The 55,559-nt window shown below is 71.1% G+C and carries 51 protein-coding genes (1 of these 51 running past the window's edge); 32 read left to right on the forward strand and 19 right to left on the reverse strand.

Going from position 1 to position 55,559, the window contains the following annotated elements:
- A protein-coding gene (locus ACWD68_RS21970) for an alkaline phosphatase PhoX (RefSeq protein WP_451808109.1) crosses the window boundary here: on the forward strand, positions 1-441 show its 3' end. The gene continues 1,017 nt to the left of window position 1, outside the view; 441 of the gene's 1,458 nt are visible here — the last part of the coding sequence; its start codon lies off the left edge, out of view; its stop codon occupies positions 439-441.
- A gap of 501 nt (positions 442-942) precedes the next feature.
- Positions 943-2,523, forward strand: a complete 1,581-nt coding sequence (locus ACWD68_RS21975; protein WP_451808110.1) for a TROVE domain-containing protein — start codon at positions 943-945, stop codon at positions 2,521-2,523.
- Positions 2,524-2,638: 115 nt separating this feature from the next.
- On the opposite strand, the gene ACWD68_RS21980 is transcribed toward ACWD68_RS21975, so the two are convergent.
- From ACWD68_RS21980 to ACWD68_RS22010, 7 genes are all read right to left on the reverse strand, one after another.
- Positions 2,639-3,850 carry a TerD family protein gene (locus ACWD68_RS21980; RefSeq protein ID WP_451808162.1) on the reverse strand — a complete coding sequence of 404 codons (1,212 nt, stop codon included), beginning with the start codon at positions 3,848-3,850 and terminating at the stop codon, positions 2,639-2,641.
- Between the two features lie 105 nt (positions 3,851-3,955).
- On the reverse strand, positions 3,956-4,945 hold the full coding sequence (locus ACWD68_RS21985) for a zinc-dependent alcohol dehydrogenase family protein (RefSeq protein ID WP_451808111.1): 990 nt from the start codon (positions 4,943-4,945) through the stop codon (positions 3,956-3,958).
- Positions 4,942-5,793 (reverse strand): carbohydrate ABC transporter permease, encoded by an 852-nt coding sequence (locus ACWD68_RS21990; protein ID WP_451808112.1) that lies wholly within the window; start codon positions 5,791-5,793, stop codon positions 4,942-4,944. Before ACWD68_RS21990 ends, ACWD68_RS21985 begins: the two co-directional genes overlap by 4 nt.
- Positions 5,793-6,728: a carbohydrate ABC transporter permease gene (locus ACWD68_RS21995; protein WP_451808113.1), complete on the reverse strand. Its 936-nt coding sequence runs from the start codon at positions 6,726-6,728 to the stop codon at positions 5,793-5,795. The genes ACWD68_RS21990 and ACWD68_RS21995 overlap by 1 nt, the downstream gene beginning before the upstream one ends.
- On the reverse strand, positions 6,725-8,095 hold the full coding sequence (locus ACWD68_RS22000; protein ID WP_451808114.1) for an ABC transporter substrate-binding protein: 1,371 nt from the start codon (positions 8,093-8,095) through the stop codon (positions 6,725-6,727). Before ACWD68_RS22000 ends, ACWD68_RS21995 begins: the two co-directional genes overlap by 4 nt.
- 110 nt (positions 8,096-8,205) lie before the next feature.
- Positions 8,206-8,967 (reverse strand): DeoR/GlpR family DNA-binding transcription regulator, encoded by a 762-nt coding sequence (locus ACWD68_RS22005; protein ID WP_451808115.1) that lies wholly within the window; start codon positions 8,965-8,967, stop codon positions 8,206-8,208.
- Between the two features lie 271 nt (positions 8,968-9,238).
- Positions 9,239-10,048, reverse strand: coding sequence for an NAD-dependent epimerase/dehydratase family protein (locus tag ACWD68_RS22010; RefSeq protein ID WP_451808116.1), 810 nt, complete (start codon positions 10,046-10,048; stop codon positions 9,239-9,241).
- 267 nt (positions 10,049-10,315) lie between these two features.
- On the opposite strand from ACWD68_RS22010, the gene ACWD68_RS22015 reads away from it, so the two are divergent.
- Complete coding sequence (locus tag ACWD68_RS22015; protein ID WP_451808117.1) at positions 10,316-11,257, forward strand: 5-dehydro-4-deoxyglucarate dehydratase; 942 nt, start codon at positions 10,316-10,318, stop codon at positions 11,255-11,257.
- On the forward strand, positions 11,254-12,459 hold the full coding sequence (locus ACWD68_RS22020) for a hypothetical protein (RefSeq protein WP_451808118.1): 1,206 nt from the start codon (positions 11,254-11,256) through the stop codon (positions 12,457-12,459). The genes ACWD68_RS22015 and ACWD68_RS22020 overlap by 4 nt, the downstream gene beginning before the upstream one ends.
- Positions 12,460-12,555: 96 nt before the next feature.
- On the opposite strand, the gene ACWD68_RS22025 is transcribed toward ACWD68_RS22020, so the two are convergent.
- Positions 12,556-13,752 carry an MFS transporter gene (locus ACWD68_RS22025; RefSeq protein ID WP_451808119.1) on the reverse strand — a complete coding sequence of 399 codons (1,197 nt, stop codon included), beginning with the start codon at positions 13,750-13,752 and terminating at the stop codon, positions 12,556-12,558.
- 140 nt (positions 13,753-13,892) lie between these two features.
- Positions 13,893-14,495 carry a serine hydrolase gene (locus tag ACWD68_RS22030; RefSeq protein ID WP_451808120.1) on the reverse strand — a complete coding sequence of 201 codons (603 nt, stop codon included), beginning with the start codon at positions 14,493-14,495 and terminating at the stop codon, positions 13,893-13,895.
- Positions 14,496-14,675: 180 nt separating this feature from the next.
- On the opposite strand from ACWD68_RS22030, the gene ACWD68_RS22035 reads away from it, so the two are divergent.
- From ACWD68_RS22035 to ACWD68_RS22105, 15 genes are all read left to right on the forward strand, one after another.
- Positions 14,676-15,263: a TIGR03086 family metal-binding protein gene (locus ACWD68_RS22035; protein WP_451808121.1), complete on the forward strand. Its 588-nt coding sequence runs from the start codon at positions 14,676-14,678 to the stop codon at positions 15,261-15,263.
- A gap of 41 nt (positions 15,264-15,304) precedes the next feature.
- Positions 15,305-16,171 carry an MBL fold metallo-hydrolase gene (locus ACWD68_RS22040; RefSeq protein WP_451808122.1) on the forward strand — a complete coding sequence of 289 codons (867 nt, stop codon included), beginning with the start codon at positions 15,305-15,307 and terminating at the stop codon, positions 16,169-16,171.
- 151 nt (positions 16,172-16,322) lie between these two features.
- The gene (locus tag ACWD68_RS22045) at positions 16,323-16,979 is read left to right on the forward strand and encodes a GntR family transcriptional regulator (protein ID WP_451808123.1); all 657 of its coding nucleotides are present in this window, start codon (positions 16,323-16,325) and stop codon (positions 16,977-16,979) included.
- Positions 16,976-17,884: a dihydrodipicolinate synthase family protein gene (locus ACWD68_RS22050; protein ID WP_451808124.1), complete on the forward strand. Its 909-nt coding sequence runs from the start codon at positions 16,976-16,978 to the stop codon at positions 17,882-17,884. Before ACWD68_RS22045 ends, ACWD68_RS22050 begins: the two co-directional genes overlap by 4 nt.
- Positions 17,872-19,602, forward strand: a complete 1,731-nt coding sequence (gene araD, locus ACWD68_RS22055; protein WP_451808125.1) for an L-arabinonate dehydratase — start codon at positions 17,872-17,874, stop codon at positions 19,600-19,602. Before ACWD68_RS22050 ends, araD begins: the two co-directional genes overlap by 13 nt.
- A 199-nt stretch (positions 19,603-19,801) precedes the next feature.
- Complete coding sequence (locus ACWD68_RS22060; RefSeq protein ID WP_451808126.1) at positions 19,802-20,737, forward strand: carbohydrate ABC transporter permease; 936 nt, start codon at positions 19,802-19,804, stop codon at positions 20,735-20,737.
- Complete coding sequence (locus tag ACWD68_RS22065; protein ID WP_451808127.1) at positions 20,734-21,636, forward strand: carbohydrate ABC transporter permease; 903 nt, start codon at positions 20,734-20,736, stop codon at positions 21,634-21,636. The genes ACWD68_RS22060 and ACWD68_RS22065 overlap by 4 nt, the downstream gene beginning before the upstream one ends.
- Positions 21,633-22,862 (forward strand): Gfo/Idh/MocA family protein, encoded by a 1,230-nt coding sequence (locus ACWD68_RS22070; protein ID WP_451808128.1) that lies wholly within the window; start codon positions 21,633-21,635, stop codon positions 22,860-22,862. The genes ACWD68_RS22065 and ACWD68_RS22070 overlap by 4 nt, the downstream gene beginning before the upstream one ends.
- Positions 22,859-23,701 carry a DUF6807 domain-containing protein gene (locus ACWD68_RS22075; protein WP_451808129.1) on the forward strand — a complete coding sequence of 281 codons (843 nt, stop codon included), beginning with the start codon at positions 22,859-22,861 and terminating at the stop codon, positions 23,699-23,701. The genes ACWD68_RS22070 and ACWD68_RS22075 overlap by 4 nt, the downstream gene beginning before the upstream one ends.
- On the forward strand, positions 23,701-25,266 hold the full coding sequence (locus tag ACWD68_RS22080; RefSeq protein WP_451808130.1) for a family 43 glycosylhydrolase: 1,566 nt from the start codon (positions 23,701-23,703) through the stop codon (positions 25,264-25,266). Before ACWD68_RS22075 ends, ACWD68_RS22080 begins: the two co-directional genes overlap by 1 nt.
- A gap of 178 nt (positions 25,267-25,444) precedes the next feature.
- A complete protein-coding gene (locus ACWD68_RS22085; RefSeq protein WP_451808131.1) occupies positions 25,445-26,827 on the forward strand; it encodes an ABC transporter substrate-binding protein in 1,383 nt (460 codons plus the stop codon).
- A gap of 221 nt (positions 26,828-27,048) precedes the next feature.
- Positions 27,049-27,843 (forward strand): rhamnogalacturonan acetylesterase, encoded by a 795-nt coding sequence (locus tag ACWD68_RS22090; protein WP_451808132.1) that lies wholly within the window; start codon positions 27,049-27,051, stop codon positions 27,841-27,843.
- 27 nt (positions 27,844-27,870) lie between these two features.
- The gene (locus tag ACWD68_RS22095) at positions 27,871-29,214 is read left to right on the forward strand and encodes a pectate lyase family protein (RefSeq protein WP_451808133.1); all 1,344 of its coding nucleotides are present in this window, start codon (positions 27,871-27,873) and stop codon (positions 29,212-29,214) included.
- Positions 29,215-29,216: 2 nt separating this feature from the next.
- The gene (locus tag ACWD68_RS22100) at positions 29,217-30,362 is read left to right on the forward strand and encodes a pectinesterase family protein (RefSeq protein WP_451808134.1); all 1,146 of its coding nucleotides are present in this window, start codon (positions 29,217-29,219) and stop codon (positions 30,360-30,362) included.
- A gap of 241 nt (positions 30,363-30,603) precedes the next feature.
- On the forward strand, positions 30,604-31,398 hold the full coding sequence (locus tag ACWD68_RS22105; RefSeq protein WP_451808135.1) for an HAD family acid phosphatase: 795 nt from the start codon (positions 30,604-30,606) through the stop codon (positions 31,396-31,398).
- Between the two features lie 162 nt (positions 31,399-31,560).
- Here the strand turns inward: ACWD68_RS22105 and ACWD68_RS22110 are convergent, their stop codons facing one another.
- The 3 genes from ACWD68_RS22110 to ACWD68_RS22120 all read right to left on the reverse strand — a co-directional run bounded on the left by ACWD68_RS22110 (position 31,561) and on the right by ACWD68_RS22120 (position 34,017).
- Positions 31,561-32,391: a pectate lyase gene (locus tag ACWD68_RS22110; RefSeq protein ID WP_451808136.1), complete on the reverse strand. Its 831-nt coding sequence runs from the start codon at positions 32,389-32,391 to the stop codon at positions 31,561-31,563.
- 205 nt (positions 32,392-32,596) lie between these two features.
- Complete coding sequence (locus ACWD68_RS22115; protein WP_451808137.1) at positions 32,597-33,454, reverse strand: hypothetical protein; 858 nt, start codon at positions 33,452-33,454, stop codon at positions 32,597-32,599.
- Positions 33,451-34,017 carry a SigE family RNA polymerase sigma factor gene (locus ACWD68_RS22120; RefSeq protein WP_451808138.1) on the reverse strand — a complete coding sequence of 189 codons (567 nt, stop codon included), beginning with the start codon at positions 34,015-34,017 and terminating at the stop codon, positions 33,451-33,453. Before ACWD68_RS22120 ends, ACWD68_RS22115 begins: the two co-directional genes overlap by 4 nt.
- Positions 34,018-34,272: 255 nt before the next feature.
- Here ACWD68_RS22120 and ACWD68_RS22125 point away from each other — a divergent pair, with 255 nt between their 5' ends.
- A complete protein-coding gene (locus tag ACWD68_RS22125; RefSeq protein WP_451808139.1) occupies positions 34,273-35,724 on the forward strand; it encodes an NCS2 family permease in 1,452 nt (483 codons plus the stop codon).
- A gap of 53 nt (positions 35,725-35,777) precedes the next feature.
- Here the strand turns inward: ACWD68_RS22125 and ACWD68_RS22130 are convergent, their stop codons facing one another.
- Both ACWD68_RS22130 and ACWD68_RS22135 read right to left on the reverse strand, forming a co-directional pair.
- On the reverse strand, positions 35,778-37,229 hold the full coding sequence (locus ACWD68_RS22130) for a peptidoglycan D,D-transpeptidase FtsI family protein (RefSeq protein WP_451808163.1): 1,452 nt from the start codon (positions 37,227-37,229) through the stop codon (positions 35,778-35,780).
- Between the two features lie 135 nt (positions 37,230-37,364).
- Positions 37,365-38,138, reverse strand: coding sequence for an IclR family transcriptional regulator (locus tag ACWD68_RS22135; protein WP_451808140.1), 774 nt, complete (start codon positions 38,136-38,138; stop codon positions 37,365-37,367).
- Positions 38,139-38,270: 132 nt separating this feature from the next.
- On the opposite strand from ACWD68_RS22135, the gene ACWD68_RS22140 reads away from it, so the two are divergent.
- The 7 genes from ACWD68_RS22140 (at position 38,271) to ACWD68_RS22170 (ending at position 45,051) form a co-directional block, all read left to right on the forward strand.
- Entirely contained in the window at positions 38,271-39,800 is a 1,530-nt protein-coding gene (locus tag ACWD68_RS22140) for an aldehyde dehydrogenase (NADP(+)) (RefSeq protein WP_451808141.1), read from the forward strand.
- Between the two features lie 101 nt (positions 39,801-39,901).
- Positions 39,902-40,510 (forward strand): DUF1349 domain-containing protein, encoded by a 609-nt coding sequence (locus ACWD68_RS22145; RefSeq protein ID WP_451808142.1) that lies wholly within the window; start codon positions 39,902-39,904, stop codon positions 40,508-40,510.
- A gap of 201 nt (positions 40,511-40,711) precedes the next feature.
- Positions 40,712-41,278, forward strand: a complete 567-nt coding sequence (locus tag ACWD68_RS22150) for an N-acetyltransferase family protein (RefSeq protein WP_451808143.1) — start codon at positions 40,712-40,714, stop codon at positions 41,276-41,278.
- Between the two features lie 78 nt (positions 41,279-41,356).
- Positions 41,357-42,076, forward strand: a complete 720-nt coding sequence (locus ACWD68_RS22155; protein WP_451808144.1) for a DsbA family oxidoreductase — start codon at positions 41,357-41,359, stop codon at positions 42,074-42,076.
- A gap of 88 nt (positions 42,077-42,164) precedes the next feature.
- Positions 42,165-43,250 (forward strand): aminotransferase class V-fold PLP-dependent enzyme, encoded by a 1,086-nt coding sequence (locus ACWD68_RS22160; protein WP_451808145.1) that lies wholly within the window; start codon positions 42,165-42,167, stop codon positions 43,248-43,250.
- A gap of 66 nt (positions 43,251-43,316) precedes the next feature.
- Positions 43,317-43,913 (forward strand): RNA polymerase sigma factor, encoded by a 597-nt coding sequence (locus tag ACWD68_RS22165; protein WP_451808146.1) that lies wholly within the window; start codon positions 43,317-43,319, stop codon positions 43,911-43,913.
- Positions 43,914-44,016: 103 nt separating this feature from the next.
- Complete coding sequence (locus ACWD68_RS22170) at positions 44,017-45,051, forward strand: maleylpyruvate isomerase family mycothiol-dependent enzyme (protein WP_451808147.1); 1,035 nt, start codon at positions 44,017-44,019, stop codon at positions 45,049-45,051.
- 177 nt (positions 45,052-45,228) lie between these two features.
- Here the strand turns inward: ACWD68_RS22170 and thpD are convergent, their stop codons facing one another.
- The 5 genes from thpD to ACWD68_RS22195 all read right to left on the reverse strand — a co-directional run bounded on the left by thpD (position 45,229) and on the right by ACWD68_RS22195 (position 49,986).
- A complete protein-coding gene (gene thpD / locus ACWD68_RS22175) occupies positions 45,229-46,116 on the reverse strand; it encodes an ectoine hydroxylase (protein WP_451808148.1) in 888 nt (295 codons plus the stop codon).
- 7 nt (positions 46,117-46,123) lie between these two features.
- A complete protein-coding gene (locus ACWD68_RS22180; protein ID WP_451808149.1) occupies positions 46,124-46,528 on the reverse strand; it encodes an ectoine synthase in 405 nt (134 codons plus the stop codon).
- Positions 46,529-46,617: 89 nt separating this feature from the next.
- Positions 46,618-47,889 carry a diaminobutyrate--2-oxoglutarate transaminase gene (gene ectB, locus ACWD68_RS22185; protein WP_451808150.1) on the reverse strand — a complete coding sequence of 424 codons (1,272 nt, stop codon included), beginning with the start codon at positions 47,887-47,889 and terminating at the stop codon, positions 46,618-46,620.
- 59 nt (positions 47,890-47,948) lie between these two features.
- On the reverse strand, positions 47,949-48,488 hold the full coding sequence (gene ectA / locus ACWD68_RS22190; RefSeq protein WP_451808151.1) for a diaminobutyrate acetyltransferase: 540 nt from the start codon (positions 48,486-48,488) through the stop codon (positions 47,949-47,951).
- 397 nt (positions 48,489-48,885) lie between these two features.
- The gene (locus ACWD68_RS22195) at positions 48,886-49,986 is read right to left on the reverse strand and encodes a pyridoxal-phosphate-dependent aminotransferase family protein (protein ID WP_451808164.1); all 1,101 of its coding nucleotides are present in this window, start codon (positions 49,984-49,986) and stop codon (positions 48,886-48,888) included.
- A 173-nt stretch (positions 49,987-50,159) separates the two neighbouring features.
- Between ACWD68_RS22195 and ACWD68_RS22200 the strand changes: the two genes are divergently transcribed.
- The 5 genes from ACWD68_RS22200 (at position 50,160) to ACWD68_RS22220 (ending at position 54,970) form a co-directional block, all read left to right on the forward strand.
- Positions 50,160-51,011: a transporter substrate-binding domain-containing protein gene (locus ACWD68_RS22200; protein WP_451808152.1), complete on the forward strand. Its 852-nt coding sequence runs from the start codon at positions 50,160-50,162 to the stop codon at positions 51,009-51,011.
- Positions 51,008-51,841 carry an amino acid ABC transporter permease gene (locus ACWD68_RS22205; protein WP_451808153.1) on the forward strand — a complete coding sequence of 278 codons (834 nt, stop codon included), beginning with the start codon at positions 51,008-51,010 and terminating at the stop codon, positions 51,839-51,841. Before ACWD68_RS22200 ends, ACWD68_RS22205 begins: the two co-directional genes overlap by 4 nt.
- On the forward strand, positions 51,838-52,626 hold the full coding sequence (locus tag ACWD68_RS22210; protein WP_451808154.1) for an amino acid ABC transporter ATP-binding protein: 789 nt from the start codon (positions 51,838-51,840) through the stop codon (positions 52,624-52,626). Before ACWD68_RS22205 ends, ACWD68_RS22210 begins: the two co-directional genes overlap by 4 nt.
- A gap of 46 nt (positions 52,627-52,672) precedes the next feature.
- The gene (locus ACWD68_RS22215) at positions 52,673-53,764 is read left to right on the forward strand and encodes an amidohydrolase family protein (RefSeq protein WP_451808155.1); all 1,092 of its coding nucleotides are present in this window, start codon (positions 52,673-52,675) and stop codon (positions 53,762-53,764) included.
- 318 nt (positions 53,765-54,082) lie between these two features.
- Positions 54,083-54,970, forward strand: coding sequence for an SCO1860 family LAETG-anchored protein (locus tag ACWD68_RS22220; RefSeq protein WP_451808156.1), 888 nt, complete (start codon positions 54,083-54,085; stop codon positions 54,968-54,970).
- Positions 54,971-55,559: the final 589 nt, after the last annotated feature.

Consider the following 55,559-nt stretch of genomic DNA (forward strand, 5'->3'; position numbering starts at 1 on the left):
TGGTGGGGTGACGGCGGCATCTACATCGTCTCCTCCTACGCCCGCACCGAGAGCCCCGGCCAGGCGCACGACGGAGCGGTCTGGTTCTACGACCCCAAGCGCCGCACCCTGACCCTGAAGGTCCTCATCGGAGTGAACCCCGACCCCTCCGTCGACGGCGCCTTCGACGGTCCCGACAACATCACCGTCTCCCCGTACGGCGGCCTCGTCATCGCCGAGGACGGCGAGGGCGTCCAGCACCTCTTCGGCGCCACCGAGAGCGGCCGTACGTACCCGATCGCCCGTAACGAGCTCAACATCGGCACGGCCGAGGCGCCGGAGTACAGCGAGTTCACCGGCGTCACCTTCTCGCCCGACGGCAGGACCCTCTTCGCCAACATCCAGGTGCCGGGCATCATGCTCGCCATCACCGGCCCCTGGAAGCGTCAGAAGCGGGGCTGAACTCCCCCCGGTTTCCCGGCGATTTAATTCGCTCGCCCGACGCGCGGCCGCCCTCCTAAAGTGATGCATGTCCAGGTGCGAAGGCAGGACCTACTTCCACTGATAATGGGGCGGCCGCGGGTTCGAGTCCCGCCACCGGTACAACGCGCCGGTGTAGCTCAGGGGTTAGAGCACCTACGTCGGTTCCGTCGGCCTGAACTCTGGACACCACAACTTCATGCACCTCCCGGTGCGCGGGCCGCGGCTACTTCTCTCTCAAAGAATCCACGCCGCCGCCGACTTGATCTCGGGAGGCGCAGCTCATGGTGGGTGCCCGGTGCGCAGGCAACGGTTACTTCATTGGATCGGACGGTTGCGGGTTCGAGTCCCGTCATCGGCTTCGGGCCGGTGTAGCTCAATCGGTAGAGCATCTGGAAAAGTCCGTCGCCGACTCCTGAACTCGGGCACCCTCCATTTGCTGTGCCTCCCTCCGAAACACTCATGAATTCGGGGGAATTCACCATGGCACGCTTCAACACCAGGACGGCAAAGGCGCAGCCGACCTCTCGCGTGACGTCCACCGGCCGTGTGCTGCGGACGCATCAGGGCGGCCGGGGCCAGGAGCGCGACGCGCGCTCCGAGCTCTTCCTCCTGGCGGTCGCCGACTTCGTGTCGCAGCGGACCTTCTACGAGACCGGCGCCGACCGCGACGACCGGTTCGCCCGGCTCGTGCGCGAGCTCGCCGTCACCGACCCCTCCTGGACCGCCGCCCTGCTCGGCTGGCTGCGCGGCGAGGGCAACCTGCGCACCGCCTCGCTGGTGGGCGCCGCCGAGTACGTGAAGGCACGCCTCGACGCGGGCACCACCGACGGCCCCGCCAACCGGCAGGTCGTCGCCTCCGTGCTGCGCCGTCCGGACGAGCCGGGCGAGCTGCTCGCCTACTGGACGTCCCGGTACGGCCGCAACGTGCCCAAGCCCGTCAAGCGGGGCATCGCCGACGCCGTACGACGTCTCTACAGCGGCAAGTCGCTGCTGAAGTACGACACCGCGTCCAAGGGCTACCGCTTCGGCGACATCCTCAACCTCGTGCACGCGGCGCCGGACCCCGGCAAGGTGTGGCAGGGCGACCTGTTCCAGTACGCGCTGGACCGGCGCCACAACCCGGACACGGCCGTCGTCCCCACGTCGCTGCCCGTGCTCGTCGCCCATCGCGATCTGATGGCGCTGCGGCCGGAGGAGCGGCGCGCGGTCGTGACCGGCGCGCACGGTGCCCAGCGCCTGGCGGACGCGGGTATGACGTGGGAGGCGCTGGCCGGCTGGCTGCAGGGACCGATGGACAAGGCGGCCTGGGAGGCCGTGATTCCGTCCATGGGTGCGATGGCGCTCGTCCGCAACCTGCGCAACTTCGACGAGGCGGGGGTCAGTGACGAGGTGGCGGCTCAGGTCGCCGCGAAGATCAGCGACCCGGCGGAGGTCGCGCGCTCGCGGCAGTTCCCGTTCCGCTACCTGGCCGCCTACCAGCACGCGCCGTCGCTGCGCTGGTCGTACCCGCTGGAGCAGGCACTCGGCCACTCGCTGGCCAACGTGCCCGCGCTTCCCGGCCGGACCCTGGTGCTCGTGGACCGCTCGGGCTCGATGTTCTACTCGCGGATGTCCGACCGCTCGGAGCTCAACCGGGCCGACGCGGCGGCGATCTTCGGCACGGCGCTCGCGCTGCGGGCGGCGGACGCCGATCTCGTCGAGTTCGGCACCAGCAGCAAGCGGGTGAAGTTCCGCAAGGGCGAGTCCGTGCTCAAGATCATCGGGCGGTTCGGCGACCTCGGCGGCACCAACACCAGCGAGGCGGTCCGCGCGCACTACAAGAAGCACGACCGGGTCCTCATCGTCACCGACGAGCAGGCCACGTACAGCCACTACGGCGACCCGACCGAGCAGGTTCCGGCGCGCGTACCGGTCTACACCTGGAACCTCGCCGGACACCGCGCGGGCCACGGCCCGTCGGGCAAGGCGAACCGACACACGTTCGGAGGGCTCTCGGACGCGGCTTTCCGGATGGTTCCCCTGCTGGAGTCGGCGAGGGACGCGGACTGGCCCTGGGCCTGAGCGACGGCCGCGGCTTCCGGGCCGCGGCGACGCGTACGGTTCCCGGACCTGATCGGCAGGTGCGGCCCGCACTTCGGTGCGGGCCGCACGGCGTTCGCCGGGGCGAAGGCCCCGGTCAGAGGGACTGGGCCGCCGGCTTCACCATGCCCCGGACCGTGCGGGACTTGGCGAAGTCGCCCAGGGCGGTCATTTCCCATTCGCCGGAGAACTGCTTGATCAGCTTGGCCATCATGACGCCCGTCTGGGCCTCGGCGTTGGTGAGGTCGAAGCGGACGAGTTCCTCGCCGGTGGCGGCGTCGAGGAGGCGGCAGTAGGCCTTGGCCACCTCGGTGAACTTCTGTCCGGAGAAGGAGTTGACCGTGAAGACCAGGCCGGTGACCTCCTGGGGGAGGCGGCCGAGGTCGACGGTGATCACCTCGTCGTCCCCGCCGCCCTCGCCCGTGAGGTTGTCGCCGGAGTGCTTGATCGCGCCGTTCACGATCGAGAGCTTGCCGAAGTAGCAGCTGTCGATGTGGTTGCGCTGCGGGCCGTACGCGATGACCGAGGCGTCCAGGTCGATGTCCTTGCCGCCGTACGCGGGCTCCCAGCCGAGGCCCATCTGGACCTTGGCGAGGAACGGGCGGCCGCCCTTGACCAGGGAGACCGTCTGGTTCTTCTGGAGACTGACCCGGCCCTTGTCGAGGTTGATCTTGCCGGTGGCGGCGGGGGCGGCCGCGGGGGGAGCCGGGGGAGCGGCCGGGGCCGGCGGGGCGGTGAGGCGGAGATCCGCGGCCGGGGCCGGGGGCGTGACCGGGGGCTGCGCGGCTGGGGCCGCCGGCTGGGCGGCCGGAGCCGGCTCCTCCACGCTCACACCGAAGTCGGTGGCGATGCCCGCCAGGCCGTTCGCGTAGCCCTGGCCGACCGCGCGGGCCTTCCAGGCGCCGTTGCGGAGGTAGACCTCGACGATCACCAGGGCCGTCTCGGTGCCCAGCTGGGGAGGGGTGAAGGTGGCCAGGACCGTGTTGTCGTCCGCGTTGCGGATCGTCGCGGTGGGTTCGATGCCCTGGAACGACTGGCCCGCGGCGTCGGGGCTCGCGGTGACGACGATCTTCTCGATGCCCGGGGGAACCGCGGTCGTGTCGACCGTGATCGCGTCCGGTGCCGTGCCGCCGCCGGAGCGGTAGGTCACGCCGGGGCCGGAGGGCTGGTTGTAGAAGATGAAGTCCTCGTCGGAGCGCACCTTGCCGTCGGCGGTGAGCAGCAGGCTCGACACGTCGAGCCGCACCGGTGCGGTGACGTCCACCGTCACGCGGGAGACGGGGAGAGGGATGTTCGAGCCGGGGGTCATAGCTGTCATGACTGGGGTAACGAGCAAAGGCGCTTTACCGTTCCCTTACCCAAGGGTGAGTTGCGGGGGCGTAGGATCTTTCGCCCCCGCCGCTCGGACCACCCCCTAGGGCACGACGACGATCTTCCTTCCCACGCCTGAAGCGAACTGTTCCAGCGCCTGGGGATAGCCGGCCAGCGGGAGGCGGTCGCTGATGAAGACCGACGGATCGAGGACCCCGGCGGCGAAGAGTTCCGCCGCGCGTTCGAAGCTGTGCAGGACGGCCATCGAGCCGGTGATGGTGATCTCCTGGTTGTAGACGCGGTACGGGTCGATGGTGACCCGGGTCGCGTAGTCGGCCACGCCGAACTGGAGGAAGGTGCCGGCCTTCGCCACCCGGTCCAGACCGTCCTGGATCGCCGCCGCGTTTCCCGTCGCGTCGACGACCACGTCCCAGCCCTGGGGGCGGTCCAGTTCGTCGGCGCTCGCCGCCGACGCGGAGACGCCGAGCAGCCGGGCGGTGGCCAGCCGCTCGGGGTTCACGTCGACGACGTCCACGCTCGCCGCGCCGGTGCGCTTGGCGAGCTCCAGCATCATCAGGCCCATCGTGCCGGAGCCGTAGACGAGGACGTGGGCGCCGAGCCGGGACCGCAGGACGTCGTAGCCGCGGACGGCGCAGGAGAGCGGTTCGATCAGGGCCGCGTCCTGGGTGCCGACGTGCTCGGGGAGCTTCACGCAGTTGGCGACGGGGGCGGTGGCGTACTGGGCGGCGCCGCCCGCGGTGGTCACGCCGATCGCGGCCCACCGTTCGCAGAGGTTGTTGTGGCCCGTACGGCAGTACCGGCACTCGTGGCAGTACAGGGAGGGGTCGACGGCCACCCGGTCGCCGACCGTGAGCTCCGTGACCCGGGTGCCGACGCCGACCACCTCGCCCGCGAACTCGTGGCCCGGCACGATCGGCAGCTCAGGGGCGAACTCGCCCTGGAGGATGTGCAGATCGGTGCCGCACAGACCGCAGGCGGCGACCTCGACCACGACCTCGCGGGGGCCCGGCGTCGGGTCCGGGACCTCGGCGACGACCGCGCGGCCGACGGACTCGATGACTGCGGCCTTCATTTCACGGCTCCCAACGACAGTCCCTGGACCAGCTTGTCCTGGGCGGCGAACCCCGCGGCGAGCACCGGCAGGGAGATGACGAGCGACGCGGCGCACACCTTCGCCAGGAACAGGCCCTGACTGGTGATGAATCCGGTCAGGAAGACGGGGGCCGTCTCGGCGACCACGCCCGTGAGCACCCGGGCGAAGAGCAACTCGTTCCAGCTGAAGATGAAGCAGATCAAGGCCGTCGCCGCGATACCGGGGAGGGCGATGGGGGCTACGACACGGGCCAGGACGGTCGGCAGCCGCGCGCCGTCGATCTGCGCGGCCTCGATCACCGCGACCGGGACCTCGGCGAGGAACGACTGCATCATCCACACCGCGATCGGCAGGTTCATGGAGGTGTAGAGGATGACCAGCAGCCAGATGTTGTCGAGCATGCCGGTGTTCTTGGCGAAGAGGTAGATCGGGAGAAGACCCGCCACCACCGGCAGCATTTTCGTCGACAGGAAGAAGAACAGGACGTCCGTCCACTTCCTCACCGGGCGGATCGAGAGCGCGTACGCCGCCGGGAGGGCCAGCAGCAGGACGAGGAGGGTGGAGGCCACCGACGCCACGGTGGAGTTGACGAGCGCGGGCCAGGGACTCGCGCCGCCGCCCGTACCGAAGAACTCCCGGTAGCCGTCGAGCGTCAGGGCCGCGCCGAAGGACGGGGGGTTCTTCGCGGCGTCCGACTCGGAGTGGAAGGACGTCAGCGCCATCCAGGCGATGGGCAGGTAGAACACGACGCCCAGCACCCAGGCCGCCAGGCCCAGGCCGGCTCCTTTGGCGCGGCGGGGGCGGACGTGTGTCACGGTCGCGCTCATCAGCGGGACACCTCCTCGCGGAACAGGGACGACACCACGCGCAGGGCGAAGGTCGCGATGACGATCGAGCCGATGACGACCAGGACGCCCGCGGCGGAGGCGAGGCCGTTCTCGTGGGCCTGGTAGAAGCTCTGGTAGACGGTGTAGGGCAGGTTGGCGGTGCCCAGGCCGCCGGAGGTGAGGGTGAAGACCGCGTCGAAGTTCTGGACGATGTAGATCGAGCCGAGGAGCGCGCCCAGTTCGAGGTAGCGGCGCAGGTGCGGCAGGGTCAGGTGGCGGAAGACCTGCCAGTCGTTCGCGCCGTCCACCCGCGCCGCCTCGATCTGCTGGTGGTCGCGGCTCTGCAGGCCGGCGAGCAGGATCAGCATCATGAACGGCGTCCACTGCCAGACCAGGGATGCCTCGACCGCGAGCAGCGGGGTGGTGGAGATCCAGTCGGGCTGGGGACCGCCGACGTAGTGCAACAGCCCGTTGAGCAGGCCGTATTCGGGGTTGTAGAGCACGTGTTTCCACAGCAGGGCCGCGGCGACCGGGACGACCAGGAACGGGGCGATCAGCAGGGTGCGGACGATGCCGCGGCCCCGGAACCTCCGGTCCAGGAGCAGGGCGAGGACCAGGCCGAGGACGAGGCTGACCAGGACGACGGTGACGGTGAGCAGGATCGTCGTCCAGACGGAGTGCCGCAGATCGGCGTCGCTCAGCACGTCCGTGTAGTTGCCGAGGCCGGTGAAGTGGCGGGCCTTCGGGTAGAGGGCGTTCCAGTCGAAGAACGAGATCACCAGCGTGGCCACGAAGGGCAGTTGGGTCACCGCGATCATGAAGATCAGGGCCGGGAGCAGGGGGCCGCGGGTGGCCCAGGAGCGCAGCCGGGCGGACGGCCGCCGAAGGGTGCGTACGGGAGGAGCGGCCACGCGGGCCGTGGTCGTGGCGGTCATCGTCCCTCGTACTCCTTGGAGATCTTCTCGGCGAGTTTCTGGGACTTCCTCAGCGCCGAGTCGACGGACTGGCGTCCGGCGATGGCCGCGCTGATCTCCTGCGAGACCTTGGTGCCGAGGTCGGTGAACTCGGGGATGCCGACGAACTGGATGCCGGGCGCGGGGCGCGGCTGGACGCCGGGGTCACGGGGCCGGGCGCCCTCGATGGCCTCGCGGGTCATGTCCTGGAAGGCCCCGGCCTCCTCGCGGTAGGCGGCGTTGGTGTAGGTCGAGGCGCGTTTGCCCGCGGGGACGTTCGCCCAGCCCGCGGTGTCGCCGACCAGTTGCTCGTATCCCTTGCCGGAGGCCCAGGAGATGAACTTCCAGGCCTTGTCCGAGTTGTGCGAGGCCTTCTGGAGTCCCCAGGCCCAGGTGTAGAGCCAGCCGGAGGACTCGGTCTTCTCGACCGGCGCCGGTACGTAGCCGAGCTTGCCCTTGACCGGGGAGTCCTTGGCCTCCAGCAGGCCCGCGGCGGAGGTGGCGTCGTACCACATGGCCGTCTTCCCCTGGGTCATGTTGTTGAGGCACTCGGCGAAGCCGGACTGGGCCGCGCCGGACTCGCCGTGTTCGCGCACGAGGTTCACGTAGAACCTGGTCGCCTTCTCGAACTCGGGGGAGTCCAGGCGCGCCTTCCAGTCCTTGTCGAACCAGGTGCCGCCGAAGGTGTTCACCACGGTGGTGAGCGGCGCCATGACTTCGCCCCAGCCGGGCAGTCCGCGCAGGCAGATGCCCTTCATGCCGGACTCGGCGCCGTCGGCCGCGGCGGCCAGCTTGCCCACCTGGCCCCAGGTGGGGTGCGCGGGCATCGTCAGGCCCTTCGCGGCGAACACGTCCTTGCGGTACATCAGGAAGGACGACTCGCCGTAGAACGGCTGTCCGTAGAGCTTTCCGTCGGCGGCGGTCAGCGACTGCCGCATGGGCCCCAGGATGTCCTGCTCGTCGTACCCGCTGTCCTGGCGTACGTACGAGTCCATCTCGTGCAGCCAGCCGTTGCGGGCGTAGATCGGTATCTCGTAGTTGGACAGGGTGGCGACGTCGTACTGGCCCGCCTGGTTGGCGAAGTCCTGGCTGATCTTGTCGCGGACGTCGTTCTCCGGCAGCACGGTGAAGTTCACCTTGATGCCGGTCTCTCGGGTGAAGTGGGCCTTGGTGAGTTTCTGCAGCTCGACCATCTGCGGGTTGTTGACCATCAGGACGTTGATGGAGTTCCCGCCGGAGCCCGTCCCGCCCGCTCCGGTCCAGCAGCCGGAGAGGAGCGGGGTGAGCAGCGTCCCTGCGGCGGCCGCGGCGAGCAGTGCGCGCGGCCTCCGTCGGCTCGGGGTTCGCATGGATCACTCCTGGAGGAATCGGGAGACAAGGGGCGGAGCGAGGCATGGGGGTGCCCCGGAGTGGGTGAGTCGGGTCTTCACATGGGGTGGAGAGGGAAGTGGGTCGGGTTTCAGACGCGGATGACCTGCGGGCCCTGCAGCGAGTAGCGGTGTGCCTCGGACGCCGGGAGCAGCGTGCTCGTGACGATCGCCTCCAGGGCGCTGATGTCGGCGAAACGGCAGAAGCTGACGGCGCCGAACTTGGTGTGCACACCGGCGAAGACCGTGCGCCGGGAGGCCCTGATCGCCTGTGCCTTGACCTCGCTGACCGCCGGGTCGGGGGTGGTGAGGCCGTGCTCGCGGGAGATGCCGTTGGCGCCGATGAACGCCAGGTCGATGACGAAGCCGGCGAGCATCTTCGTCGTCCAGTGGTCGACGGTCGCGAGCGTGCCGGGGCGGACCCGGCCGCCGAGCAGCAGGACGCTGGTGTTCTCGGCCTCGGCGAGCGCTCCGGCCGTGGCGAGGGAGGCGGTGACCACGGTCAGCGGCCGGTCCCTGGGCAGTGCTTCGGCGATGAGCTGCGGGGTGAATCCCTCGTCGACGAAGACCGTCTCGGCGTCCCCGGTCAACTCGGCCGCGGCGGCGGCGATACGGCGCTTCTCGGGCACGTGGCTCGTGGTCCGGAAGGCGAGCGTCGTCTCGAAACCGGCGCTCTCCACGGGGTAGGCACCGCCGTGGGTGCGACGGACCAGGCCGTGGTCCTCCAGGGTGCGCAGATCGCGTCGTACGGTCTCCTTGGCGACGCCCAGTTCGCCGGCGAGTTCGGTGACGTCGACCGAGCCCGTGCGGCGCGCGGCCCGGACGATCTCGCGCTGCCGTTCTTCCGCCGTCATCGCCGTCACCCGCTCCCTCGCGCTCCGTCGCGCACTGCCCGTTCGGGCCCGGTGGAGCCCTTGAGGGAAGTTCTACAGCGGGTACCGGCCACTGACCAGGCCTGTTGCATGCCCGATGCTGCCCGGCTGTGCCCGTTCGACGCCGTGGCTGCCCGCGGCGGACCTGGGGCGGAGCGGGTGAGGAGGGGGGATCGGGCAGGGTCCGTGCCCGAACACGGGAGCGGGCGGGCCCGTTCGGTGCCCGCCCGCCGTCCCGCTTCCCGCCGCCGCGTCAGTACGGCCAGATCGGCGGGTGCGTCGTGAAGTGGCCGCCCAGGTGGGCGTGGTCCGGGTTGTCGGGGTCGAGGTCGCCCTGTTCGGCGACGAGCTTCTCGGCGTACGGCTCGGAGTCGTCGCGGGGTTCGTAGCCGAGGGCCCGCGCGGTCGAGAGGTCCCACCACAGGCGGGTGTTGGCGGACGAGCCGTGGACGACCGTGTGTCCCACGCCGTCGGCGGTCAGGGCCGCGTGGAAGAGGCGGGCCCCGTCCTCGGGGCTCATCCACACCGAGAGCATGCGGACGCTGGTGGGCTCCGCGAAGCAGGACCCGATGCGCACCGAGACGGTCTCCATGCCGTGCTTGTCCCAGTAGAACTGCGCCAGGTCCTCGCCGAAGGACTTGGACAGGCCGTAGAAGGTGTCCGGGCGGCGCGGGGTGTCGACCGGGATCAGGGGATCGTCGCCCTGCGGGCGCGGGGTGAATCCGACCGCGTGGTTGGAGGAGGCGAAGACGACACGGGGTACGCCCTCTTCGCGCGCCGCCTCGTACAGGTTGTACGTCCCCTCGATGTTCGCCTTGAGGATCTTGTCGAAGGAGGCTTCCAGGGAGATGCCCGCGAGGTGGATGATCGCGTCGACGCCCCGCACCGCCTCGCGCAGCGCCGCCCGGTCGGCGAGGTCCGCGGTGATCGCGTCCGGTTCGCCCTCGACCGGGAGCACGTCGAGCAGGCGCAGTTCGTAGCCGTACCGGGGCAGCAGCCCGCGCATCAGGGTGCCGAGTCCGCCGGCGGCGCCGGTGAGCAGAACGGTGCGGGGTGCGGGCATGCGGGGGTCTCCTCGGTGCGGGCCGATGCGCCATGGCGGGAGCTCCGCCCGGCGGCCGTATGCGTGTACGACATTCACATCCATGGACACGCTAAGGATCGCTGACGTGTTGCGTCAAGTGTCGCGCGGAGGGGTGAAATCCGCCTCCGTGTTGCGGGTTTGCCTGCTTGACCGGCCCCGAGGTGGCGGCTTAGCGTGGATGCGTTCAGAGATATAGACGTGGATCAGAAACGTGCACTCGGTGGGCACCTTTTTTAGGGAGAGTCCGTGACGTCAGCCCCTCTTGCCGCTCGGCTGAGCATCCCCAGCGGGCCGCTGTTCTTCCCCGTCACCGCGTACGGCCCCGGCGGCTCCGTCGATCTCGACCTCTACCGGGAGCATGTGCGGCGCGGGGTCGAGGCCGGAGCCGCGGCGGTCTTCGCGTGCTGCGGCACCGGCGAGTTCCACGCGCTCACGCCCGAGGAGTTCGAGGCGTGCGTGCGCGCGGCCGTGGAGGCGACCGCGGGACGGGTGCCGGTGGTCGCGGGCGCCGGATACGGAACCGCCCTCGCGGTGCGCTACGCACGTCTGGCGGAGGCCGCGGGGGCCGACGGACTGCTCGCCATGCCGCCGTATCTCGTGGTGGCCGGGCAGGAGGGTCTGCTGCGGCACTACCGGGAGATCGCCGCCGCCACCTCCCTGGACGTCATCGTCTACCAGCGGGACAACGCCGTCTTCACCCCCGAGAGCGTGATCGAACTCGCGCGCACCGAGGGGATCATCGGCTTCAAGGACGGGCTCGGCGACCTGGACCTGATGCAGCGGATCGTGAGCGCCGTACGCAGCGAGGTACCCGGCGACTTCCTCTACTTCAACGGGCTGCCGACGGCCGAACTGACCGGACTCGCCTACCGGGGCGTGGGTATCACGCTCTACTCCTCGGCGGTCTTCTGCTTCGCCCCCGAGATCGCGCTGGCCTTCCACCGGGCCCTGAACACCGGGGACGACGCGATGGTGAACCGGCTGCTGGACGGCTTCTACCGGCCCTTCGTCGACCTGCGGGCGCAGGGACGCGGTTACGCGGTCGCCCTCGTCAAGGCGGGCGTCCGGCTGCGCGGGCTGGACGTGGGTGAGGTGCGGCCCCCGCTGAACGAACCGACCGAGGACCACGTCAAGCAGCTCGCGCAGCTGATCGACCGCGGGTACGCGCTCCTCGAGGAGGACAAGTGAGGACGTCCGCCTTCCTGTACCCCTGGGACGTCAACGGGGACCCGGAGGCCGCGTCCAGGACGGCCGCGCTCGGCGTACGCCAGGTGACGCTCGCGTCCGCGTACCACTCCACCCGCGCGGCGACGCCCCGCCACCCCCGGCACCGGATCGTGACGGCCTCGCACGCCGCCGTGCTCTACCCGGTGGACGAGGCACGCTGGCAGGGGCGCGTCCTTCGCCCGTACCCGGCGGGGGACTGGGCGCCGGGCGACGCGTACGGCGAGGCCGCCGCCACGCTCGCCGGGGCCGGTCTCGACGTCCACACGTGGGTGGTGCTCGCGCACAACTCCCGTATGGGGGAGGAGCATCCGTCGACCTCCGTCGTCAACGCCTATGGGGACCGGTATCCCTGGGCCCCCTGCGCGGCCCAGCCCGCCACCCGCGCCTATCTCGCCGATCTCGCGGCGGAGGCCGCGGTCCGGCCCGGGGCGGCCGGCACGGAACTGGAGTCGCTCGGCTGGTACGGACTCGCCCATCTGCACGCCCACGACAAGATCGGCGGGGTGGCGCTCGGAGACGCCGGGCAGTACCTGATGTCGCTCTGCTTCTGCGCCGCGTGCGGGCAGGGGTACGGGAGCCAGGGTCTCGACGCGGGGGAGCTGGCGGCCGCCGTACGCGGGGCGCTGGAGCCGGGGTGGCGGGGGGCGCCGTCGGACGGGGGCTGGACCGGTGTCGAGAAGCTGCTCGGTGCGGAGACCGCCGGGGCCACCCGGGTGTGGCGTGACGGGGTGGCCCGGTCGCTCCAGGAGGAGGTGGTCTCGGCGGTCCGCTCCGCCGCGCCGGCCGGCTTCCAGGTGCTCCTGCACGCCGATCCGGTTTCCTACCACTGCGGCGCCAACGCAGGGGTCGATCCCCGGCACATCCTTTCCGTGGCCGACGGGGTGGTCGTGCCGTGCACCGCGGGCGCCGGGCCGCTGACCCCGTTCGCGGAGGCGGGCGCGAAGGGGCGGGTCCTGGCCGCCAACTTCACCGTGGTGTCGGGGATGGGGGGCCGTCCGGGGACCCTGGCGGCGGACGTGGCGCACGCGGTCGAGCTGGGCGCGACGGAACTGCGGCTGTATCACGCGGGGTTGGCCTCGGACGGGGATCTGGAGACGGTACGGGAGGTGCTGGCGGGGATGGGCCAGGGGAGTTCCGTTCCCTCCGCCCGTACCCGTCCGTGACGGGGGGACTGCCGTCCCCGGACTCTCGCTGAAGATCGGCCCCTCCGGCGTTCGAGGAGCGGGGTCCGGGGTGGAGGGGCGAGCACCGTCGTGCCTTCAGTCCGCCACCGGCGCAGGGGCGGCCCGGAGCAGCGGACCCAGGGTCACCAGCAGGATCAGGCCCAGCGCGGGGAGCAGGACGCGGTGGTCGACCAGTTCGACCAGGCCCGCCCCGAGGGCCAGGCCGATGGCGTTCGGGGCGTACAGAAGCGTGTTCAAGGTGGCGGAGGCGCGGCCCAGCAGGTCGGCCGGTGTCTCCTGCTGGACCGCGGTGTACGCGGCGATGAGCGCGCAGGGCAGTCCGACCCCCGCGGCCGCGCTGGACGCGAGGGCCACCGCATCGTCCGGAACGGCCCGGAGGGCGACCGCGACGGCGGTGAGGGCGATCCCGCAGGCGGCGAAGCGCCGTTCGCCCAGCCACCGCAGCAGCGGCCCGGACAGCAGCCCGACGGCGACCGAGCCGGCGCCCTGCGCGACGTACAGGACGCCGACGTACGCGGGGGAGTGGCCCAGCCCCTCGGCCACGGCGTAGACCGTCGCGCCGTTGATCCCGGCGAAGAGCATGGTCGTACCGCCGGCGAGGACCAGGACCCGGAGCCGGGGGTGTCGCAGGAGGTGGCGGACGCCTTCCTCGGCGCGGGTGCGCAGGCTCCCGGCGGACGTCCTGAGCGGCGGGGTCTCGCGGACTCTCAGCACCACGTACACCCCCGCGGCCAGCGCGAACGTCACCGCGTCCAGGAGCGCCACCCGTGCGCCGCCGTACGCGGCGTAGAGACCCGCCCCGGCGAGCGGGGCCACCAGTTTCATGCCCTCGTTGGCCGTCATGCGCAGGCCGTTGAGGTCGCCGAGGAGACGCTTGTCGATCGAGCCGGCCAGCAGGGCGGACTCGGCGGCGTCCTGGACCACGCCCGCCGCGCCGTAGACCAGGAGCACGGCGAACAGGATCCACAGGCGGTCCGGCCCGTCCACGGCGAACAGGACGGGCAGGAGCGCGGCCAGGACCAGATTGGTGCCGATGAGCAGGGGGCGGCGGCGGGTCCGGTCGGCGAGGGTGCCCAGGACGGGGCCGATCAGGGTGGGGGCCCAGAGGGCGAAGAAGCAGAGCGCCGCCAGACCGTTCGAGCCCGTCAGATCCTTGACCCAGATGCCCGAGGCCAGCCACATCGCCGACGTCCCGAAGCCGGAGACGACCACTCCGGTCAGATACAAACCGGCGTTGCGATCGCCCAGAACCCGCGCCACTGTCCATGTCATGGCAGGTGATCGTGGTGCTGAGGCGGGCTCGAGGGGATCGGGCAACCGCCTTAGGCGCGGGTGCTGCCAGGGCCCGCCGGCGGACGACGGCTCAGCCGCTCGCCCCAGGGGCGGGGCGCTCTGCCCCGCCTCTGGGTCCCTCAGTCCTTCAGCAGCGCGCAGACGAAGTTCTCCTCGACCTCGCGCAGCTCCTCGAGCAGTTCCGGCTTGGTCGCCTCGTTCACCTGGGTGGTGAGCGAGAAGGTCAGTGACCGCCGGCCGTCCGGGGTGGCGGCGATCAGCTGGGTGTAGCCGGGGAAGTTGCCGGTGTGGCCGAGGACCACTCCGCAGCGGGTGGAGTAGCGGAAGATCGCCGCTCCCGCTTTGTTCCTGCCGGGTCCCGCCATCGCGCCCCGGTCCACCAGACCCAGCGCCACGGCGCCGCTGAACGCCTTCGCCGTACTGGCGATCCGCGTGTGGTCGTCCGGCCGGATCGGGCGTCCGCTCTCGATGTCGGCGACTCCGGCGCGCAGGACGCGTGATGTGCCCTCCCGGCGCAGGACGGCGATGACACCGGGCGGGCCACCGGGGCTGCGCACCAGCTCCTCGAGCTGTTCGCGCAGCGCGCGGTCCTTGTCGCGGTCGGTGGCGTCGGCGTCGGCCGGTGCGGAGACGATGCCGGTCGGACAGGCGGCGGCAGACGCAGCCGGGGGCGGCGGGGCAGGTGCATGGGGTTCTCCCGAGTCGGACGGTGGCCGGGGCACGCCCAGCTTCGGCCCCGGTCGATCCACCCGCCTGCGCCGCTGCTGCGTACGGAGGAGCGGGCCGCCCGGCGTCGCGCCGTCCGGCCGTCCTGGTGCGGGGGCCCCGGTCCGGGGAACCGATGAGTTTCGGGTGCGGGCGCGGTCTACCCAGCAGTGGACACGAATTCTGAGGAGCATCGGATGACCGGCCAGACTTTCGACCTCGGGCCGCAGGCCCTGATCGTGGCGCGCCTCGCGGACGCGGTCACGGACGACCGGCTCGACGGGGCGACCCCGTGTCCGGACTACGCGGTGCACAACATCCTGGGGCACCTCGCCGGACTCTCCGTCGCCTTCCGTGACGCCGCGCGCAAGGACCTGGGCGCGACGACCGACACGAGCCCGGACTCCGCCGTGCCCGATCTCGGGCCCGGCTGGCGCGAGGCCCTGCCGACGGCGCTCGACGAACTCGGCGACGCCTGGCGTGATCCGGCGGCCTGGACCGGGATGACCCGAGCGGGCGGAGTGACGCTGCCGGGCGCGGTCGCGGCGGCCGTGGCCGCCGACGAACTGGTGGTGCACGGCTGGGACCTGGCGCGGGCCACCGGCCAGGAGTACGAGCCCGATCCGGCCGCCCTGCAGGCCTCGTACGTGTTCCTCAGGGCCGCGGCCGAGGATCCGACGCGGGGCGGCGGCATCTTCGGCCCCCTCGTTCCGGTACCCGACGACGCGCCCCTCCTCGACCGCGTGATCGGCCTCAGCGGCCGCGACCCCGGCTGGAAGCCGTAGCGGGGGGAGCGGGAGCCTCACGGGGTCCGTACGCTCCCCGCATGGCCCCCGCCTCCCACGTGCCCGACGCCGCCCCCGCCCCGGCCCCCGTCTCCGCTCCCGCTCCGGGACCGGCCCTCACGCTGACCGTGCTGGGTACCGGGTCCCCCCACCCGCGGCCCGGCCGCCCCTGCTCCGGGTATCTGCTGCGCGGCGGGGGCGCCGAGGTGTGGGTCGACGCGGGTCCCGGGACCTTCGCCGAGTTGCAGAGGCACACCGATCCGGCACGGCTGGACGCGATCTGGATCTCCCATCTGCACGCCGACCACTGCGCCGACCTCCTGTCCGCGATGTACGGGCTGGCGTACGGCGGGCTCACCCCCGCGGCACCCCTGCCCGTGTACGCGCCGCCGGAGCTCGGGCCCCGCCTCGCGGGGTTCCTCGGACAGCGTGATCCCGGGTTCCTGAGCCCCGTCCTCGACCTGCGATCCCTGTACGACGGGCACGAGGCCCGGTTCGGCGACCTGGTGCTCGACACCCGCGCCGTCGTGCACGACACCGAGGCGTACGGGCTGCGCGCCGAGAGCGACGGGAGCGTGTTCGCGTACTCCGGAGACAGCGGACCCTGCCCAGCGCTCCTCGAACTCGCCACCGGAGCCGACCTGTTCCTCTGTGAGGCCGACCTCGACCGGCATCGCGAAGGCGAACACCCGGTGCACCTCACCCCGGAGGACGCGGGATCGGTGGCCGAGGAGGCGGGAGTGGGGGAGTTGCTCGTCACCCACGTGGGACCCACGCTCACGCCCGGGTCCGCGACCGGGCGCGCCGCGGCCGTCTTCGGCGGCGGCCGGACCTCCACCGCGCGTGAGGGCGAGACCCGGACCGTCCGACGCCCCGCGCCCCGTACGTCACCGCGACTTCCTTTGTAAGAAGCGTTGACGAAACGCGGTCACGCTCTTACCTTCAACGCGTCGTACTTCGTACGTCATATATGAGACGCGATATGCGAGATCCGGGATCGATGTCCGCGATTCGATGCCCGGCTCCCGTGATCCGAGACGTGAGACCAGAGAGGCGCGCATGACCTCTGTGCCCACCCCGATCCCGTCCCGCACGCAATTCGTGCTGGAGGGGATCAAACACCGCATCCTCACCGGGCAGTTGACCCCGGGACAGGCCCTGGTCGAGACCGACCTCGCCGCACAGTTCGGAGTGTCGAAGACACCCGTGCGCGAGGCGCTCAAGACCCTGGCCGGCACCGGGCTCGTCGTGATGAACCAGTACAAGGGCGTCACGGTGCGCATGGTGGACGCGGACATGGCGCGCGAGGTGTACGACGTACGGCTGCTCCTCGAACCCGAGGCGCTGCGCCGGGCGGTGCGTCGCGGAGCCTCCCTCGACGCCGCCCGTGACGCGCTCACCCGTGCCGACGACGCCGCAGACACCGCCGAACGATCCCTGGCCAACCGGGAGTTCCACCGCGCCCTGTACGTGCCCTGCGGCAACCCGCTGCTCGCCCGGATGCTCGACGAGGTGCGCGACCAGGCGGCCCTCGTCTCGGCGGTCGCCTGGGCGGCCGATCCCTCCTGGGAGCGGGAGGCGAGCGAACACCGGGAGATCGTGCGGCTCGCCCTCACCGGCGACGCCGACGGAGCGGCCGCGGCACTGCACGCGCACATCGCGTCGTTCGTGCAACGGGCCTTCCCCCAGGGCCAGGAGGAGGACGGACAGGAATGACAGCGACGTTCGAGACCCAGCGGGCGGCCCTCGCCGAGGTCGTGGCGATCCCGGTGACCCCGTTCGCCGAGGACGGCACGATCGACCGGGACACCCACCGGGCCCTGCTGCGCCGGCTGGTCGACGGCGGCGTCCGCACCCTCACCCCCAACGGCAACACCGGCGAGTTCTACGCCCTCACTCCCGAAGAGCGGCAGCTCGTCACCGAGTTGACGATCGAGGAGGCCGGCGACCGGGCGGTCGTTCTCGTCGGCGTCGGGCACGACGTGCCGACCGCTGTCGCCTCGGCACGGCACGCCCGTGCGCTCGGCGCACCGATGGTGATGGTCCATCAGCCCGTGCATCCCTACGTCTCGGAGAGCGGCTGGGTCGACTACCACCGGGCCATAGCCGAGTCCGTGCCGGAGCTCGGCGTCGTGCCGTACATCCGCAACCCGGGGCTCGCGGGCTCGCGGCTCGCCGAACTCGCGGACTCCTGCCCGAACGTCATCGGCGTGAAGTACGCCGTCCCCGACGCGGCGCGCTTCGCGTCCTTCGCGCGGGACGCCGGACTCGAACGGTTCGTCTGGGTGGCCGGACTCGCCGAGCCGTACGCTCCGTCGTACTTCTCGGCCGGTGCCACCGGGTTCACCTCGGGCCTGGTGAACGTCGCTCCGGCCGTATCGCTGAACATGATCGAGGCGCTCCGGTCCGGCGACTACCCGGCCGCGATGAAGGTCTGGGAGCAGATCCGCCGTTTCGAGGAGCTGCGCGGCGCGAACGCCTCCGCGAACAACGTGACCGTGGTCAAGGAAGCCCTGTCGTCGCTCGGCCTGTGCCGCCGCGACGTCCGCCCGCCGAGCAGGCCGCTGCCCGAGAGCGAGCGCTCCGAGGTCGCCGCCATAGCCGCCGGATGGTCCCTGTGAAACGGCCCGAGGACCTGCGAAGCCATCAGTGGTACGGCACCGACGGGCTCCGTTCGTTCAGCCACCGGGCCCGGACCCGGCAGCTCGGATACCTCCCCGAGGAGCACCTCGGCAAGCCGGTCATCGCGATCCTCAACACCTGGTCCGACATCAACCCGTGCCATGTGCACCTGCGCGACCGCGCGCAGGCCGTGAAGCGGGGAGTGTGGCAGGCCGGCGGATTCCCGCTCGAGTTCCCGGTGTCCACGCTGAGCGAGACCTTCCAGAAGCCGACCCCGATGCTCTACCGCAACCTCCTCGCGATGGAGACCGAGGAACTGCTGCGGTCGTATCCGGTGGACGGGGCCGTGCTGATGGGCGGCTGCGACAAGACCACGCCCGCACTGCTCATGGGGGCCGCCTCGGTCGATCTGCCGACCGTCTTCGTGCCCGCCGGGCCGATGCTCCCGGGCCACTGGCGCAACGAGGTCCTCGGCTCCGGCACCGACATGTGGAAGTACTGGGACGACAAGCGCGCCGGTCTCATCGGGGACTGCGAGATGACCGAACTGGAGAGCGGGCTCGCCCGGTCGCCGGGGCACTGCATGACGATGGGCACCGCGTCCACGCTGACGGCGGCCGCCGAGGCGCTCGGGGTCACCGTGCCCGGCGCGTCGAGCATCCCCGCCGTCGACTCCGGGCACGACCGGATGGCCGCCGCGGCCGGGCTCAGGATCGTCGAACTGGTCCACAAGGACCTGAAGTTGTCCGGCATCCTCACCGCGGAGGCCTTCGCGGACGCGGTGACGACGGTGCTCGGTCTCGGCGGCTCGACGAACGCCGTGATCCATCTGATCGCCATGGCCGGGCGGGCCGGCGTCACCCTCACGCTCGACGACTTCGACCGGATCGCCCGGACCGTGCCGGTCCTCGCGAACGTCCGGCCCGGTGGACGGACGTACCTCATGGAGGACTTCCACTTCGCCGGAGGCCTGCCCGGGTTCCTGTCGCGGATCACCGATCTGCTGCACCTGGACCGGCCCACGGTGTCCCACGACAGCATGCGCGAGCAGCTGGCGACCGCCCGGGTGCACAACGACGACGTCATCCGCACCCGGGACAACCCGGTCGCGGCCGAGGGCGGAGTGGCCGTCCTGCGCGGCAACCTCTGTCCCGACGGCGCCGTCATCAAGCACATCTCCGCCGAACCGCACCTGCTCGAGCACACCGGTCCCGCGGTCGTCTTCGACGACTACCGCACGATGCAGCGGACCATCGACGACCCGTCGCTCGGCATCACCGCGGACAGTGTCCTGGTGCTGCGGGGCTCCGGCCCCAAGGGCGGGCCGGGCATGCCCGAGTACGGGATGCTGCCCATCCCCGACCACCTGCTGAAGCAGGGCGTCCGGGACATGGTGCGGATCTCCGACGCCCGGATGAGCGGCACCAGTTACGGCGCGTGCGTGCTGCACGTGGCGCCCGAGTCGTACGTCGGCGGCCCGCTCGCCCTCGTGCGGAGCGGGGACACGATCACCCTCGACGTCGAGGCACGGTCGCTCCGGCTCAACGTGGACGACGCGGAGCTCGAGCGCAGGCGGGCCGAGTGGACACCGCCGCCCGTCCGGTACGAGCGCGGCTACGGCGCGCTCTACAACGAACAGATCACCCAGGCCGACACCGGCTGCGACTTCGCGTTCCTGGCCCGGCCGGGCCAGGTGCCGGACCCGTACGCGGGCTGAACGACCCACGGCCGCGCTCCACCTGGCCGCTATCACGAAGTACCGGCATCACGAACGACCGGCATCGCGAACGGCCAGTGTCACGAACGGTCCGTATCCCGAACTCCGTACGCGAAGGGCTTGACCTCTGAGCATCGAGCAAGCGCTTCCTACGGACCACGCACGTGCTCCACGGCACCCGCTAGAACGGAGAACAGTCATGGCCCAAGCCGCAGCCGTGGCGAAACCGCCCGCGCCACCCCGGCGGCGCCGTGCTTCCGCGACCCCGCGCAGGCTTCCGTATCTGCTCATCGCCCCGGCGGCGCTGATGATGCTGGGCTTCATCGCCTACCCCGTCATCAGCGTCTTCTACTACAGCCTGCAGAACTACAACCCCACCAAGCCGTGGCGCAACGGCTACGCGGGGTTCGACAACTTCGTGCACGCCTTCACCGACGATCCCCAGTTCTGGGACACGCTGACCTTCAGCGCGAAGTGGGTCGTCGTCGAGGTGGGTCTCCAGCTGCTGTTCGGTCTGGCGCTCGCGCTGATCGTCAACCAGACCTTCGTAGGGCGGGCGGCCGCCCGCGCGCTGGTCTTCTCGCCCTGGGCGGTCTCCGGGGTGCTGACCTCGGCGATCTGGGTGCTGCTCTACAACTCCCAGACGGGCATCACCCGTTACCTCGCCGATGCCGGCATCGGCTCGTACGGGACCAGCTGGCTGTCGGACACCTCGACCGTCTTCCCTGCGGCCGTGGTCGCCGACCTGTGGCGCGGTGTCCCCTTCTTCGCGATCCTGATCCTCGCCGATCTCCAGTCCGTCTCCAAGGACCTCTACGAGGCCGCCGAGGTCGACGGGGCGAGCCGCGTCCGCCAGTTCCTGCACATCACGCTGCCGCACCTCAAGGACGCGATCATCCTCTCCACGCTGCTGCGCGCGGTGTGGGAGTTCAACAACGTCGACCTGCTCTACACGCTGACCGGCGGCGGACCCGCGGGCGAGACGACGACGCTCCCGCTCTACATCGCCAACACCAGTGTCGACGCCCACAACTTCGGCTACGCGTCGGCCCTGACCACGGTCGCGTTCGTGATTCTGCTGTTCTGCTCGATCGTCTATCTGCGGCTGAGCAAGTTCGGAGGCGGGGACAAGTGATCACCAAGGACGCCCGGACGATCGCTCCGGCCGCACCCGCCCCGCCCGCCGAGGAACCCCGCCCGGACGAACGGAGGAAGCGCCGCGCCTGGGACGAGGCCCCGCGCCGGCAGATCTACGTCCCGCTCGGCATCTACCTGCTCTTCACCCTGATCCCCTTCTACTGGATCCTGCTCTTCGCGCTGCGCCCGGCCGGCTCGACCTCGCTCGTGCCCTGGCCCATGACCTTCGAGCACTTCGACAAGGTGTGGACCGAGCGCAGCTTCGGGACCTACTTCCAGAACAGCGTGCTCATCGCCGTCGCCACCCTGGTGATGACCACGCTCGTCGCGCTCGCCGGCGGCTACGCGCTCGCCCGTTTCGACTTCAGGATCAAGCGTGGCTTCATGCTCGCGCTGCTCTGCTCGCAGTTCGTGCCGGGCGCGCTGCTCCTCGTCCCGCTCTTCCAGATCTTCGCCGAACTCCGCATGATCAACTCGCTGGCCAGCGTCATCATCGCCGAGACGGTCTTCCAGCTGCCGCTCTCGATGATCCTCATCAGCGGCTTCATCAGGAACGTGCCGTACTCCCTCGAAGAGGCCGCCTGGGTGGACGGCTGCAACCGCTTCGACGCCTTCCGGATCGTCGTCCTTCCGCTGCTGCGGCCCGGGTTGATCGCCGTCGGCTCCTTCGCCTTCGTGCACGCCTGGAACCACTTCCTGTTCGCCCTGATGTTCCTCAGCGACCAGAGCAAGCAGACCATCCCCGTCGGCCTCAACACCCTGATGAGCTCCGACAGCGTCGACCTGGGCGCGCTCGCCGCGGGCGGCATCATCGCCGCCGTCCCCGTGGTCGTCGTCTTCGCCTTCATCCAGAAATGGCTGATCACCGGATTCAGCGCGGGGGCGGTGAAGGGATGACGTCCTCCTCTCACCAGGGCCGTGCCGGGCACGGAGCCGGCCCGCGGAACGCGCCCGCGGGCCGCCCGGCGAACACGCCGCCCGGCGGACTCCCGCTGCCCGTCGTCCTCGCGGGCGCCCGGGGCCACGGCGGCTGGCACCTGAACAACATCCGCCGTCTCCAGGACAAGGGCCTGGTACGCCTCGTCGGCGTCTGCGAGCTGACCCCGCTCACCGTGGAGGAACTGGGCGGGCAGCACGTCGAGCAGTCCGCCGACTTCGGGGCCCTGCTCGACTCCACCGGCGCCGCGGTCGCGGTGATCTGCACCCCCATCCCCACCCACACCGACCTGGCGCTGATCGCCGCGCGCAGAGGTGTCCACCTGCTCCTGGAGAAGCCGCCCGCGCCTTCCTACGCCGAGTTCCGGCGGATGGCCGACGGGGTCGCGGCGGCCGGAGTGGTCTGCCAGATCGGCTTCCAGTCGCTCGGCTCGCACGCCGTGCACGCCGTCAGGAAACTGATCGACGAGGGCGCGCTGGGCCGGGTGACCGGCATCGGCGGGGCGGGGGCCTGGGCGCGCGACGAGGCGTACTACCGGCGCGCGCCCTGGGCGGGAAGGCGCCGGCTGAACGGCGTGGACGTGGTCGACGGTGTCCTGACGAACCCGCTGGCCCACGTCGTCGCCACGGCCCTCGCGCTGGACGGCTCGACCCGAGCCGAGGACGTCACCGGGATCCGGACCGAGCTGCTGCGCGCCAACGACATCGAGTCCGACGACACCTCGTGCGTGCGGATCACGACCACCGGGGGCCGGATCACGGTCGCCGCGACGCTCTGCGCCGAACAGCCCGGTGAACCGTATGTCCTGGTGCACGGCACGGGCGGCCGGATCACCTTCTGGTACAAGCAGGACCGGGTGCTCGTGCAGCGGTCCGGGCGCGGCCCCGAGGAGATCGAGTACGGCCGCACGGACCTGCTGGAGAACCTGGTCGGGCATCTGACGGACGGCGCCGAACTCCTGGTCCCGCCCGAGTCGACGGGCGCCTTCATGAAGGTCGTCGAAGCGATCCGGCAGGCGCCCGACCCGGTCGAACTGCCCCCGGACGCCTGGGAGCTGCTCTCCGGCGAGCGGCGTCGCGTGGTGCGCGGCATCGACGGATTCGTCGCGGCGGCCGCCGACACCCTCGCCCTCTACTCCGAGCAGGGCGCCCCCTGGGCGCTCCCGAAAGAGGTGAGCACCGGATGAACGACGCATCGCTGGTCCTGCGTGTGACGGGCCGTCCCGTCGGCCGCTACGTCACCCGGCCCGCACTGCCGGCCCGGCTCTCCCCGCGCCCGTATCTGCACCCCGTCACCACCCTGGCCGGCACGGCTGTCACCGAGCTCAGCCCCGCCGACCACGCACACCACCTCGGCGTCGGTGTCGCCGTACCCGACGTCGAGGGGCACAACTTCTGGGGCGGGCGCACCTACGTCCGCGACCAGGGGCCGACCGAGCTCGACAACCACGGAGCCCAGCGGCACTCCGCGTTCCAGCTGCGCGACCCCGACGGCTTCGTGGAGGAGCTGCGCTGGGTCGCCGCGGGCACCGAGCTGCTGCGCGAGCGCCGTACGGTCGCGGCCGTCGGACTCACCGACTCCGCCTGGGCGCTGGACTTCACCTTCTCCCTCACGAACGTCACCTCGCGCGGACTCTCCCTCGGCAGCCCGGCCACCAACGGCCGGCCCGGCGCGGCGTACGGAGGCTTCTTCTGGCGGGCCCGCAAGGAAGCGGGCGCCCCGCGCGTGTTCACCGCCGACGCCGAGGGCGAGGAAGCGGTGCACGCGCGCCCCGCCGACTGGCTCGCCCTCGCGGGCGCCGGCTGGACGCTCGTCTTCGCCGGGGCCACCGGCACCACGCGCCACGACCCGTGGTTCGTCCGCACCGCCCAGTACCCGGGCGTCGGCTCCTCCCTCGCGCACGAGCGGCGGCTCACCGTCGAGGCGGGCGACACGCTCGTGCGCCGGGTCGTCACCGTCGTCGCCGACGGAGCCCTCGACCGGTCCGGTGCCGCCGCCCTGGTACGCAAGGCGGTGAGCCCCTGATGGCCCTGCCCTCCGCCGACCTGGGTGACGGCACCTACCGCAACCCGGTCCTCGACGCCGACTGGTCCGACCCCGACCCGCTGCGCGTCGGCGACGACTTCTACCTCACCGCCTCCAGCTTCGGCCGCGCCCCCGGCCTGCCCCTGCTGCACTCCCGGGACCTGGTCAACTGGACGCTCGTCGGGCACGCCCTCCAGCGCCTCGCACCTGCCGCCGAGTTCAGGCGTCCCCGGCCCGACTGCGGTGTGTGGGCGCCCTCCCTGCGCCACCACGACGACCGCTTCTGGATCTTCTGGGGCGACCCCGACCACGGCATCTTCCAGGTCAACGCACCCGAGATCAGGGGCCCTTGGACCCGTCCGCACCTGGTCAAGGAGGGCAAGGGGCTCATCGACGCCTGCCCGCTGTGGGACGAGGAGACCGGCGAGGCGTATCTCGTGCACGCCTGGGCCAGGTCCCGCGCGGGCGTGAAGAACCGGCTCACCGGACACCGGATGCGCCCCGACGGCACCGGGCTGCTCGACGAGGGAAAGGTGATCGTCGACGCCGACCGGATTCCCGGCTGGTTCACCCTCGAAGGCCCCAAGGCCTACCGTCACGACGGCTGGTTCTGGATCTTCGCGCCCGCCGGGGGAGTCGAGACCGGCTGGCAGGGCGCCTTCCGTTCGCGCGGCTTCTTCGGGCCCTACGAGGAGCGGGTGGTCCTGGAACAGGGGAACACCCCGGTCAACGGCCCGCACCAGGGCGGCTGGGTGCGCACGGCGGCGGGCGAGGACTGGTTCGCGCACTTCCAGCAGCGCGGGCCCTACGGACGGGTGGTCCACCTCCAGCCGATGCGCTGGGGAGCGGACGGCTGGCCGGTGCTCGGTGACCGGGGCGCCCCCGTCGCCGTACACCGGAAGCCGGACCTGCCGCCGCAGGCGCCGTCCGCGCCCGCCACGGACGACGACTTCCCCGGGGGCCGCTTCGGGCGCCAGTGGCAGTGGACCGCCAACCCCGAGGACGGCTGGGCCACCCAGCACTCCGGCGACGGACTCCGGCTGAGCTGTGTCCGCACGGCGGACGCGCACGACCTGCGCGCGCTGCCCCATGTCCTCACCCAGCGACTGCCGGGCGCGGCCGCCACGGTCCAGGTCGACCTGCGCCTCGACAGCGAGGCGCCCGGGGCGCGGGCCGGGCTCGTGGTGCTCGGCGACGCGTTCGGCTGGATCGGGCTCCAGCGGGAGCCGGACGGATCGGTGCGGCTCGTGCACCGGTTCGCCGAGCCGGTCGCCGGGGGAGCACCCGCCGCGTCCTCGGACCCGGGCGGGAGCGAGCGCGACGCGGCTCCGGCACGGACCGCGCCCGAGGGCCGGGCCCGGCTGTGGATCGAGATCGGCGCGGGGGCCCGCTGCCGCTTCTCCTACGACGTCGGTGGCGGCCGGCAGCCCTCGGGGCAGGTCTTCGCCGCGACCGGCCGGCGCTGGGTCGGCGCCCTGCTCGGCCTGTTCGCGCAGGCGCCGGCCGGCGGGGGCCACGCCGGCGCCGCCACGTTCACGCGTTTCCGTCTCATCGCGACCCCCTGAGGGTCACTTCCTGCCGTTCGTCCGCCTGTTGGGAGCCGCAATGACGCACCTCCGTAGCAAGCGCTTGCCGGATGTGGAAGGAAGGGCGCGTCCCTTCCGGAAGCAGCCGGGTGCCGATCTCCGAGGACAACTCACCGACCCCACAACCCCGTTGGATCCAGAGGAAGAGAGCCGACCGATGAAGATCAGCCCACAGAAGATCAGCCCAGTGGGGACCGGTCCGATCAGGACCGGCGCCCGTGGAGCCAGGCGCGCGGCCATGGCCGTCGCCCTCGGTTCCGTGCTCGCGCTGACCGTCACCGCCTGTGGTGACGGCGGAAGCGGCAGCGCGGGGGACAAGGGCACCGAGGGCTCCGGCAAGGGCGAGATCACCTTCTGGGACAACAACGGCGGTGTCCGCACAGACATCTGGAAGCAGATCATCGCCGACTTCGAGAAGAAGTACCCGGACATCAAGGTCAACTACGTCGGCATCCCGGCCGCGAGCGCCCAGTCCAAGTACGACACCGCCATCCAGGGCGGCGGCCTGCCCGACGTCGGCGGCGTGGGCACCGCCATGCTCGCCGAGGTCGCCGTCCAGGGGGCGCTGGAGCCGCTGGACAGCCGGATCGAGAAGAGCTCGCTGAACGGCAGGCTGAGCCAGAACCTGCTCGACGTCAGCCGGGCCGCGGGCGGCGGCGACAAGCTGTACCAGGTGCCGACCTCCGCCAACAACGGCACGCTGTGGTACCGCACCGACCTGTTCAAGTCGGCGGGCCTCGACGCTCCGACGACCTGGTCGAAGTTCTACGACGCCGCAGGCAAGCTCACCGACAAGGGCAAGAACAAGTTCGGCTTCACCATCCGCGGCGGCGAGGGCTCCATCGCCCCGGCGCTGGACGCGGCGTACGGCCAGACCGGGATCACCTCCTTCTGGAACGGCGACAAGACCACCGTCAACGACCCGAAGAACGTGGCGGCCCTGGCGAAGTACGTCGCCCTGTACAAGAAGGTCACCCCGTCCGCCGACGTCAACAACGACTTCACCAAGATGGTCGCGCAGTGGGACAGCGGCACCATCGGCATGCTGAGCCACAACCTCGGCTCCTACCAGGACCACCTGAAGGCGCTGGGCACCGGCAAGTTCCGCGGGGTCCCGAACCCCACGATGGACGACGGCACGCGCGTACAGATCTCCAACCCGGTCGACGGACTCAGCCTGTTCAAGTCCGGCAAGAACAAGGCGGCCGCCTGGAAGTTCATCGAGTTCGCCCTCTCGGCGGCGGAGAACTCCAAGTTCAACGAGTCCGCGGGCCAGGTGCCGGCGAACACCGACGCCGCCAAGGACGCCTGGATCCAACGGGCCGAGCCGACCAGGCTGGCTGCCGAGGCGCTGAACGGCACCGGCACCAAGATCGTGCAGCTGCCGTACTACCTGCCCGACTGGAACACGATCTCCAAGGCCGACAACGAGCCGAACTTCCAGAAGGTGCTCCTCGGCAAGATGAGCGCGAAGGACTTCCTGGACACGCTGGCCGATCAGCTGAACGAGGCCCAGGCGGACTGGAAGGCCCACAACTAGTCCTGTGCGCTCACCGCGTCCGGCCGTGCCGTGCGTGGTGCCGTGGGTGGTGCCGTGCCGCGGTCGGTCCGCGCCGGTCCGTGGCCGCCGGGATGTCCCGCGGCCACGGACCGGCCACGGCCGTGGCTCCCGCCGCCCGCGGCGGAGCCGCGGATCGAAGCAGCCACGCGCCCTCCGGGGCGCGTCCCCCCCCCCCGGCCTCTGTCGAAAGGCACAAGCCCGTGTCCCTGACGCGCAGACAGATCACCTCGGCGGCCGTGGCCGCCTTACCCCTCGCCGTCGCCGCGACGGCACCCGCCTCGGCCCGCCCGAACCGCCGGCCGCGCACCGTCCACATCGCCGGCGACTCCACCGCTGCCCAGAAGTACGCCGACGCCGCACCCGAGACCGGTTGGGGCATGGCGCTCCCGTTCTTCCTCGGCCAGGACATCGTGGTCGCCAACCACGCGGTGAACGGCCGCAGTTCGAAGAGCTTCATCGACGAGGGCCGCCTCGCCGCGATCCTCGGGGTGATCCGGCCCGGTGACCTCCTGCTCGTCCAGTTCGGGCACAACGACGAGAAGACCGCCGATCCGACGCGGTACACCGAGCCGTGGACGACGTACCAGGACTGCCTGCGGCAGTACATCGACGGCGCGCGGGCCCGGGGCGCCCGGCCGGTGCTCGCCACCCCGGTGGAGCGCAGAAAGTTCGACGCGGACGGCAACGCGGTGCCGACGCACGGCGACTACCCGGTGTCCATGCGCGCGCTCGCCGCGGACGAGCATGTGGCGCTTCTCGACATTCAGGCCCTGTCCGTCGCCCTGTGGCAGCGGCTCGGCGTCGAGGAGACGAAGAAGTACTTCAACTGGACCGCGACCGAGCAGGACAACACGCACTTCAACCCGCCCGGCGCGATCGCGGTGGCCCGGCTCGTCGCGGCCGGACTGCTGCACCGCCGGGTGCTCACGCCCCGGGACGTACGCCGTCTCGACGCGGAGACACCCGAGTCCTGGATCACCTGGCCCGCCGCCTGAATCCCTGAGCCGAAGGAGAGCCGCACCATGAACACACGGAAATGGCATGCGCATGCCACATGGAACGCGACCGCCGGGCGGAGAGCGGCCGCACTGATGGGCTGCACCGCCCTCGTGCTCGCCGCCACCGGCACCACCGCCCAGGCCCGGGCCCAGTCCCAGCCCCAGTCCCGCGAGCTCGGCCGGCAGACGCTCGCCGCGGGCGACGGCTGGGCGTCCGAGGGGACCGGCACCACCGGTGGCTCCGCCGCCGAGCCCGCCCAGGTCCACACGGTCACGAACTGGGCGGAGTTCAGGGCCGCGCTCGCCGCCGACGGCAGCGCGCCGAAGATCATCAAGGTCAAGGGCACGATCGACGCCAACGCCGACGGCTGCGACTCCTTCGCCGCGCCCGGCTACGACTTCGACCGGTACCTGGCCGACTACGACCCCGCGGTGTGGGGCTACGACCAGGTGGTGAGCGGCGAGCAGGAGGATCTGCGCGCCGCCTCCGCCGCCGGCCAGGACACCGCCATCAAGGCGTACGTCCCCGCCGACACCACCATCGTCGGCATCGGCCGCAACGCCGGGATCAAGGGCGCGAGCCTGCAGATCAAGGACGTCGACAACGTCATCGTCCGCAACCTCGCCTTCGAGAGCCCCCTCGACTGCTTCCCGCAGTGGGATCCGACCGACGGCGACACCGGCAACTGGAACTCCGAGTACGACAGCGCGGTGGTCTACGGGGCCACACACGTCTGGCTCGACCACAACACGTTCACCGACGGCGACCATCCGGACAGCTCGCTGCCGGCCTACTACGGCCGGATCTACGAACAGCACGACGGCGAACTCGACATCGTCAAGGGCGCCGACCATGTGACGGCCTCCTGGAACGTCTTCGCCGACCACGACAAGACCATCCTGATCGGCAACAGCGACAGCGCGGCGACCGCCGCCGTGGACCGCGGCCACCTGAAGGTCACCCTCCATCACAACCTGTTCACCGGCCTCGTCGAGCGCGCGCCGCGCGTCCGCTTCGGACAGGTGGACTCCTACAACAACCACTTCGTCGCCGACGCCGCCTACTCCTACAGCTTCGGCATCGGCATGGAGTCCCGACTCGTCGCGGAACACAACGCGTTCACGCTGCCGGACTCGGTCAGTGCCGCGAAGATCCTGAAGAAGTGGAAGGAGGCGCCGCTCACCGCCGCCGACAACTACGTCAACGGCGTACGGACCGATCTGATCGCCGTGCACAACGCGGAGATTCCCGCCGAGACACTCCAGTCCGGTGCCGGGTGGACACCGGCCCTGCGCACGAAGGTCGACGCGCCCAGGGCCGTTCCCGGCATCGTCGACCACCGCGCGGGCGCCGGAAAGATCTGCTGACCGTGGCCGGACACCCCGTCAGCAGAAGGGCGTTCGTCGCCGCGAGCACCGGAGCCGCACTGGCTCCGCTGCTCGCGGCGCCCGCCCGCGCCGCCGCCGGGCGCCCGCCCTTCGGGCGCCACGGCTCGCCGTCCGCGCGGCTCGACGCGAGGACGCTGTACGTCCACCCCGGCGGCCTCGGCGACCACACCACGGTGCAGGCCGCCGTGACCGCCGCGACCGGCGCCGGGTTCACGCTGGTCATCGCGCCCGGCGTGTACCGCGAGACGGTCTCGGTCGGAGCGGTCGACCCGGCGACCGGCCTGCCCGGTGCCGCGGGCTCCGAGATGACCTGGATCGGCGCCTCCGACGACCCGCGCGACGTCGTCGTCGTGTACGACAACGCCAACGGCACTCCCAGACCCGACGGTTCGGGCACCTACGGCACCACCGGGTCCGCGACGACGACCCTGCGCACCGACGGGTTCACGGCCCGCTCGATCACCTTCGCCAACGACTGGCTGCGCGCCGACCACCCCGGGATCACCGGCACCCAGGCCGTGGCCGTCAAGGTGCAGGGCGACCGCTCGGCGTTCCACCGGTGCCGGTTCCTCGGCCACCAGGACACGCTGTACGCGGACTCGATCGCGCTGGGCACCTTCGCCCGGCAGTACTACCGGGACTGCTGCATCGAGGGCGATGTGGACTTCGTCTTCGGCCGCGCGACGGCGGTCTTCGAGTACTGCCGCTTCCGCACCCTGAACCGTACGGACCTGGCCGCCGCCCCGTACGGCTTCGTCTTCGCGCCGTCCACGGCCGTCGCCGACCCGCGCGGATACCTGGTCACCCGCAGCCGGATCAGCAGCGCGGCACCGGACGCGTACTACAAGCTGGCCCGCCCCTGGGTGCCCGGCTCGGACACCACCGCCCGCCCCATGCTGACCGTCCGCGACACCCGCCTGGACGCCGGGACCGACGCGGTCGCGCCCTACACCGACATGTCCGCCGCCCATCCGTGGCAGAGCCAGCGTTTCGCCGAGTACCGCAACACGGGCCCCGGCGCGGTGATCAGCGTCCCGGAGAACCGGCCCCAGCTCACCGAGGAGGAGGCCCCGTCGGCGACCCGTGCGGCGTACCTGGGCGACTGGACGCCGGGGAGGGGATGCTGAGACGCGCACACGGAGGCCGAGCGGCACAACGCCACGAGCACCTGCAACGCCCGGCAGTCCAGCGGCACTCCGCCCGGCACGACCTCCTGACCACGGGCGGCACCGCCATCGGCGCCACGGCCGACTGACCGGCCGGCCCCGTCACCTCCGGGGCGCTTGACCCGATTTTTGCCTGTGAAGGAGGTATCGATCAGGCAACGGGTCTCGCGTCCGGTCGGGTGACGCGCGTAGAACTCCTGTCATGCATAAGCCACTGCGCATCGCGGCCATCGCCGCCACCTGTGTCGTCGCCGGTGCCGCCCTGTACGGCACCGGTGTCGCCACCGCCGGTCAGTCGACGGCGAACTCGACGCACGAGCCATACAACATCGGGCTCCTCGTCAAGGACATCGACACCTACTACGGCACCACGCTCGACAGCAACGGGGTGTACCAGGCGTCCCCCGACAGCCAGTACGCCAAGGACCTCGCGCGGATCGACGCCGCCGCGAAGAAGGACATCGACAAGGCGGCCCGCAAGGCCCACCACCGGCACCAGAAGCCCGCGGTCGTCTTCGACATCGACGACACCCTGCTCCTCTCCCTCGACTACGAGAGGAAGACCAACTACACCTACAGCTCGGCCTCCTGGGCCACCTACGTCGCCCAGGCGAACCGTCCGGCGGTCTTCGGCAGCCCCGAACTCGTCGCCTACGCCGAGTCCAAGGGCGTCGAGGTCTTCTACAACTCGGGCCTGAAGGAGTCGCAGCGCGTCTCCGCGGTCGACAACCTGAAGAAGATCGGCGTCGACGTCAACCTCGACGCCGAGCACATCTTCCTCAAGGACGCGGCCAACCCGCCCGCCTACCTGAGCGACTGCGCCACCGCCGCCGCCTGGAACTGCACGACGGTGCAGTACAAGGCCGGTACCCGCAAGCACATCGAGTCGCTCGGGTACGACATCGTCGCGAACTTCGGCGACCAGTACTCGGACCTCGAAGGCGGCTACGCCGACAAGACGTACAAGCTCCCGAACCCGACGTACTTCGTGAGCTGAACGAGCCCGTCCGCATCCGCACGGGCGAACGCCCCCGCCGGTCGTCACCGGCGGGGGCGTTCTTCTGCCGGCCGAGGGGGGCTCAGGCCGACAGGTCCACACAGTCGATGACGTCAAAAACGAATGTGAGGTTGTTTCCCGGGCGCGAGTGAATCGCCCGGCTCATTCGTACGTGACGTCCGACGCCGTGAACCTGCACGACGTCCCGTCCGGTCCGGTGCCGAGTTCCTTCGGCTCCTTGCCCGTGCTGTTGCCCTGGAAGCGGACGCACGTCTTGATCTTCTTCTTGGTGTCGCCGTGGATGCGGATGTTGCGCAGCGAGGCCGTGTCGCCGTAGTTGGAGTTGATGCCGACGATCGCCTTGCCCGGCGCCGTCACATCGACGTCGTCGATGACGACCGTGCGCTTGAACTGCGTCTTGCAGTTGCCGCAACTGCGCACCAGCTTGCCGAAGTTCTCGACCTGGAACTTGCTGACCACCAGCTTGCCGGCGCCGTTGAACTGCAGGACCTTGTCGTCCGCGCCCTTGGCGCCGCCGCCGTAGACCTTGTAGACCGCCGAGGACGACTTGCCCTTGAAGCTCGCCGCGTCCTCGCCGACGTCCAGCCACCACACGTTCTGCAGGGTGCAGCTGCCGAGGCAGTGGACGCCGTCGGCGGCGGGGGTGCCGATGACGACGTTCTTCAGGACCGCGCCGTCCGCCAGTTCGAAGATCGGTCCCTGGTCCTCGTCCTGGCCGCCGGTCCCGAGGGCGCCGCTGCCGTAGAACTTCGTCAGCCTGCCGTCGTAGGTGCCCGACACCGAGATCGTCGACGACACGGCCTTGCTGCCCCTGGCCTCCGGCCAGGTCGTCGCCGCGCCCGCCGAGCCCAGCGTCGAGGTCGTGACGATCGCCGCGCCGGTGAGGGCGAGGGCGGACACGCCGCCGATCACGGCACGCCGTCCGGTGATCCGGCGGCGGTGGCGGACGCGCTGTTCAACTCGTGCAGTCATGAACCGAGTTCCTTGAGTGGTGAGGAGATCTTGCGTCTCCTGGTCGCCACCGCCGGGGAAAGGGTTGCCGCATCCGCGGATCTTCCTCGTGGGGGTCAGCCCCGGGCCGCCGTCGGAGGGGTCCGCCGCAGGTCGCCGCCGCCGGGCGTCCGCCCGGTACGGCCGTATGACGGACGCGGGCATGAACTGCCCAAGCGGCCGTCCGCTACGAGTCGTCGTCGCCGTGAGCCGCGAAGTCCCCCGCCACGGTGGACTGTTCGCCGCCCTTCGCGGTCGCCGTCACCGCGTAGCCGTCGTCCTTCGCGTCCCGGCCTCCGCGGTCGTGGTCGTACTGGCCCGCGAAGACCCACTCGCCCGGCCAGACCGTGCGACCCGCCTTGAGCACCCAGGTGTAGACGAGGAAGCCGTCCCGCTCGGCGACGGTCGTCGTGAAGTCGCTCTCGGGCGGCGAACGCCAGGCGCCCGCGTCGCTCACCCCGCCGGTCTGCCGGACCTTCAACTCAACCGTCAGTGAGGTGAGTTGCTCGCCGGTCTTCAGGGTGACATCGCTCTGCGCCCAGAACTCGTTGCTGTGCGGGTCGACCGAGCCGTCCGACCACAACGGGCCGTCCGCGGTCTTGCCGGCGGGCACCCGGGTCGCGGTGGGCGCGGTCGCCGTGGGGGTGTCCGAGGGCGACGGACCCGGCTCGTCCGTCTCCTTCGGCGTACCGGAGCGACGGCTGGGCTCGGGGGCCACCGGCGTCCGCCCGGTCGGGTCCGGCGACGGCTCCGGGGTCGGCGAGACCGCGACGGTCTGCTGCGGCGGGGCGTCGTCCCGCACCGCCGAGGCGACCGCGTAGCCGCCCACCGCGAGGACGCCCGCGACCGCCGCCGTGGCGCCCACGACACGGGCCCAGCCGAGTACGGGCGGGCGCGCCGCGCGCTGCGAGGGCCGCCCCTCGCCGGAGCCCGCCATGCCGCGCTCCACCCGGGCCAGGATGTGCGCGCGGTCGGGCTCGTGCGCCTCGGCCGCCTCACGCAGCCGGGCGCGCAGCTCGTCGTGCACGTCCTGCGCCTCCCTCATCGGTCTCGTCCTCCGGCTCCGCCCAAGGGCAGCACTCCCGCGCGCATCCGCACCGACGCCTCCTCGGTGCCGAGTAGCCGCTTCAACTCGGTCATGCCCTTCGACGTCTGGCTCTTCACCGTACCGACGGAGATCCCGAGGGCGAGCGCGGTGTCCTTCTCCGACAGATCGAAGGCGTGCCGCAGCACGACACAGGCGCGCTTGCGGAACGGCAGCCGGCGCAGCGCCTCCTGGACATCGACCACGCCCGGTACGTCGGGGTTCTCGGTCCTGTCCTCGCGCTGCGACCAGAAGAGCGTGATCCGCCGGCGCTCGCGCACCGCGGCGCGGATCCGGGTGCGGGCGAGATTGGCGACCACACCGCGCGCGTACGCCACCGGATGGTCGGCGGCCCGCACCCGGTCCCAGCGGTGCCAGAGCGCGAGCAGCGCGTCGGCGGCCAGATCGTCCGCGGCGTCCGGCTCGCCCGTCAACAGGTGTGCCAAGCGGGCCAGTTCGCTGTAGTGCCGCTCGAAGAAGGCGTGGAACTCCACGGAGGCGGCGTCGTCGACGACAGTGCCCACGGGGTACCTCTCCTCGCTACGGATGTGGCACCGGTGCGGGTGCGGCGTATACGGCCCCTGTGATTCACCTGTGGGGAAAGGGCTTCCGGTGGGGCGAGTTGCGTGAGCGTACCAGTCGCTCGTACGGAGCTTCGAACAGCGTATGGCGGGCCGAACTCGATTCCGTAACACGGGGAAAACCTGAAAGCGGTTGATCGGGGGAACAATCCAGCCAGCATCCGCACACCAGGCACGCAGGTATCGAGGAGTATCGCCATGTCCGAAGCGCAGAAGGTGGCCGACCGGCCAAGTGCCGCACCCCCGGCGGCAGGCAGTGTCGACGGGTTCTTCAAGATATCCGCGAGGGGCTCCACCTTCGGCCGGGAGATACGCGGCGGATTCGCCACGTTCTTCACGATGGCCTACATCCTCGTCCTGAACCCGATCATCCTGGGCAGCGCCGAGGACAAGTTCGGCCACCACCTCGACGCCGTCCAACTGACCACCGCCACCGCCCTGGTGGCCGCGGTCATGACGATCATCATGGGCGTCGGCGGCAACCTCCCGCTCGCGCTCGCCGCCGGCCTCGGCCTCAACGCGGTGGTCGCCTTCCAGATCGCCCCGCTGATGAGCTGGGACGACGCGATGGGCCTGATCGTCCTGGAGGGCCTGCTCATCTGCGTGCTGGTGGTGACCGGTCTGCGGGAGGCCGTCATGCACGCGATCCCGCAACCGCTGAAGCAGGCGATCAGCGTCGGTATCGGCCTGTTCATCGCTTTCATCGGCTTCGTGGACGCCGGCTTCGCCACCCGTATCCCGGACGCGGCGAACACCACCGTGCCGGTGCAGCTCGGCGGCACGGGCGCGCTCGCCGGCTGGCCGATTCTCGTCTTCTGTCTCGGTGTCCTGCTGACCATCGGTCTGCTCGCCCGCAAGGTCAAGGGCGCGATCCTGATCAGCATCGTCACCATGACGGTCGTGGCGATCGTCATCAACTCCGTCGCCGACATCAAGGGCTGGGGCCTGACCACGCCCAAGGTGCCCGACGACGTGGTGGCCTCACCGGACTTCGGGCTGCTCGGTCACTTCAGCCTGTTCGGCGCGTTCGGCGAGACCAGCGCGATCACCGTCGTCCTGCTGGTCTTCACCCTCGTCCTGTCGGACTTCTTCGACACCATGGGCACGGTCGTCGGCATCAGCGCCGAGGCGGGCCTGCTGGACGAGGAGGGCAAGGTGCCCAACCTGGGGCGGGTGCTGCTGATCGACGGCGCCGCCGCGGTCGCCGGCGGCGCGGCCTCGGCCTCCTCCTCGACGTCGTACATCGAGTCGGCGGCGGGCGTCGGCGAAGGCGCGCGTACCGGTTTCGCCAACCTGGTCACCGGCGGGCTGTTCGCCCTCGCGCTCTTCCTGACGCCGATCCTCACGATCGTCCCGCTGCAGGCCGCCGCGCCCGCGCTCGTCGCCGTCGGCTTCCTGATGATGACCCAGGTCAAGCACATCGACTGGGACAAGTACGAGATCGCCATCCCCGCGTTCCTGACCATCGCCGTGATGCCGTTCACCTACTCGATCACCAACGGCATCGGGGCGGGGTTCCTGGCGTACGTCCTGATCAAGACGGTGCTCGGGAAGGCCAAGGAGGTCCACTGGCTGCTCTGGGCGGCCTCCGCGCTGTTCCTGGTGTACTTCGCGATCGACCCGCTGGAGCAGCTGCTCGGGGTGAAGTGACGGTCCCTCGCGGGACACCGGCCGGCCGCGGGGCGACCGCGGCCGGCCGGACGTCAGTCCTCCAGCGCCGCCCGCATCATCGCCTTGGCCACCGGTGCCGCCAGTCCGTTGCCGCTGACCTCCGAGCGCGCCGCGTTCGACTGCTCGACCATCACCGCGACGGCGACCTCCTTGCCGCTGGAGTCGGACTTCGCGAACGACGTGAACCAGGCGTACGGCGTCTTGCTGTTCTTCTCGCCGTGCTGGGCCGTGCCGGTCTTGCCGCCCACGGTCGCACCGGGAATCAGGGCGTTCGTGCCCGTGCCGTCCTCGACGACCGTCTGCATCGCGGACCGGAGCTGCCGGGCCGTGTCCGAGCTGACGATCTTCTCGGTCGACGTGCTGTCGTCGTAGTTCTTCAGCACATCGCCGTCGGCGTCGCTGGTCTGCGACACCATGTGCGGCGAGACCAGCTTGCCGTCGTTGGCGATAGCGGCGGACACCATGGCCATCTGGAGCGGGGTCGCGGTGACGTCGAACTGACCGATACCGGTCAGTGCCGTGGACGACTTGTCCATGTCCGAGGGGTACACGCTGGTGTACGCCCGCACCGGCACGTCCTGGGCCGTGTCGTTGAAGCCGAACTTCTCCGCCATCGACCTGACCTTGTCCTGGCCCAGGTCGACGGCCATCTTCGCGAAGACGTTGTTGCAGGAGTACTGGAGCGCGACCCGGATCGAGGCGTCCTCGCACGGCGCGGACGTGTTCTCGTTCTTCAGGACGGTCGTCGTGTTCGGCAGCGTGTACGGGTCCGGACTGTCCGTCTTCGCGTCCACGTCCGAGTACAGCCCGTTCTCCAGCGCGGCGGCGGCCACGACCAGCTTGAACGTCGAGCCGGGCGGCAGCGGCTGCCGCAGCGCGCGGTTGACCAGCGGCTTGTCGGCGTCCTTGGTCAGCCGCTGCCAGACGCTGGTGTTGCCCGCGCTGATCGACGTCGGGTCGTACGACGGTGTCGAGACGACCGCCAGGATCTTGCCGTTCTTCGGGTCGATCGCGACGGCGGCACCCTTGTTGTTCCCGAGCGCTTCGTACGCGGCCTTCTGCACGGCCGGGTCGATCGTCGTGACCACGTCACCGGGGTCGGCGCGCTTGTTCGTGAGTGAGTCCAGCGGGTTCTTCAGCTGGATGTCCGTGCCGTCCAGCAGGTCCCGGTAGATGCCCTCCAGCTGCGTCGCCCCGTAGACCTGCGAGCTGTAGCCGGTGACCGCCGCGTACAGGCTGCCGTCCTTGTAGGTCCGCTTGTACTTGAGGTCGCCGCCTGTCGTCTTCGCGGAACCGGTGATCGCGTCACCGGCCACGATGATGTTCCCGAGCGGATTCGCGTACAGCGAGATCGCGTTCCGTCGGTTGTCCTTGTCGTCCGCGAGTGCCCGGCCGTCGTAGAACTGCACCCACGTCGCCCTGACCAGCAGGGAGAGCACGAGCAGCAGACTGAAGACGGCGGCACGCCTGATCGTCTTGTTCATCCCGCACAGAAGGACGAGCGGACGGGAGTGAATCGTTCCCATCCGCCCGGATTTCTCATGAGTCCTTCATGAAGCCGGCTTCGTGCCGGCCCTCGTGAAACCGACGTCGCGCGGACCCGTCGGGGCCCGGACCGGTCAGAGCCTGCGGGTGGCCAGGGTGAGGCGGTCCCGGGCGTCGAAGAGGGCGTCCTTGACCATCTGCTCGTGCGCGGGAGTGAGCCGCGCCACAGGCACCGAGCAGCTGATCGCGTCGCGGGCGGGTGTGCGGTACGGGATCGCCACACCGAAGCAGCGAAGGCCCAGCGTGTTCTCCTCGCGGTCCACCGCGAAGCCCTGCTCCCGCACCTGGTGCAGCTCCTCGATGAGCTTCTCCCGGTCCGTGATCGTGTGCTCGGTCAGCGCGGGCAGCGTCTCGGGCAGCAGCTTGCGGACCTGCTCGTCGGTGTGTGTGGCCAGCAGGGCCTTGCCGAGCGAGGTGGAGTGCGCGGGGAGCCGGCGGCCGACCCGGGTGAAGGGGCGCAGATAGTGCTGCGACTGCCGGGTGGCCAGATAGACGACGTTCGTGCCGTCCAGGCGCGCGAGGTGGATGGTCTCCGTGGTGTCGTCGGAGAGGCGGTCGAGCGTGGGGCGGGCCGCGGCGACCACCTCGTCGCCGTCGATGTACGAGGTGCCGACCAGCAGGGCCCGTACGCCGATGCCGTACCGGGTGCCCGTCGCGTCCGTCTCGACCCAGCCGAGCTCCACGAGTGTCCGCAGCAGCATGTACAGGCTGGACTTGGGATAGCCGACGGCCTCCTGGACCGAGGCGAGGGAGTGCATTCCGGGCCGGCCGGCGAAGTACTCCAGCAATTCCACGGTCCGTACCGCGGACTTGACCTGCGCCCCGCCGCCTGTCTCGCCTGCCGACATCGCCCTTGACCCCTTCGTTGGACGGGAAATAGTCTCCAACAGGATATTCACCATCAGAGACAGCGTTCAGCATATCGAACACCCCTGGTGAGTGACACAAGAACTGTGGCATCACATCTGAAGGGACCCGCGGTGGCAGCAGCACCAGTCTGGAGTGTCGACCCCCGTACCGGGAAGCAGCGGGAGCAGGTTGCGGTGGAGGCCACAGCCCAGGAGGTGGACGAGGCCGTCCGCGCCGCGCACGCCGCTCGTCCCGCTCTCGTCGACCGCACCGTACGCGCCGCGTTCCTGCGCACCGCCGCCGACCTGCTCGAAGGCGCCAAGGACCAGCTCGTCGAGGCCGCCGACGCGGAGACGGCGCTCGGCCCGGTCCGGCTCACCGGCGAACTCGCGCGCACCTGCTACCAGTTGCGCGCCTTTGCCGGAATAGTCGACGAGGGCGCCTTCCTCGACGTCGTCATCGACCACCCGGACGGCACGGCCACCCCGCCGATCCCGGACCTGCGCCGCTACAAGGTGGCACTGGGTGTCGTCGCCGTGTACTCGGCCTCGAACTTCCCCTTCGCCTTCTCGGTCGCCGGCGGCGACACGGCGAGCGCGCTGGCCGCGGGCTGCCCGGTCGTCGTCAAGGCCCATCCCGACCACCCGGCGCTCTCCGAGCTGGTCGCGGCCGTCCTGCGCCGGGCCGCCGCCCGCCACGGCATCCCCGAGGGCGTCATCCGCCTCGTCCACGGCTTCGAGGCCGGCGTCGAGCTGGTCCGGCACCCGCTGATCGCGGCGGCCGGGTTCACCGGCTCGATCCGCGGCGGGCGCGCGCTGTTCGACGCGGCCTCCGCGCGTCCGGTGCCGATCCCGTTCCACGGCGAGCTGGGCTCCCTCAACCCCGTCGTCGTCACCGAGGCCGCGGCCGCCGAGCGCGCGGAGGAGATCGGCGCGGGTCTCGCCGGTTCGATGACCCTGGGCGTCGGCCAGTTCTGCGTGAAGCCGGGCCTGGTGCTCGCGCCGGCCGGCGCGGCGGGCGACCGGCTGCTGAAGTCCCTGACCGACGCGGTGAGCGACACCGCCTCCGGGGTCCTGCTCGACCACCGGATGCGCGACAACTTCATCGCCGGGGTCGCCGAGCGCGCCGGACTCCCGGACGTCCAGGCCCCGGTGACACCGGGCGCGGGCGGCGAGCACACGGTGAGCCCCGGCTTCCTGACCGTGCCCGCGCGCAAGCTCGCGGCCGAGGGTGAGCACGATCTGCTCCTCGAGGAGTGCTTCGGGCCGCTCACGGTCGTGGCGCGCTACGAGGACGAGTCCGAGGCCGGCGCGGTGCTCTCCCGGCTGCCGGGCAACCTCACGGCCACGGTGCAGCTCTCCGCCGAGGAAGCGGCGGGCGAGGGGCGCGGTGCGGAGATCCTCGCCGAGCTGACCTCCCTCGCGGGCCGCGTGCTGGTGAACGGCTGGCCGACGGGGGTCGCCGTCGCTCCGGCCCAGCACCACGGCGGGCCGTACCCCGCGACGACCTCGACGTCCACGTCGGTCGGCGGCAGCGCCATCGAGCGGTGGATGCGGCCGGTGGCCTATCAGGGTGTGCCCGAGGCGCTGTTGCCGCCCGAGCTGCGGGACGACAACCCGCTGGGTCTGCCCCGGCGTTACGACGGGCGTCTGGAGCGGTAGAGCCCCGGGCGGGTCCTTCGCGGGCCGCGGAGCCGCGTGACCGGTCACGCGGTTTCCCGCGTCCCCCGGGGACGCGGCCACGGACCTGAGAGACTCGGACCATGGACGTCGAACTCCCCGAACTCCCCTTCCCCCTCCGCACCTACGGCCCCGGCGGGCACTGGTCGTACGAGGACGGCGCACTCACCGGCTGGGCCGGCCCCCGGCAGGACCGCTTCGTGCCGCCCACCGGTGAAGGGCTCGACCCGGCCTCGGACGCGCCGCGTCTGCTCGGGTCGCCGGAGGGGGACTTCCAGCTGATCGCCCGCGTGACGGTCGGCTTCAGGGCGGCCTTCGACGCGGGCGTCCTCTACGTCCACGCCGGGGAGCGGGCCTGGGCGAAGCTGTGTCTGGAGTACTCCCCGGCCGTGCCCACCGTCTGCACGGTGGTCACCCGGGGGCATTCCGACGACGCCAACTCCTTCACCGTCGACGGCAGTTCCGTCTGGCTGCGGGTGAGCCGCACGGGTCGCGCCTTCGCCTTCCACGCCTCCCGCGACGGCGAGCGCTGGACCTTCGTCCGCCTCTTCACCCTGGCCGACGAGAAGGAGACCGGGGCGGCGCTGGTGGGCTTCATGACGCAGTCGCCGATGGGGGAGGGCTGCGTGGTGACGTACGAGCGCATCGAGTTCCGTCCGGCCTGGCCGCTCGACCTGCGCGACGGCAACTAGGGCGTGTCCTGGCCTGGTCGGACCGGACCGGACCGAGTACCAGGCTCCCCCGAGAAGGCCACACCGCACGCCGGACCGGCCGCCGTCGGCCGGGCAGGCAGGACGGGCAGGCCGGACGGTGCGGGCCGGAGTGCGGAGCGCCTGCCGCACCCGGTTCGACCGGAGCGGAACCGCGTCGTCCGCGGTCACGTCCTCAGCTGTGTGATCGAGGACCGTGTGAATCATGTACGCCGGGTGATCAGGACCGCGCTGCCCGCCGAGGCGGCCGTCGTCGCCGACCTGCACGCCCGGGCCCGGGCGACGTACTACCCGGACGGACTGCCGCAGGACGGCACGGACTGGCTCGTCGCCTGGCGGAGCGCCATGGAGCGCCCGGACGGGCATGTGCTCTGCTTCGTGCTGGACGGCCGGATCGCGGGCATCGCCTCCTTCCGTACGGCCGAGGGCGCGCCCGCCGACACCGTCAAGCTCTACCAGTTCCATGTCGACCCCGACCGCTGGCGGGCCGGCATCGGGACCGAGCTGCACGCGGCCTGCGTGGAGGAGTGGCAGGCGGACGGGAAGCACACGGCGACGCTCGACGTGCATGTCGACAACCGGCGCGCCCAGGCCTTCTACGCCCGCCTGGGCTGGGTCCCCGATCCGGAGAACCCGCCCGCGGAGGACGACCACCACAGGTATCTGCGGTACGCGGTGACCCGGGCTGCGCCCCAGGCGGCGACCGGGACGGGGACTGCGACCGGGGCCGGGACCGCGACCGGGGAATGACCCGAGCCGTTTGAACGTTCACATACCGACGTCCCCGGAGGGTGTCCCGTATCCGTACGACCTGGAGAGAGCCGAAGAATGCGCGTCGAGATCTGGAGCGACATCGCCTGCCCGTGGTGCTATGTCGGAAAAGCCCGCTTCGAGAAGGCGTTGGACGCCTTCCCGCACCGTGACCAGGTCGAGGTCGTGCACCGCTCCTTCGAGCTCGACCCGGGCCGCGCCAAGGGCGACATCCAGCCGGTGATCACGATGCTCACCAAGAAGTACGGCATGAGCGAGGCGCAGGCACACGCGGGCGAGGAGAACCTCGGTACTCAGGCCGCCGCCGAGGGCCTGGCGTACCGCACCCGGGACCGCGACCACGGCAACACCTTCGACATGCACCGTCTGCTGCACCTCGCCAAGGAGCGGGGCCGCCAGGACGAGCTGATCGGCCTGTTCTACAAGGCGAACTTCGCCGAGGAGCGGACCGTCTTCGGTGACGACGAGCGGCTCGTGGAGCTGGCCGTCGCCGCCGGGCTCGACGCCGACGCCGCCCGCGAGGTGCTCGCCGACCCGGCCGCCTACGCCGACGACGTCCGCGCCGACGAGCGCGAGGCCGCCGAGCTGGGCGCGAACGGCGTCCCCTTCTTCGTCCTCGACCGCACGTACGGCGTCTCCGGCGCGCAGCCCGCCGAGGTCTTCGCCCAGGCGCTGGCCCAGGCGTGGGGCGAGCGGCCGCAGCTGAAGCTGATCCAGGACGGAGCCGCCGACGCGGAGGCCTGCGGTCCGGACGGCTGCGCCGTTCCCCAGGGCTGAACACCGCGGGTCGGCGCCCCGGCACCGAAAAGCGCAGGTCGGAGCCGATGCATAAGCGCTCCTTGGGGAAACCGCGTAAAAATGCGCAATGGACTGGGGCATCGTCTGGGCCCACAGTGGTCCCATGGAGACCTTCGAGACCCTCGTCCGTGCCGAGTTCGCCCCGAAGAACACCTATCTGAACACCGCGAGCACCGGCCTGCTGCCGGCCCGCACCGTGACCGCGATGCGGGCCGCCGTCGAGTCCGTGGCCGCCGGGCAGCCCGCCGACATGTTCGCGGACGTCGAGGCGGCCCGCTCGTCGTTCGCCCGTCTCGTCGGGGTGCCCGATCGCCGGGTGGCGGCCGGGGCCTCGGTCGCCGTGTACAGCGGACTGATCGCGGCCTCGCTGCCGCCGGGCGCCGAAGTCCTCACCGCGGAGGCGGACTTCAGCTCCGTCGTGACGCCCTTCCACGTCCGCGGCGACCTCAAGGTCCGCGCCGTACCGCTGGAGCGGATCGCCGAATCCGTGCACTCCGGCACCGCGCTCGTCGCCGTGAGCGCCGCGCAGTCCGCCGACGGCCGGATCGCCGGGCTGGAGGCGATCCGGGAGGCCGCGCGGGAGCACGGTGCCCGCACGTACATCGACGCCTCCCAGGCCGCCGGATGGCTGCCCCTGAACGCGGACACCTACGACTACGTCTCCTCCGTCGCCTTCAAGTGGCTCGTCTGCCCGCGCGGCGTGGCTTTCCTGGTCGTCCCGGAGGATCTCGGCGGACTCACCCCGGTGTTCGCCGGCTGGGTCGCGGGTGAGGCCCCCTGGGACAGCTGCTACGGCCCCGTCGAGGAACTCGCCCACTCCGCACGGCGGTTCGACGAGAGCCCGGGCCTCTTCGCCTACGCCGGAGCCCGGCATTCATTGGAACTCCTCGAGGAACTGGGCGTGGAGCGGGTGCGGGCCCACGACCTCGCGCTCGCCGACCGCTTCCGCGCCGGCCTGCTCGAACGAGGTCACGAACCGGTGCCCGCCCCCGGCTCCTCGATCGTCTCCGTGCCCGGACTCGGCCGCCTCCAGGCCGAGTTGAGCCGCGCCGGAGTCGAAGTCTCCGACCGCGCGGGCAACATGAGAGCGGCGTTCCATCTGTACAACACCCCGGACGACGTCGACCGGCTGCTCGACCTGCTGCCCGGCTGAGCGTCCGCGCGCCGCCCCGGCCCTCTGGCGCCGGCTGCGGCAGGGCGCTAGGAAGGGCACCACGAGGTGGTGGTGCCGGTGGAACCGACGCTCACTGACGCCGAGTTGCACCAGCGGCTGGTGTACGGCGACGAGTCCGCGCTCGGAGAGGTGTACGCCGCGTACGGCGGGCTGGTCAGGCAGGTCGCCGTGCGGGTCACCCGCAGCCCGGCGGCCGCCGAGGACGTGGCGCAGGAAGTCTTCGCACAGCTCTGGAGCAGGCCGTACGCCTTCGACGCCCGCCGCGGCACGCTGCGCACCTGGCTGTCCATGCTCGCCCACCGGCGGGCGGTGGACTGGGTGCGCGGCGAGGCCCGGCACCGCAAGGACGCCCGGGCCGACGACGCGGCGCTGCACGCCATCCCCGACGCCGCGCCGGGCCCCGACGAGACGGTCGTCGACCGTGAACGCTCGCTGCTGCTGCACTCCGCGCTCGCCGAACTCCCGCAACCCCAGCGCGAGGTGATCCACCTCGCCTACTTCGCGGGCCGCACCTACCGGCAGGCGGCCGTGGAACTGGGGATCCCGGAGGGAACCGCGAAGACCCGGCTGCGCGCCGCCCTGCGCAGACTCGCCGAGACCCTCGCCGACCCGCCCGATCCCGCGTTGGAGCGGGGCGCGTGATGGCGTCACGGGTGGCTCAGGCCGGAGGGCGCGTGCGTATGGTGGGCACAGCGGGTCGAGGCACGGCCGACACGCCGTACCCGGCCCGGAAGGGCGGCGGACGATGAGCACGCACCACGAACGGATGCGGGACCTGCTGGCGGCCTGGGCCGTCGGAGCCCTGACACCCGCCGACGAGAAGACGGTCCCGCTCCATCTGGCCGAGTGCGCGTCCTGCGCCGCCGAGGCGGAACGGCTGCGCGAGACGGTACGGCTGCTGGACGGCCCGCGGCGCCTCTCCCCGGCGAACGGAGCCGCCGACGGTGTACTGGCCCTGGCCCTGCGCTCCCGCCCGGCCGCTCCCCGAGTGGCCCGGCACGCCGCCCCCTACGCCGCCGCGGTCGCCGGACTCCGGTCGCTGCTGCGCGAGGTGGAGGGCCGGGGGCCCTGGGGCACGCCGGTCGTGCACGACTGGGACGTGCACGCCACCGTCGCCCATCTGATCGCGGCGGACGAGCCGTTGGCGCGGCACCTCGGCCTCGTGGCACGGTCGCCGGAGACTGCCGGCGCGGAGCCTGCCGGCGCGGAGGAGGCGCCGTGGCAGGACGCCTGGGCCGCCCGGACCGCCGAGGTCATCGCGTACGAGCACCGGCGCCCGCCCGAGGCGACCGTCGCCGCGTGGAGCGCGCAGGCCGGCGCGCTGCTGGCCGCGCCGGAGGCGACCGATCCCGAACGGGCCGCGCACGCCGCCACGTTGATGGGCGCCCGGCTGCCCGTCGCGGACCACTTCGTCGTGCGGGCTTTCGAGACGTGGATCCACACCGACGACATCGGGCGGGCCCTCGGACTGGCCGTGCCCCCACCGCCGGACCCCCATCTGCGGCAGCTCGTCCGCCTCGCGGTGCGGGTCCTGGGAACGGCCCTCGGCCCCACGGCGCCTCCGGTGCTCTTCGCGTTGGAGGGCGGGGGAGCCGACGCGCAGTGGGTGCTGGGCTCCGAGGACGAGCCCGTCCGGGCCGAACTCGTCCTGGACCCGGTCGACTTCTGCCTGCTGGTCGGCGGCCGGTACGTGCCCGGCGAGGTGCCCCGGGGCGCGACGGGGGACGCCGCCGTGATCAGCGCCGTACTGGAACGGGCCGCGTCGTTGGCCTGGCTGTAGCCACCGGGCGCGGTGCCGGAACACCGAGGGCCGGGTCCTCACCCGCGAAGGAGGGTGAGGACCCGGCCCGAGCCGGTGCGTACCGGCGAAGGGGCGACCCCGAACCGGCCCGGGTGGCCCCGTATGGACCGAGGCGACCCCGTACCGGCCGAAGTGTCTCCGTACCGCCGGAGGAAGTCAGCGCACCGGCGTGAAGTCCCGTGCCCCGATGAACTCCGGCCTGCGCACGGGTGCCGCGAACGGCTCCACCGCGGCGTTCTCCACGCTGTTGAAGACGATGAAGACGTTGCTGCGCGGGAACGGGGTGATGTTGTCGCCCGAACCGTGCATGCAGTTGCAGTCGAACCAGGTCGCCGAACCGGCCCGCCCGGTGAAGAGCTTGATGCCGTGCCGGCCGGCGAGGCGGGTGAGGGCCTCGTCGGAGGGCGTTCCGGCGTCCTGCATCTGGAGCGACTGCTTGTAGTTGTCCGTCGGTGTGGCCCCCGCGCACCCGAGGAACGTCCTGTGCGACCCCGGCATGATCATGAGACCGCCGTTGGTGTCGTAGTTCTCGGTCAGCGCGATGGAGACGGACACCGTCCGCATGTTCGGCAGACCGTCCTCGGCGTGCCAGGTCTCGAAGTCCGAGTGCCAGTAGAAGCCACTGGCCCCGAACCCCGGCTTGACGTTGATCCGCGACTGGTGGACGTACACGTCCGAGCCGAGGATCTGCCGGGCCCGGCCGACGACGCGCTCGTCGCGCACGAGCCGGGCGAAGATCTCGCTGATCCGGTGCACCTCGAAGACGGAGCGGATCTCCTGCGTCTTCGGCTCGACGATCGAGCGCTCGTCGGCACGGATCGCCGGGTCGGCGACGAGCCGTTCCAGCTCCTGCCGGTAGACGGCGACCTCGTCCTCGGTGATGAGTTCCCCGACGGAGAGGAAGCCGTCGCGTTCGTACGTCTGGAGCTCGGGGACCGTGATCGGGCCGGGCTCGCCCGGCGCGCCCCAGACGACCGGGTCCTGGCGGGGCGCGGCCACTTCGGTGGCGGCGCGGCTGGGGTACAGATCGGTGAGTGTGGTCATCGGTGTGTCACACCTCCTCGGGTTCGGTGAGCAGGGCGTAGACGCCGTTCTCGTCGTGGTCCTCCCGTCCGGTGACGGGCGGGTTGAACACGCAGACGCACCGGAAGTCGGTCCGGGGACGCATGGTGTGGCGCTCGTGGCCGTCCAGCAGGTACATCGTCCCGGGGGTGATCCAGTGCTTCTCGCCGGTCTCGTCGTTGGTGAGTTCGGCCTCGCCCTCCACGCAGAGCACGGCCTCGATGTGGTTCGCGTACCACATCTGCGTCTCCGTACCCGCGTACAGGATCGTCTCGTGCAGGGAGAAGCCGACCTTCTCCTTGGCCAGGACGATTCGCTTGCTCTCCCAGGTGCCGGACGCCGCCCTCACATGCCGGTCGGTGCCTTCAACATCCTTGAACGAACGGACTATCACAGTGGTGCGATGCCTCTCTCTCGTGCTTCTCGTGCCTCTCGGGCCGGCTCCGGGACGTCCTCCCGGACGGTCTCCGGACGGACGCCTTCTCAGACGGTCTCGCGGACGGCCCGGGCGAGGGTGCGCAGGCCCTCGTCGAGCTCGTCGGGGGTGATGGTGAGCGCGGGCAGCAGTTTCACGACCTCGCTCTCGGGGCCGGACGTCTCGATGAGCAGCCCGAGCTCGAAGGCGCGCTGCGCGATCCGCCCGGCGCGCGCCTTCTCCTTGAACTCGATGCCCCAGACGAGCCCGCGGCCCCGGTACTCCTTGATGTCGGCGAGGTTCTCCTCGGTGATGGAGATCAGCGCCTGCTCGACCTGTTCGCCGCGGGCGCGGGTCTGCTTCTCCATGGCGGAGCCGTCGGCCCAGTAGGCCTCCAGGGCGGCGGCGGCCGTGACGAACGCCGGATTGTTGCCGCGGAAGGTGCCGTTGTGCTCGCCCGGCTCCCAGATGTCCAGCTCGGGCTTGAACAGGCACAGCGACATCGGCAGCCCGTACCCGCTGATGGACTTGGAGACGGTCACGATGTCGGGCACGACGCCCGCCTCCTCGAAGGAGAAGAACGCGCCGGTGCGCCCGCAGCCCATCTGGATGTCGTCGACGATCAGCAGCATGTCGCGGCGCCGGCACAGGTCGGCGAGGGCACGCAGCCACTCGGGCCGGGCGACGTTGATGCCGCCCTCGCCCTGCACCGTCTCGACGATCACCGCGGCGGGCTGGTTGAGGCCCGAGCCCTGGTCCTCCAGGAGCCGCTCGAACCACAGGAAGTCCGGGACCTGGCCGTCGAAGTAGTTGTCGAACGGCATCGGGGTTCCGTGCACCAGCGGGATACCGGCGCCGGCCCGCTTGAAGGCGTTGCCGGTCACGGCGAGCGAGCCGAGCGACATCCCGTGGAAGGCGTTGGTGAACGACACGATCGACTCGCGGCCCTTCACCTTCCGCGCGAGCTTCAGCGCGGACTCGACGGCGTTGGTGCCGGTCGGGCCGGGGAACATCACCTTGTACGGCAGGTCGCGCGGCCGCAGCACCAGGTTCTGGAAGGCTTCCAGGAAGCCGCGCTTGGCGGTCGTCGACATGTCGAGTCCGTGGGTGACGCCGTCGCGCTCCAGGTAGTCGATCAGGGCCCGTTTGAGCACGGGGTTGTTGTGCCCGTAGTTCAGGGACCCTGCACCGGCGAAGAAGTCGAGGTACTCGTGTCCGTCCTCGTCGTACATCCGGCTGCCCCGGGCGCGGTCGAAGACGGTGGGCCAGTTGCGGCAGTAGCTGCGCACCTCCGACTCCAGGGTCTCGAAGACGCTCAGGTCGGGCGGGGTGATGGTCACGGCGAATAGCTCCTCGAAGCGTGGGGGGCGGAAGAAGTGGGGGGCGAGGAAGAAGAGGTTCAGCGGGCGAAGGGGCCGATGCGGTACAGCACTTCGGGGTCGTGCGGTCCGTCGGGGAACTGCCCGGTCTCGAACAGCACCTCGCGCTCGACGGCCGCGTCATGGCGTTGTGCGTACGACAGGAACAGGCGCTCGGAGGCGGTGTTGCCCGGCGTGATGGTGGTCTCGACGACGGACAGTCCGCGCTCGGCCGCCACCCGCGCCGTCAGCCCGTCGAGCAGTCGCGCGGCCAGTCCGCGGCCTCGGTACGCCGCGTCGACGGCCACCTGCCACACGAGCAGGGTGCGCGGACGCTCGGGGCGCACGTACGCGGTCACGAAACCGACGGGCCGTCCGTCGGCGTCGCGTGCCACCGCCGAGGTGCCGGCGAAGTCACGGCACCACAGCAGATAGCTGTACGAGGAGTTCAGGTCGAGGGTTCGGGAGTCTTTGGCGATACGCCAGAGGGCGGCTCCGTCGGCCACCTCCGGACGGTCGATCCGAAGGCCCTCCGGCATTTCCAGGAATTCCGCTGACAGGTCTGTGCGTGCGGCGGTCATGCGGATTGAATTTACCGACGGAAAGCTCAAATTGCATCGTCGGACGGGGTTACGCGCAGCGCACCGGTGTGTTATCACGCGCCCGTGAAAGGGTGACACCGTACACAGTTTTATGACCGCTTTTGCCCGGAAAATTCCACAGGAAAGGGGCGCATTGTGGAGTGCGTCACAGTGACGAAATGTGGGGGAGATCCACCCGAATCGCGCCGCTCGGCGTTCGCGAAATCTTTGCGTTTAGGTACAGAGAAAGCGGGCAGAAGAATGCGGGAAGCTATGCGGGGCCAAATGGGATCCGAATTAACGGCAGGATAAGCGTGTGGAGAGGATTTGCAATTCGGGCGTCTTCGGGCCTCCCCGCCCGGCGGAGGCGCGGACGCCCCCGCCGGTCACGCCGGAATCATTCCCAGGCCAGCGCCACGGCCCGGCGCGCCCCTTCCAGGTCCACCGGGAAGCCGGACTCGGCGAGTGCCGCGCCCAGGCCCGCGAGGCTGGAGTGGACGACACCCCGGGTGGCGTCGGGTCCGTAGTGGTTCACGCGGATCATCGACCGCGCGAGAGCGCCGCCCCCCGCGGCGAGCGGCAGCTCGGGATCTGCGGCCAGCGCCTTGGCGACCACGGCGGACGCGTCCACCTCTTCGGGCACCTGCAGCGTGGTGGCGACGGGCGCCGCGTCGGAGGCGGCGTGCACGAACGGCTTCAGCCCCCCGCCGAGTGCCACGGCCCCCGCCCGGGTGGCCGCGGCGGCCGAGGCGTGCCGGGTCATCACCGCGTCGAGGCCCTCGCCCTCGATCCGCTCGACACACGCCTCCAGCGCCAGCATCTCCAGCTGTGCCGGCGCGTGCAGCAACGCCGTGCGGCCACCGTCGACCCACCGCTCCTTCCAGTCCAGCAGGGAGAGGTAGGAACGGCGCGGCGCCGCGGGGTTCGAGGCCATCCGGGTCCACGCCCGCTCGCTCACCGACACCGCCGACACGCCGGCCGGACCGCCCATCGCTTTCTGGGCCCCGATCACGCACAGGTCCACGCCCCAGGCGTCCGGCAGCACCGGCTCGGCGCCGATCGAGGCGACGGCGTCCAGGTAGAAGAGCGCGCCGTGCTCGCGTACGACCTCGCCGATCTCCGCGACCGGGTTGGTGTTCCCGGTGGCGGCCTCGGCGTGCACGAGCGACACGAAGTCGATCGAGGGGTGCTCGGCGAAGGCCTCGCGGATCTGCTCGGCGGTGACCGCGGCGTGGAAGGGCACCGCGAGATCGATCACGGTCGCCCCGCAGTCCCGCAGCCAGTTCCCGAAGGTCTGCCCGTAGGGGCCGGTGATGACGTTCAGGGCGGTGGTGCCGGGGCCGGCCGTGCCGCGGATGGCCCCCTCCAGGGGCAGCAGCGCCTCGCCCTGCATGATCACGACGTCCTGTTCGGTGGAGAGCAGCCGGGCGACGCGGTCCTCGATCGACGCGAAGTGCGCGGCGCTCAGCGGCGCCAGGTCAAGAAAGGGGTGGGTCACGGAGGTGCTCTCTTCGTTCACGGGGGTCGACGATCAGAGCGTAACTGTCGGTCGCCGGCGCACCCGGACCGGCGAGTTCTGAGGCCAGACGGCCCAGTAACCATCGGATTGATTTGAGCAACCCAAACCTTTCCTTATAATCGGAACCCACAGTTCCCTCACAGGAGGTCTCCGTGAACTCGGTCCCCGGACGCCGGACACGCATTCTGGCCGCCACCACCGCCACGGCCGGGCTCCTGCTCGTGGCCGGCTGCTCCTCGGACGACGGTGGCGGCAAGACGACCACCGCGGGCGGGGTCCCGCTGGTCAAGAGCGGCCAGCTCACGACCTGCACCCACCTGCCGTATCCGCCCTTCCAGTCGGAGATCGACGGCAAGGTGCAGGGCTTCGACGTGTCGCTGATCGACCTGGTCGCCAAGGACCTGGGCGTGAAGCAGGCCATCGTCGACACGCCCTTCGAGAACTTCAAGACAGGCGCGTTCCTCAACTCCGAGCAGTGCGACCTCGCCGCGGCCGGCATGACGATCACCGAGGAGCGCAGGAAGAACGTCGACTTCTCCGACCCGTACTTCGACGCCACCCAGGCCGTCCTGGTCGACAAGAAGAGCGGCGTCAACTCCCTCGCCGACCTGAAGGCGAAGGGCAAGAAGCTCGGCGCCCAGGCGCAGACCACAGGCGAGGACTACGCCAAGAAGCAGGGCTTCGACCCGGTCTCCTTCGAGTCCTCCGACGCGGTCCTCAGCGGGCTGCGCAGCGGGCAGGTGCAGGCCGTGATCATCGACTACCCGGTCGTGCAGGGCTGGCTGAAGGACAAGGCCAACGCCGACGCCTTCAAGGTGGTGGACAACCTCAACACCGGTGAGCAGTACGGCTTCACGGTGAAGAAGGGCAACGCCAAGCTCGTCGCCGCCATCAACAAGGCCATCGCGGAGGCGAAGGCCGACGGCACGTACAAGAAGCTCTACGAGCAGTGGATCGGCCCGTACGACGCGTCCGCGGCCTCCGCCTCCCCGTCCGCCTCATGAGTGATGCCGACGCACAGCTTCAGCCCCGCCGGTCCGGCCTGAGCCGGCGCCAGAAGCGCGCGCTCTCGCGCGGCGCGCAGTACGTCGTCGCCGCCGCCGTCGTGATCGCCTTCGCGGTCACGGCGGACTGGGGCCGCCTGAAGAACCAGTTCTTCCAGTGGGACCTGGTCAAGCAGATGTTCCCGGACGTCATCACACTGGCGCTGAAGAACACCGTCCTCTACACGATGTCCGGCTTCGGTGTCGGTCTCGTGCTGGGCATCGTCGTCGCCCTGATGCGCCTGTCGTCGGTGGGCCCCTACCGCTGGGCCGCCGGAATCTACATCGAGGTCTTCCGCGGTCTGCCCGCCCTGGTGATCTTCATCTTCGTGGGAGTCGCGGTACCGCTCGCGTTCCCGGGCACGGAGATCCCGGGCGGAACGTACGGAAAGGTCGCCATCGCGCTCGGTCTGGTGGGGGCCGCGTACATGGCCGAGACCTTCCGCGCGGGCATCCAGGCCGTACCCAAGGGGCAGATGGAGGCGGCCCGTTCGCTGGGCTTCTCGCACGCGCGGGCCATGGTCTCGATCATCGTCCCGCAGGCGTTCCGGATCATTCTCCCGCCGCTCACCAACGAACTCGTGACCCTCTTCAAGGACTCCTCGCTGGTGCTGTTCCTGGGCGTCACCCTGGAGGAGCGCGAACTGTCCAAGTACGGCCGCGACCTGGCGAGCACGACGGCCAACTCGACACCGATCCTCGTCGCGGGCCTGTGCTACCTGCTCGTCACGATCCCGCTCGGCTTCGTCGTACGGCGTCTCGAAACGAAGGCGGGGGAGGCCACCAAGTGAGCACACCGGAGATCCAGGTGAAGGACCTGTACAAGTCCTTCGGCGACAACGAGGTCCTGCGGGGCATCGAGCTGGAGATCGGGCAGGGCGAGGTCGTCTGTGTCATCGGCCCGTCCGGCTCCGGCAAGTCGACCCTGCTGCGCTGCGTGAACCTCCTGGAGGAGCCGACCAAGGGCCAGGTGTTCGTCGGCGGTACGGAGGTCACGCACCCCGACGTCGACATCGACGCCGTACGCCGCCGTATCGGCATGGTCTTCCAGCAGTTCAACCTCTTCCCCCATCTGTCGGTGACCGAGAACCTCACGCTGCCGCAGCGCCGGGTGTTCGGCCGGGGCAAGGCGGAGGCGGCCCGGATCGCCGCCGAGAACCTCACCCGGGTGGGTCTCGCGGAGAAGGCCGACGCCTATCCGGCCTCGCTCTCCGGCGGCCAGCAGCAGCGCGTCGCGATCGCCCGCGCGCTCGCCATGGGGCCCGAGGTGATGCTCTTCGACGAGCCGACCTCGGCGCTCGACCCCGAACTCGTCGGCGACGTGCTCGCCGTCATGCGGATGCTGGCCGACGAGGGCATGACGATGATCGTCGTCACGCACGAGATGACCTTCGCCCGCGAGGTCGCCGACCGGGTCGTCTTCATGGACGGCGGTGTGATCGTCGAGGACGGCACCCCGGCGCAGGTGATCGGCAACCCGAGCCACGAGCGGACCCGGCACTTCCTGTCCAGGCTGCTCGACCCGGCGATGGCGGACGTCGAGGACAGGACACCGGACCGGGCGGACGGGGAGTAGGACCGGGCGGGTGAGGAGGGGGAGCCGCCTCACTAAGGTGCGTTCCATGAGCGATCACCCGGTACTGCACGTGAAGGGGCGGGTCCTCGTCGGACCCGACGACGTCCGCGACGAGCTGTGGGTCGTCGCCGGGCGGATCTCGTACGAGCGCCCCGGCGGCGCCCGTGACGTCCGCACCGTCGAGGGCTGGGCGCTGCCGGGCCTGGTCGACGCGCACTGCCATGTCGGGCTCGACGCCCACGGCCCGGTCCCCGCGGACGTCTCCGAGAAGCAGGCGCTGACCGACCGCGACGCCGGAACCCTCCTCGTCCGGGACGCCGGGTCGCCCTCCGACACCCGCTGGGTCGACGACCGCGAGGACCTCCCGAAGATCATCCGCGCGGGCCGCCACATCGCCCGCACCCGCCGCTACATCCGCAACTACGCCCACGAGATCGAGCCCGAGGACCTCGTCGCGTACGTCGCCCAGGAGGCCCGGCGCGGTGACGGCTGGGTCAAACTCGTCGGGGACTGGATCGACCGTGGCACCGGCGACCTGAGCGCCTGCTGGCCCCGCGACGCCGTCGAGGCGGCGATCGCCGAGGCACACCGGCTCGGTGCCCGGGTCACCGCGCACTGCTTCGCCGAGGACTCGCTCCGCGACCTGGTCGAGGCGGGCATCGACTGCGTCGAGCACGCCACGGGCCTCACGGAGGACACCGTCCCGCTCTTCGCCGAGCACGGCGTCGCCATCGTCCCCACCCTCGTGAACATCGCCACCTTCCCGCAGCTCGCGACCGGCGGCGAGGCGAAGTTCCCCCGGTGGTCGGCCCACATGCGACGCCTCCACGAACGTCGTTACGACACCGTGCGCGCCGCGTACGACGCCGGAATCCCCGTCTACGTCGGCACCGACGCGGGCGGATCCCTCGCGCACGGGCTCGTCGCGGGCGAGGTCGCCGAGCTCGTCACCGCCGGTATCCCGCCCGTCGAGGCGCTCTCCGCCACCACCTGGGGAGCACGGCGCTGGCTCGGGCGGCCCGGCCTCGACGAGGGAGCGCCCGCGGACCTCGTGGTCTACGACGGGGACCCGCGCGCGGACGTACGGGTCCTGGCCGCTCCGCGGCGGGTGGTCCTCAACGGGCGGATCGTCGGCTGACACGGGCGGCCGGTCCGACGTGGGCGTGGTTGACGGAGCGTGACGAACGGGGTGGCGTGCTCGTTGCGCACCTCCAGGTGTGCTCCGGCGCGCCGGCCGGCCGTCGACCGGCGCGTCAACCAGCGTGTTCTCCCCAGGGTGTTGAGCGAGTGACGTTGGGGAACATCCGTGCCCCGGGATTCGAAGGCGTGCGCTAGGAATCCACGTTGGAGTGAACTCACGTCAGGTGGCTGACTGTTCACTCTCAGTGCGTAATTCTTTCCGGGTCCCAGGCTTTCTCCTATGGGGGTCCCACCCTTGAACAGCATCAACCACCGCATGCCCGCACGCCGTTTCGCCGTCACCGCGGCCGCCACCGTCCTCGCCGCGGGTCCCACCGCGCTGGCCGGAGCGGGCTCCGCCCACGCGACCACCGACCACGGTCGCGCGAGCGCCGTCGTGCTCCGCACCGGACTCGACGTGTCCCTCCTCAACAAGACCGTGAACGTCCCGCTCGCGGTCTCCCTGAACGAGGTGCAGGCACCGGACAGCGCCGAGAAGACCACGCTCACCGCCCAGTTGGACGGCGTCGACGGCGGACGTCCGTTCAGCGTGCTGCGCGCGGACGTCGCCACCGCCGAGGCCGCCGTCTCCGCCGGGAAGGCCGAGGGCGCCACCCGCCTCACGCACGCCGCCGTCCATGTCCCCGGACTGCCGCTGCTGTCGCTCATCGAGGTCGAGGAGGTGACCTCGAAGGCGACCTGCGAGGCGGGGAAGAAGCCCGTCGCCACCGCCAACCTGCTGGGATCCGTCACCGTTCTCGGCAAGAAGGTGACGCTGTCGACGGGCGGCCCGACACAGGTGAAGGTCCCCGGGGTCGGTGAGGTGCGGCTCGACCTCTCCAAGACGGAGACCACCACCCGTACGGCCGCCGCGTCCGCGCTCGAACTCAAGGTGTCCATCGACCCGTTGAAGCTGAACGTGGCCGAGGTGGAGGGCACGGTGACGCTGGCGAGCGCCACCTGCGAGTCGCCGGAGGAGCCCGTCGCCCAGCAGGCCGCACCCGCGGACCCGGTGGCCGAGGCGACACCGCAGGGCGCTCCCGCGGAGGAGGGCCTCGCCGAGACCGGGGGCAGCTCCACGACGCCGTATCTGGCCGTCGGCGCGGTGGCGTTGCTCGCCGTGGGCGGCGGAGCGGTCGTGCTCTCCCGCCGCCGCCGGAGCTGACGGCCACCGCACAGGGCTCCGCCCGGCCCCTCGCACAGGGCTCCGACCCCTCGCACAGGGCTCCGCCCGGCCCCTCGCACAGGGCTCCGCCCGGCCCATCGCACAGGGCTCCGCCCGGCCCATCGCACAGGGCTCCGGCGGGACCCTGGCCCGGCCCACTGTGTGAGGCTCCGCCCGGCCCACCGCAGAGGGCTCCGGCGGGACCTCGCCCGGCCCACCGCACAGGGCTCCGGCGGGACCTCGCCCGGCCCACCGCACAGGGCTCCGCCGGGACCTCGCCCGGCCCGCCGCATGGCTCGGCCCGGCCCACCGCACAGGGCCCTGCCGGGACCTCGCACGGCCGCCGCATGAGGCTCCGCCGGGACCTCGCACGGCCCACCGCATGGCTCCGCCCGGCCCACCGCACAGGGCCCTGCCGGGACTTCACACGGCCCACCGCATGAGGCTCCGCCCGGAAAACCTCGCAGGGGGTCCCGTCCGGACCCCGCTCCTCGGGCGCCGGGCGGGCTGAGGAGGCCTGGCAGGAAGTGCAGAGAGTGGATGCGGGGTGCGGGTACTCGGTTGCAGATACAAAAACGGGAGTCGTGCG

The organism is Streptomyces sp. NPDC005141, assembly GCF_053599975.1.

Excerpts from the sequence above, each read along its gene's own strand:
- ACWD68_RS21975 (WP_451808110.1), top strand. The coding sequence starts at position 943 with ATGGCACGCTTCAACACCAGGACGGCAAAGGCGCAGCCGACCTCTCGC.
- ACWD68_RS22205 (WP_451808153.1), top strand. The coding sequence starts at position 51,008 with ATGAGTGATGCCGACGCACAGCTTCAGCCCCGCCGGTCCGGCCTGAGC.
- ACWD68_RS22075 (WP_451808129.1), top strand. The coding sequence starts at position 22,859 with ATGAACGACGCATCGCTGGTCCTGCGTGTGACGGGCCGTCCCGTCGGC.
- ACWD68_RS21985 (WP_451808111.1), bottom strand. The coding sequence starts at position 4,945 with ATGAAGGCCGCAGTCATCGAGTCCGTCGGCCGCGCGGTCGTCGCCGAG.
- ACWD68_RS22010 (WP_451808116.1), bottom strand. The coding sequence starts at position 10,048 with ATGCCCGCACCCCGCACCGTTCTGCTCACCGGCGCCGCCGGCGGACTC.
- ACWD68_RS21990 (WP_451808112.1), bottom strand. The coding sequence starts at position 5,793 with ATGAGCGCGACCGTGACACACGTCCGCCCCCGCCGCGCCAAAGGAGCC.
- ACWD68_RS22160 (WP_451808145.1), top strand. The coding sequence starts at position 42,165 with ATGGACTGGGGCATCGTCTGGGCCCACAGTGGTCCCATGGAGACCTTC.
- ACWD68_RS22070 (WP_451808128.1), top strand. The coding sequence starts at position 21,633 with ATGACGTCCTCCTCTCACCAGGGCCGTGCCGGGCACGGAGCCGGCCCG.
- ACWD68_RS22115 (WP_451808137.1), bottom strand. The coding sequence starts at position 33,454 with ATGAGGGAGGCGCAGGACGTGCACGACGAGCTGCGCGCCCGGCTGCGT.
- ACWD68_RS21980 (WP_451808162.1), bottom strand. The coding sequence starts at position 3,850 with ATGACCCCCGGCTCGAACATCCCTCTCCCCGTCTCCCGCGTGACGGTG.
- ACWD68_RS22025 (WP_451808119.1), bottom strand. The coding sequence starts at position 13,752 with ATGACATGGACAGTGGCGCGGGTTCTGGGCGATCGCAACGCCGGTTTG.
- ACWD68_RS22110 (WP_451808136.1), bottom strand. The coding sequence starts at position 32,391 with ATGACTGCACGAGTTGAACAGCGCGTCCGCCACCGCCGCCGGATCACC.
- ACWD68_RS22220 (WP_451808156.1), top strand. The coding sequence starts at position 54,083 with ATGCCCGCACGCCGTTTCGCCGTCACCGCGGCCGCCACCGTCCTCGCC.
- ACWD68_RS21995 (WP_451808113.1), bottom strand. The coding sequence starts at position 6,728 with ATGACCGCCACGACCACGGCCCGCGTGGCCGCTCCTCCCGTACGCACC.
- ACWD68_RS22095 (WP_451808133.1), top strand. The coding sequence starts at position 27,871 with ATGAACACACGGAAATGGCATGCGCATGCCACATGGAACGCGACCGCC.
- ACWD68_RS22215 (WP_451808155.1), top strand. The coding sequence starts at position 52,673 with ATGAGCGATCACCCGGTACTGCACGTGAAGGGGCGGGTCCTCGTCGGA.
- ACWD68_RS22035 (WP_451808121.1), top strand. The coding sequence starts at position 14,676 with ATGACCGGCCAGACTTTCGACCTCGGGCCGCAGGCCCTGATCGTGGCG.
- ACWD68_RS22170 (WP_451808147.1), top strand. The coding sequence starts at position 44,017 with ATGAGCACGCACCACGAACGGATGCGGGACCTGCTGGCGGCCTGGGCC.
- ACWD68_RS22130 (WP_451808163.1), bottom strand. The coding sequence starts at position 37,229 with ATGAACAAGACGATCAGGCGTGCCGCCGTCTTCAGTCTGCTGCTCGTG.
- ACWD68_RS22005 (WP_451808115.1), bottom strand. The coding sequence starts at position 8,967 with ATGACGGCGGAAGAACGGCAGCGCGAGATCGTCCGGGCCGCGCGCCGC.
- ACWD68_RS22080 (WP_451808130.1), top strand. The coding sequence starts at position 23,701 with ATGGCCCTGCCCTCCGCCGACCTGGGTGACGGCACCTACCGCAACCCG.
- ACWD68_RS22125 (WP_451808139.1), top strand. The coding sequence starts at position 34,273 with ATGTCCGAAGCGCAGAAGGTGGCCGACCGGCCAAGTGCCGCACCCCCG.
- ACWD68_RS22050 (WP_451808124.1), top strand. The coding sequence starts at position 16,976 with ATGACAGCGACGTTCGAGACCCAGCGGGCGGCCCTCGCCGAGGTCGTG.
- ACWD68_RS22135 (WP_451808140.1), bottom strand. The coding sequence starts at position 38,138 with ATGTCGGCAGGCGAGACAGGCGGCGGGGCGCAGGTCAAGTCCGCGGTA.
- ACWD68_RS22045 (WP_451808123.1), top strand. The coding sequence starts at position 16,323 with ATGACCTCTGTGCCCACCCCGATCCCGTCCCGCACGCAATTCGTGCTG.
- ectA (WP_451808151.1), bottom strand. The coding sequence starts at position 48,488 with ATGACCGCCGCACGCACAGACCTGTCAGCGGAATTCCTGGAAATGCCG.
- ACWD68_RS22155 (WP_451808144.1), top strand. The coding sequence starts at position 41,357 with ATGCGCGTCGAGATCTGGAGCGACATCGCCTGCCCGTGGTGCTATGTC.
- ACWD68_RS22060 (WP_451808126.1), top strand. The coding sequence starts at position 19,802 with ATGGCCCAAGCCGCAGCCGTGGCGAAACCGCCCGCGCCACCCCGGCGG.
- ACWD68_RS22000 (WP_451808114.1), bottom strand. The coding sequence starts at position 8,095 with ATGCGAACCCCGAGCCGACGGAGGCCGCGCGCACTGCTCGCCGCGGCC.
- ACWD68_RS22105 (WP_451808135.1), top strand. The coding sequence starts at position 30,604 with ATGCATAAGCCACTGCGCATCGCGGCCATCGCCGCCACCTGTGTCGTC.
- thpD (WP_451808148.1), bottom strand. The coding sequence starts at position 46,116 with ATGACCACACTCACCGATCTGTACCCCAGCCGCGCCGCCACCGAAGTG.
- araD (WP_451808125.1), top strand. The coding sequence starts at position 17,872 with ATGGTCCCTGTGAAACGGCCCGAGGACCTGCGAAGCCATCAGTGGTAC.
- ACWD68_RS22040 (WP_451808122.1), top strand. The coding sequence starts at position 15,305 with ATGGCCCCCGCCTCCCACGTGCCCGACGCCGCCCCCGCCCCGGCCCCC.
- ACWD68_RS22145 (WP_451808142.1), top strand. The coding sequence starts at position 39,902 with ATGGACGTCGAACTCCCCGAACTCCCCTTCCCCCTCCGCACCTACGGC.
- ACWD68_RS22085 (WP_451808131.1), top strand. The coding sequence starts at position 25,445 with ATGAAGATCAGCCCACAGAAGATCAGCCCAGTGGGGACCGGTCCGATC.